Raw genomic sequence first — 56,921 nt, forward strand, 5'->3', positions numbered from 1 at the left:
ACGGTGGTGTGTTGGCCGTGGGGGCGGCGGGCGACGTCGGCGTCCCAGCCGGCGTCGACGAGGCTCATGAACGCATCCACATTGGTGGGGAACGGAACGTCACCCTGGTGGTCGGCGATCAGTTTGTCGCGGTGGGATTGGTGTGCGGCGTCGAATTGCGCGGCGTCGATGCGGGGCAGCCGGATCCGGTAGGTGGTGTAGTTGTCTTCGACGGTCTTGCTGAATTCCGGCCCCCGTTCGGGCCGGGATGGTTGTTCGGGTTTCGGGGCGAGACTGATCGCTTTGATCAGTTGGGTGACGGTTGCGGATTCGGCGAGTTCGGCGTAGTGCTCATCGGAGCCGTCGGCGCCGCGTTCGGCGATGACCCCGACCTGATCCAGTGACAACCGGCCGTCCCGTAACCCGTCGGTGCAACGCGGCAGTTCGTCGAGTCGTCGGGCGATGGCGACCATGGTCTCGGCGTTACGTGTGGAGACCCCGGTTTTCCAGGCCACCAGTGCCGGCACCGATTTGGCGCCGGTCATACCGGCCAGGTCCTCGCGTTCCAACTGGGCGACGATCGCCACGATCTTGCCGTCGATGGCATTGCGTTGCCCGCACAACTCGCTGAGCTCCCCGAACAGCACCTCAAGGCGCTCTTTGGGAGCCAAAGACGCTGCCGCGGTGGACATGACAACATCCTTGCAGAGGCCACCGACAAGTCCGGATCGGCGGAGGTTAGCCCTAGCCGTCCAGCCGCTCGCTCAGCATGTCGGCCAGCCCGCGGATCGTGGTGATCTCCGTAGCTCGGACCCGAATCCCCGTCGCGGCCTCCAGCCGGGTGATCAGTTCGAGGGCCCCGAGGGAGTCGATCCCGCATTCCGGCAGCGGCCGGTCCGCGTCGATGTTGCGGTGCACCACGGCACTGACCTGATCGGTGATCAGCGCTCGCAGGCGCGGCGACCATTCCGGGCGGGGGAGAGCCGCCAGCTCCGCGCGCAGTCGCGTGGCGTCCGCCGACTTTCGCCGCGATGCGCGTACCGCCGCGCCGAACGGCGAGCGCGCGGCCACTGCCGCCAGCCACGCGGCATCGTTTGGGGCACAGGCACTGTACGCGCGATCGTGGCGCAGAAACTCGTCGAGCACCGAGGCGTCGAGCGCGTCGTCCTGCGCAGCGACCGTGAGGCCGGGCAATCCTGAGTTCCGGCGCCACCACGCGAAGCCCGCCAACCAACTTGAGGCCGCGGCGGCCGCGGACTGACCGGGTGCGCCGGTCAGTGCGGCCGTCGAGGAGAACATGCAGAACCAGTCCAGCGGTTGCCCGGTGCTGGCCGCGTGCAGGTTCCACGCGCCCTGCACCGTCGAGGCCCAGACCCGGTCAAGCTCCGTGGCATCCGGCGTCTCCGCGTGCAGCACCCCGCGCAGCGGATGGCCGGCGGCGCACGCACTACCGACGAGCTGCTCGGCGACGTCGTCCTCCCCGGCATCGGCGCACTCGACCACCACATCGGTACCGGTCGCGCGGAGGGCCTCGATCCGTTCGAGCGATTGCGGCGAAAGTGTTGTCGGAGAACACAAGACGATCCGTCCGGCCCCGGCGGCGGCCAGCCATTCCACGAAAAGCAGTCCCGCCGGCCCACCCGTGACGAGGTAGGCGCCATCGGCCCGGCAAGGCCGCACCTGCTCCGGTGGAACGACCGCGCGGACGGTGCCGGTGGACGGGATGTCGAGAACGAGCCTGCCTGCGCGTTCGGCAGTGACGACGTCGATGGCGTCGGCGAGGGGATGAGCGGTGTACTCCGGGAGCGGCAGGACGCCGTCGGCCAGCTGCCGGTACAGCGTCGTCAGCAGATGGTGCACCCGCACCGGATGACTGTCGGCCAGCCGCACCAGGTCGAGGGTGCTGACGGTCTGGTTGGGTTGGACGGCCCACTGCCGGACCTCGTCCCGCCGGCCGATATCGATGAAGCGGCCGCCGGGGGCGAGTACCTCAAAAGCGGTGCGGTCGAGCGAGTTGAGCACGACGTCGACCCCATACCCGTCCGTGTCGGCACGGATCAGCGCCGCGAAATCCGCGCTCCGCGAGTCGTACACGTGCTGGATACCCATGTCGCGCAGCAATTCTCGGCGGGACTCACTGCCCGCCGTGGCGAAGATCTCCGCGCCGACGGACCGGGCGATGGCGATCGCCGCTTGTCCCACGCCGCCGGCCGCGGAGTGGATCAGCACCTTATCGCCGGCAGCGAGCCCAGCCAGGCCATGCAGGGCGACGACGCCCGCGGTGGCCGCCGCCGCGGCGTGCCGGTCGGAGACCTGTGCGGGCAGCGGGACAGCCAACCGGGCATCGCAGGTGACGAACGTCCCCCAGGAACCGCCGGCGCAGATCCCGGCGACCCGGTCACCGACGCGATGGTCGGTGACCCCCGGCCCCACCGAGGTCACCACACCGGCGAAGTCGGTGCCCAGCTGCGCAGCCGCGCCCTCGGCGAACACAGCCCGCACGTCGGCGACATTGACACCCGCTGCCCGCACCGCCACCTCGATCTGGCCCGGTCCCGGTGGGATGCGCGGGACCTGAACGACTTCCACCGCACCCGGCGCCCGCACCTGCACGCGCAAGCCGTCGTGCCGGGGATCGAGGAGGGCGGTCCGTCGTTCCTCGGGTCGTAGCGGCGCCGGCGTCAGGCGCGCGGTGTACCACTGACCGCTACGCCACGCGGTGACGTCCTCGTCGGAACCGGAAAGCAGTTGCCGGGCGACACCCGTGGTCGACCCGCCGGCATCGAGGTCCACATGCACGGCTTGCAGTCCGGGATGCTCACCGCCGAGCGCCCGGAGCAACCCCCCGATGCCCGCATGGCTCAGATCTGGCCGCTCGCCGTCGAGCACCGCCTGCGCGGAGCGGGTCATCACGTACAGCCGCGGCGTCTCACCGGTCAACGCCACCACTTCGCCGATGATCTCCAGCAGTTTCCGGGCGGCCTCGAGCCCGGAGAGGTCCGGCTCCAGCAGAACCACCACGGCGGCGAGTTCTCCGCCGCGTGCCTCATGGTGCAAGGCATCGGCTGACCACGAGGTACTCATGCAGTGTGCGCCAAGGCTTTCGAGGTCTTCGCCGAGCCTCTCACCGTCACCGATGAGCAGCCACCGTCCGGGATCAGCTCGTGGGACGTCGGGCACCGCACGTGGTCGCCAGTCGATGGTCAACAACCGGTCGTCCACGGCGGGGTTCGCGGCGAAGTGCACGCCCCGCACCTCGAGCAACACCGCACCGTCCTGATCGAGAACGTCGAGATCGGCTTCCACCTCACCGGAGGACGAGGCAGTGACGCGGGTGCGGCAGTACCGGGCGGCCTGGATGGGACCGTATGCGCGCAGCAGTCGAATGGCGTTGGATGACTGATGTTCTGCCACCGCGCGGAAACATGCTTCCAGCACGGTGTGGAGGGTCCCCCCGGCGGGGATATCGATGGTTTCGGATTCCCCGATAGCGGCCGTCGGGCGGTTGGTCTCCGGCGCGCGGAGTACCGCCGACGCGTAACGGCCCCGCCCGGTACTCACCACGAAATCGAACGGCCCTGGCCTGTCACCCGTCGCTGAAGCGGTGATGACGGTGTCCGCGTCGCCATCCCAGCCGCCGCGCAACGCGATGTCCCGGACCTCGACGGCGTCGCCGAACACGGTGTGTCCGGCCGCCAACGCCATCTCGCAGCAGACGGCACCGGACAGTGCCGGCCCGGAACCCGATTGTGCCTGCCACACATGATGTTCGGGGTCCTCGGGCAGAAGCACGTGCACCCCGAGCAGGGGGTGCGCCGCCACGGTGTGACCAACGGGGGCGTCGTCGCGCGCCTCCTCCGACGGAGGCTGTGGGTGGGCCGAGGTCGGTAGCGGCGCGTCCACCAAGGTCCCGGACGGGTGGCGCACCGCGAAATCGACTGCGGCGCCCGCGCAGTACAGCGAACCGACGAATTCGGGTAAGGCGGAATCGGGTGAGACACGCAGGATGGCCGGCGTGATGCCGAGACTGCGGGCGGTCTGTTCGACAGCCTCGGTGAGCAGACGGTCGGGCACCACCTCGGCGAAGACCCGGTGGCCGTCTTCCAGCGCGGCTCGCACCGCGGCGGAGAACCGAGCCATCTTGCGTAGGTTCGCCACCCAGTAACGGGCATCGCAGGCCGGGCGGTCCCGGGGGTCGAACGAGGTGGCCGTGTAGAACGGCACCTGCGGTGTCATCGGGTTCAGCCCGGACAGGGCGGAGGTGAACTCCGAGACGATCGAATCGACCTGCGGGGAGTGCACGGCCACCACGCCGGGGATTTCCCGGGCCGGTACCTCGCGTTGCTCCCAGCCACCGATCAGGTCGCGTACCACCGCCGCCGACCCGGCGACCACGGCGGACCCGGGCGACGGCACGGCCGCGACCACGACCTCGTTCCGGCCGCGCATCGCCAACTCCGAAAGAAGTTGCTGGGCAGGGAGTTCCACCGCGGCCACGGCACCGTCGGAGGGGGCGACGCGGGCGAGCAGATTCGCGCGGCTGCACACCACGCGCAGCCCGTCCTCCAGGGACAGTGCGCCGGCGACCACCGCCGCCGCGGTCTCGCCGAGCGAGTATCCGATGACCGCACCCGGCCGGGCACCGTGCTCCCGCAGTGCGGCGGCCAGGGCCACCTGCATGGTGAACAGCGTCGCATGGGCGTGCCTGATGTCAGATTCGTTGTCCGGCAACGTCAGTGCCTCGGTCACGGAGAAACCGCACTCGCGCAGGATGACCGGCTCGGCCAGCGCCACGGTGGCCGCGAAGGCCGGCTCGTTCGCCAGCAGCTCGGCGGCCGCCCCGGGCCGCTGCGGCACCTGGCCGGCGAACACCCAGACCGGGCCGTGGTCGTCGCCGCCGACGGCGGCTTCGAATACAGTCTCGGTGCCGGCGACCCCGCGCAACGCGTCGCCGAGTTCGGTTCGGGTGTCTGCGATGACGGCGGTGCGGACCGGGCGATGCCCGCGACGGCGCGCCAACGTGTACGCGAGGTCGGGCAACGACACATCCTGGTGTGTCTGCACCCAGTCCGCGAGACGGCCTGCCGTGCTGTGCAACCCGGTGGAGGACGTGGCGGACAGCGCGAACAGCAGTGGTCCAGATGCAGGCGCCGGCACTTCAACTTGTTGCGGCGCCCGCTCCACGACGCAGCACACCCGGGTGCCCGATTCACTCACCGCGGACACCGCCGCCCGGTGCAGCTCACTGCCCGCCCACTGCCCATGTCGGACGGCGAGGATCACCGTCATCAACCCGAGCACACCCGTCTCCGTCATCCCGATGGACGAGGGATCAACACCGGCCCTGGCCAACGCCTTTCGGTACACCGCGGCCTCGTCGTCACGACCCGCGGCGGTGCCCCGAACCACGGACAGGACCCGGTCGCCGTCGCGCAGCGCATCCGGCAGCCGTTTGAGCAGGACCATGGCGGTGCCCTCGCCGGCCAGGGCGAGGTCACTCTCGCCACTGTCGAGGCTGCCGCAGGCCAGGTGCACGGCGAGCAGGCCGGTATCGACGGTGAGCGCCGGCCCGTGCGTGCGTAGCGCGTCGGCGATCTGGTCCGCCGCCATGACGGCGAAAACCGAGGTGGGTGAGGTGGCCAGCGAGTCCGGCGAGATGCCGGCGTGCTCAACGGCCTCGCAGGCCGTCTCCACCGGCCATGGGTGCTGCGGCGAGGACTCGATGTCGAACCCGGCACCGTCGTCGAGCGCATCCCACAGGCGCTCAGGGGAATCGATGTCCCCGGGAAACCGGCACGCCATTCCGATCACGGCCACCGCCGTACCGCCGACGGGATCGAACGAGACCATTGCACCCCTACAGAACAGGTCAAGGCACGGCACGCTGCCCCGCCGCTCACGATAGACCACCCAGCTAACTCCGAACGCGGGTATCGGGACCAGCCGCCCGCAGTAGTGTGAGCTACGTGATTGAGGCTTCCATCCCGGCCGTCCTGCGTGAGCGCGCCAGTCTGCAGCCGGACGACGTAGCGGTCACCTACATCGACTACGACCGCGACTGGGACGGTGAAACCCTGTCGCTCACCTGGATGCAGCTGTACCGGCGGGCATCGGCTGTGGCGCAGGCACTGTCGGCGAACGGCTTCGCGGGGGACCGCGCGGTGGTCTCGGCGCCCCAAGGACTGGACTACCTCGTGGCGTTCCTCGGGGCACTGCTGGCCGGGCGGATCGCGGTTCCCCTCTCGGTCCCGCTCGGCGGCGCGACCGACGAGCGGGTCGCCTCGGTGCTGCGGGACGCGCAGCCCGCCGCCGTCCTCACCACCTCCGCGGTCGCAGGCGTGGTCGGCGAGCACCTGGGGCCGGCCGCCGAGCACGGCGCCCTGCTGATCGAGGTCGATCTGCTGGGCGAAGGTGCGCCCTTCGGCGAGGACGCCGAGTTCGGGGACAGCCGGAGCACGGCCTACCTGCAGTACACGTCGGGATCCACCCGGCAGCCCGCCGGGGTGATGATGTCGCACCAGAACGTGCTCGCGAATTTCGAGCAGCTGATGGCCGGTTACTTCGCCGACCACGGGAAGTTCCCGCCCCCGGACACCACCATCGTGTCCTGGCTGCCCTTCTACCACGACATGGGACTGGTGTTGGGGGTGTGCGCGCCGGTTCTGCTGGGGTTGCGCACGGTGCTGACCAGTCCGGTCGCGTTCCTGACCCGGCCGGCCCGGTGGATGCAGCTGCTGGGCAGCCACCCGCACGCCTACACGGCGGGACCGAACTTCGCGTTCGAGTTGGTGGCCCGCAAGACCACCGACGAGGACATGGCCGGGCTGGACCTGGCGGGCGTGCTGAACATCGTCACCGGCAGTGAGCGCGTGCATCCGGCCACCCTGCGCCGCTTCACCCAGCGGTTCGCCCGGTTCAACCTGCACGAGTCGGTGATCCGGCCGTCCTACGGCCTGGCCGAGGCGACGGTCTACGTTGCCACCCGGGCGCCCGGCGACGCGCCCGCGATCGGGCACTTCGATCCGGAGAAGCTGTCCGAGGGGCAGGCGACGCCGCTCCCGGGCGGGCGGGGCACCCCGCTGATCAGTTACGGCCGGCCGGAGGCCCCGCTGGTACGCATCGTCGATCCCGACACCCGCACCGAGTGCGCGGCGGGCACCACCGGCGAGATCTGGGTGCACGGCGACAACGTCGCCGAAGGGTATTGGGGCAACCCGGAAAAGACCGGGAGCACGTTCGGGGGCGTGCTGGCCGACCCGCCCGCCGGCACACCCGACGGGCCCTGGCTGCGCACCGGCGATCTCGGCTTCCTCTTCGAGGATGAGCTGTACATCGTCGGGCGCATCAAGGATCTGCTGATCGTGCGAGGGCGCAACCACTCGCCCGACGACATCGAGGCGACCATCCAGGAGATCACCGGCGGCCGGGTCGCCGCGATCGCGGTGCCCGACGGCCAGACCGAGAAGCTCGTGACGGTCATCGAGCAGAAGCGGCGCGGCGCATCCGAGGAAGAGGTGGCGGCCAATCTGGCCGCCGTGCGCGGCGAGGTGGCCTCGGCGGTGTTCACCGCGCACGGACTGTCCATCGCCGATCTGGTGCTGGTGTCACCGGGCTCCATCCCGATCACCACCAGCGGCAAGATCCGGCGGGCGTCGTGCGCGGACCAGTACCGGCTCGGCGAGTTCGCCCGGCTGGACGCCTGAATCCGCTGTGCTGCAACTTGTTCGGTGATTGACGGGAAAGGGAACGTTGTCGGCGATGTGGAGTTCGGTGGCGGTGCTGGCGCTTCCGATCGCGCTGGACCCCGTGCGTCTGGGTGTCAACCTCCTGTTGATCTCCCGCCCGCGCCCCGCGCAGAACCTGCTGGTGTACTGGATCGGCTGTGTCACCGCGAGCATTCTGCTGCTGGTGGTACCGCTGCTGGTGCTGCACAACACGGCGGCCTTCGCGTCGTTCGTGCACGATCTGGCCAACCCGCAGACCACCGCCAGCGTGACGGTCCGGCGTATCGAGGTCGGGGTGGGCGTCCTGATCCTGGCGATCGCGGCAGCGACGGGGCTACGGGCGGTGAAACGACGACCGGCCGTCCGCGCTGACGCCGAAAAAGGCTCGGAACCAACGGATTCCGACGATCCATCTCCCATCGCACGGTTGTTGAACCGCGGCCGGGATGCACCGGCGGGGGGCGGCTCCGCGGTCCAGCGGCTGCTTGGGCGTGCCCATCGGGCCTGGGAGAGCGGCGCGCTGTGGGTGGCGGCGGTGATCGGCTTCTGGGCGGGACCCAACCTTTCGCTGGTGACGTTCTCGCTGGCGACCATCCTGGCCTCTGGTGCGGCGTTCGGCGCCCAGATCGGTGCGGCGATCGTCTTCATCGTCGTCAGCCTGGCGGTGGTGGAGATCGTGCTGATCTGCAACCTGGTGGCCCCGGCCAGGACGCAGGCCGCGCTGCGCCGGGTGCACGACTGGGTGGGCGGCTATCGGATCCAGATCGTGGTGGCAATCCTGACGCTGGTCGGCCTGGCATTCGTGGCGCAGGGCCTCGGCCTGCTCTGAGGGGCCAGCGGCGGTCCTCGAAATGGGATGTGTGAACTACCTTACTCACGGGTAATAAGACCGTCATGGTCACATGTGAGCCCCGAGGGGAGTCGCGCTGATGGTCTCTGCACTGCGCCAACTGACCCGGTGGAGCATCAGGCCGGCGAAGAACGTCGACACCGCCATCAGCCCGAAAATGAATGTGGTCCGCGGGCTGACCGCCCGCGCCACAACACCGTTGCTTCCCGACGACTACCTCAAGATGCTGAACCCGCTGTGGTCGGCCCGCGAGTTGCGCGGGGAGGTCATCTCGGTGCAGCGCGAGACCGAGGACACCGCGACGGTGACGATCAAGCCGGGCTGGGGATTCTCCGCCGACTACCAGCCGGGTCAGTACGTCGGCATCGGTCTGCGAGTGCAAGGCCGCTGGCACTGGCGGTCGTATTCGCTGACGTCGGTGCCGCAGCGCGGCGCCAAGCACATCACCATCACCGTCAAAGCGACCCCCGAGGGATTCCTGTCGTCCCATCTGGTGAACGGCGTCGAACCGGGCACCATCGTCCGGCTGGCGAAACCCAAGGGTGATTTCGCCTTACCCGATCCGCCGCCGCCGAGCATCCTGTTCATCAGCGCCGGTAGCGGCATCACCCCCGTCATCGCCATGCTGAGGTCGCTGACGGCCCGTGGGCAGCAGCCCGACGTCGTGCATGTGCACTCCGCGCCGTCGGAGGAGTCGGTCATCTTCCGCGACGAGTTGCGCGCCCTCGAAGAGCGTCACCCGAGTTACCGGTTGCATCTCCAGCTCACCGAGACGGCCGGGCACATGGACTTCACGAAGCTGGATGCGGCGGTCCCGGACTGGACGCAGCGGTCCGCCTGGGCGTGCGGCCCGGCGCAGATGCTCGACGACGTCGAGAAGGCCTTCCACCAGGTGGGCCTGGACGACGCGCTGCACGTCGAGCGGTTCACCATCGACCGGACCGACAAGGGCGGTGAGGGTGGCACCGTCACCTTCGCGATCTCCGGCAAGTCCGTCGAGATAGACGGCGCCACATCGCTTCTCGAAGCGGGTGAGCGGGTCGGCATCCAGATGCCGTTCGGCTGCCGGATGGGTATCTGTCAGACATGCGTGCTGCCCTTGGAGGAGGGGCACGTACGCGATTTCCGCTCGGGGACCGAGCACGGCGCGGGGGACAGGATCAACACCTGCGTCTCCACCGCCTCCGGCAACTGCACGCTCAAGGTCTAGGGGGACCGTCATGGCCATCACCGACATCAAGCAATACGCCCATCTGACACCGGACGATGTGGAAGCGTTTGCCCGCGAACTGGATACGATCCGGTCCGATATCGAGGAGTCCCGCGGTGAGCGCGACGCCCGCTACATCCGGCGGGCCATCCAGTTCCAGCGCGGCCTGGTCGTCGGCGCCCGTGTCCTGCTGTTCGCCAGCCACCACAAGGTGGCCCGCCGGGCAGGCATCGCGATGCTGGGCACGGCGAAGATCATCGAGAACATGGAACTGGGGCACAACATCACCCACGGTCAGTGGGACTGGATGAACGATCCGGAGATCCACTCGACCGAGTGGGAGTGGGACACCACCTCCCCGACCGAGCACTGGAAGAAGTCGCACAACTTCATCCACCACAAGTACACAAACGTCGTCGGCCTCGACGACGACATCGGTTACGGGATCATGCGACTCACGCGCGACCAGCGCTGGGAGCGGTGGATGATCGGCAATCCGATCTACAACGTGCTGCTGGGCACCTTCTTCGAGTGGGGTGTCGCCGCACACGGTTTGGAGACCGCGAAGGTCCGCGCGAAGGAGAAGTCCTGGGCCGAGGTCAGAAAAGACCTCCGCGTGATCGGCAAGAAGGTGGGCAAGCAGGTCGGTAAGGACTACATCGTCTTTCCCGCGCTGGCAGGCAAGAACTGGAAGAGCACGCTTAAGGCCAACGCGATCGCGAACCTGATCCGCAACTACTGGTCCTACGCAGTGATCTTCTGCGGTCACTTCCCCGATGGCGCAGAGAAATTCACCCGGGAAGAATTCGAGAACGAGACCCCGGCCGAATGGTATCTACGCCAGCTGCTGGGCTCGGCGAACTTCCGGGCCGGCCCGGTGACGGCCTTCATGAGCGGAAACCTGTGCTACCAGATCGAGCACCACCTGTTCCCCGATCTGCCGAGCAACCGGTACGCCGAAATCAGTGTGCGGGTGCGCGCACTGTGCGAGAAATACGATCTGCCCTATACGACGGGTTCGCTTCCGCGACAGTACTTCCAGTCGTTCTGGACCATCTTCAAGCTCGCATTTCCGGACAAGCTCCTCAAGGCGACCTCCGATGACGCCCCGGAGACCAACTCGGAGTTGAAGTTCCGGATCCGCGCCGGGATGCGGGAGAGCTTCGGTGTCGACCCGGCCACCGGGCGGCGTCGGGGGCTGCGGACGGCGATCCGTGAACTGGAGACCGCCGCGATGGCTACCGGCTAGTGCAGCGGTGAGCCGGCGATCGGTTCGAGGGTGACCGTGTGCACCGACGTGATCAGGGCGGTGTCGAAAACGGCGCGATCGTCGGCGAAGTCGGTGCTGTTGCGGTAGTCCTCGGCGAGACGTTGCGGATCCGCGCCGTCGCGATAGCCGATCAGCGCAATGACACGGTGACCATCAGGGGCGGTATCGGTCCACACGCCGTGCACGGTGATGCCGTACTTGCCCAGGCTCACGATATGTCGCGGCCAGAATTCCGAGGTGTACTGCCGCCGCGCCGCTTCGTTCGCCAGCGAATAGGTCCGTAGTTCGAGCACCGCGCGTCCACCTGGGCCACTCAGCGCGGCTCGGTGCCCTTCAGCAGGAACCTGGCCGCCGCGAACGACTGCGCTGCGCCCTTGAAATCGTCGGTCAGCCGGCCGAACGCGCTGAACGGGGAGGCCAGACTCAGCGTCGAGCAGTTCGTGGTCAAGTTGTCGAGATGCACCGTCAGCTGGCGCAGCGTCGAGGTCAGTGAACGATCGGGCGTCGGCAGGGAGGTACGGATGCGCTGGTTGATGCCCGCGACGTCCTGGCACACGGTGTGCATGCCGGCGAAGTCCCCACGGGTGATGGTCGCCATCAACCGGTCGGACGCCGCCGCCAGCGAACTCAGCGGCTGGCCGTGCTGCTGCCGCCAGGCCAGCATGGGCTTGTTGCTGTACAACCGCACTCGGTCGGCGCTCTGGGCGCGGGCCGCGACTTCGGACGCCGATACGGTCGGCGCGGGCGCGGTGCCGCGCGCCACGTCGGTGTGGAGCGCACCGTCGGCTCCCACCATGCCGAGAGCAAGCACCAAGATCACCACAAGCCGGTGGAAGGGTTTCAAAGTGTGAGCTCGCATACTTTTTCGGGGCGGAAATGATTCGGAGGGGACTCTATCCCACCGCAGGTCGGTGAGGTGGTGTTCTTACGCGGCCGACATTTGAGGTGGTGACACCACATTTCCGGCGCGGGAAACCCTGCGGTGGAAGTTGAGGGTTGATGACCCCTTGGTAGCGAACACTTTTCGCACCCGCGAGTGGTTGCTGTCGTTTGTGTGCATCGGCAAACCGCGCATTCTGTGCAGTTTTGAGCTCTGGACCCCGATTTGCCGGTGGATCTGTCCAGCATCGATTCGAACCGACGGAGCGTGCGGTCGCGATTGGCACTCATTGTGTTGCGACACTATGTTTTTGGGCGTGATGTCCTCAGCTGCCGGCGTGGTCGCTCGGTGGGTCGCGCCGTTCCTGACGGTGGCAGCCATCGCGGGGGTGGCTTTCGTGGCCGCCCCGGTGCAGACCCCCGCCATCCGTCTGGTCGACGATGCCAACCCGCTGAACGGACTGCCGTTCTACGTCAATCCCGGCTCGGCGGCCATGCGCGCCGCGCAGAGCGCGGACCCGCCGAGTCCGCAGTTGAACACCATCGCCAACACCCCGCAGGGGTACTGGATGGACCGGCTGTCCACCCCGGCCGTCGACGCCGCCTACATCGGCGCCGCGCAGGCGGCAGGCACCAGGCCGGTGCTCGCGCTCTACGGCATCCCGCACCGCGACTGCGGCAACTTCTCCGCGGGCGGGTTCTCCTCCGCGGACGCCTACCGGGGCTGGATCGACGGCGTTGCCGCCGCCATCGGAGGCGGTCCGGCCGCGGTCATCCTCGAACCCGATGCGCTGGCCATGGCGGACTGCCTGTCGGCCGGCCAGCGTCAGGAACGTCTGGACCTGGTCCGCTACGGCGTCGACACCCTGACCCGAAATCCCGCGACCGCCGTCTACGTCGACGCCGGCCATTCTCGATGGACCAGCGTCGACAAGATGGCGGGCATGCTCAACGAGGTCGGCGTGGCGAAGGCGCGCGGGTTCAGCCTCAACACCGCGAACTTCTTCACCACCGAGGAGGAGATCGGCTACGGCGAGGCGATCTCCGGACTCACCAACGGCGCGCACTACGTGGTCGACACCTCGCGCAACGGCGTCGGGCCCGTCGACAGCGACTCGTGGTGCAACCCCGCAGGCCGGGCCTTGGGCACCCCACCCACCACCGCCACCGCCGGGGCGCATGCGGATGCCTACCTGTGGGTGAAGCGGCCGGGAGAGTCCGATGGATCGTGCGGCCGCGGTGACCCCGGTGCGGGACGTTTCATGAGCCAGTACGCCATCGACCTGGCCAGTAAGGCTGGTCTGTAGGCCGGCGCCGGTCGTCGCGCGAAGGTGCGACGATGAAGACATGACCGCAACGCTCGTCGCCGCCAACGTGGCGGGCGGCTACGCCCATCGCACCCTGTTCGAGGGCCTCGACGTGACGGTGGCGCCCGGCGACGTGATAGGTGTGGTCGGCGCCAACGGTGCGGGTAAGAGCACCCTGCTGCGCATCCTGGCCGGGGACCTGGCTCCGCTGGAAGGCACGGTCAGTTACGCGCCGGCCGACGCCTTCATCGGATGGCTGCCGCAGGAACACGAACGGGTGCCCGGCGAGACCGTGGCCGGCTACATCGCCCGCCGCACCGGATGCGCGCAAGCAACCGTTGCCATGGACACGGCGGCAGAGGCGCTGTCCGACGCAGACCAGGCGGCGACCGATGCGTATTCCGCCGCGCTGGATCATTGGCTTGCCACCGGCGCAGCCGATCTCGACGAACGGCTGCCCGCGGTGCTCGCCGATCTCGGCTTCGACGCCCTCTCCGCGCCGCCGGACACGACGCTGATGACGTCCCTGTCCGGTGGGCAGGCGGCCCGCGTCGGGTTGGCGGCGCTCGTGTTGTCCCGCTTCGACATCGTCCTGCTCGACGAGCCCACCAATGACCTGGACCTCGACGGACTCGCCCGCCTTGAGCGTTTCGTCCAGGAGTTGCGCGGCGGCGTCGTGCTGGTGAGCCATGACCGGGAGTTCTTGGCCCGCAGCGTGACTCGCGTCCTGGAGCTGGACCTGGCGCAGCACACCAACACCGTCTTCGGTGGCGGGTATGAAAGTTATCTGGCCGAGCGCGCGGTGAACCGTCGCCACAAGCGCGAGCAGTACGAGGAGTTCGCCGACAAGAAAGCCGACCTGGTGGCGCGGGCCCGCACCCAGCGCGAGTGGTCCAGCCAGGGCGTCCGCAACGCGATGCGCAAGGCTCCCGACAACGACAAGAACCGGCGCCGAGCGCAATCCGAGTCCAGCGAGAAGCAGGCCCAGAAGGTGCGTCAGATGGAGAGCCGGATCGCCCGCCTGGAGGAGGTCGAGGAGCCCCGCAAGGAATGGACCCTGCAGTTCACCATCGGCGCGGCGCCGCGGTCCAGTTCGGTGGTGGCGACACTCGGCGAAGCGGTGGTGCGCCACGATGAGTTCGTCCTGGGTCCGGTGTCACTGCAAGTCGACGCGGGCGAGCGGATCGGTATCACCGGCCCGAATGGCGCGGGCAAATCGACCTTGTTGCGGTTGCTGCTGGGACGGCTGCAGCCCGACGAGGGCCGGGCCAGCCTGGGCGCCAACATCGCCATCGGGGAGATCGATCAGGCGCGAGCCGAATTCACCGGGGCCGCAAGGCTTATCGATCGTTTCGAGCAGCAGGTGCCGTCCTGGTCGACGGCCGACGTGCGGACCCTGCTCGCCAAGTTCGGGCTGGGTTCCGACCACGTCGAGCGCGCGGTCGACGGACTCTCGCCGGGGGAACGCACCCGCGCCGGCCTCGCGTTGCTGCAGGCGCGCGGGGTGAACGTGCTGGTCCTCGACGAACCGACCAACCATCTGGACCTCGCGGCCATCGAGCAGCTCGAGCAGGCGCTCGAAACCTATGACGGCGCACTGCTGTTGGTGACGCACGACCGCCGGATGCTGGAGAACGTCCGACTCGACCGGACCTGGCACGTCGAGGCAGGGCGCGTCATCGAGGTGTAGACGGAGAAGTTTCCGCGATCACCGTCGCGCCGAACTCCTCGATCGCATCGGGTGGCGCCGAGTCCGAGAACCACACGTAGAACCGTTGCGCGCCTCGGGATGCCAGCGCGTCGAAGTGCGCAATCAGATGCTCGGCGTCCCCACTGACCAGGCCGGGGCCCAGGTGTCCCCAATGCCGGCGGCTGGTCTCGGCCACCTTCTCCGGGTCGGCACCGCGGCGTGCGAAACCGACCATCTGTTGTACCGACGCCCGCGCGGACCCGATGGCGGGCAGGAACTCCGGTAAGCGATCCACCATCGTCGCCGGGAGATTCCACCAGTCCGCGTGCCGCCGAACGACATCCAGCGTCCGTGGCCCAGAGCCGCCGATGACGATCGGGATCGGCGAGGAAGGCTGGGGTGCCTGGGTGCGCTCGGTCGGACCTGCGGATCCCCAGTACTCCTTGAGCAGGCCCAGGCTGCGGTCGAGTTGCTCGACGCGGTAGGCCGCATCGCCACCGAGCAGCCCGAATCTGGCGAGTTCCTTGGGCATCGAGCCCGATCCGAGGCCGAGTTCGAAACGGCCACCGGATGCCTCGGCCAACGTCACGGCCTGCTTCGCGAGGACGGCGGGGTGCCGCAGGGCGTCACAGAGCACCAGATGGCCGATCGTGATCCGTTCGGTCTTGGCGGCGACCCAGGTGGCCAGGCTCATGGCTTCCCACACCGGGATGTCGGGCAGGCCCGGCGTCTCCAGGTGATCGAAGAACGCGACGCCGTCGAAGCCGGCATTCTCGGCCGCCTGCGCCCGCACCACGAAATCGCCCACCGGCAGGCGGTATTGCGACATGTAGAGAAACCACTCGGTCATCAGCATCCCGTCGTCGAGGTCGTTGCGAGGAATTCGGTGGACCGTGCCAGCAGCGACGCCAGCACGGGCGCCATGGCTTCGATGTCGCGGTCGGGAGTGTGCCGCCGGCGGTTGTGCTTGATGATCAACCCCCAGGTGGCGGTGGACTTGAAGCACGCCAAGGCCTGGAACCAATTCAGTTGAGGCACCGGATGTCCGAGCGTGCGCGCGTAGATGTCGGCCAGCTCGCCCGGCGCGGGCGTGGTGCCCGTATAGGGCGTGTCACGCTGGTAGGTGGCGAGGTCGGCGTTGATCAGAAACCAGCCGACGTCCACCCGCGGGTCGCCGATCGACCAGATCTCCCAATCGATCACCGCGGTGATCGAACGATCGACGGCCAGCAGGTTGCCCAGCCGGAAGTCTCCGTGCAGCACCGCGGGTGGCATCGCCTGCGGCACCGACGCCCGCAACGCGTGGCCGACGTCGACCCATCCCGCGACGAGCGCGGGATCGATGGTCTCCAGCGATCGGCACCAGCGTTCGACCTCGTCGACGGGGGAGCCGACCGGTTCGGCGTCCAGGCCGACCGATCCCGGCCCCAGCGTGTGCAGCCGGGCCAGTACCGCTGCCGCCTCACGCAGCCGGTCGGCCATCACCGCGGGAGCTGCAGGGCTGGGGGTGCGATCGAACAACGGCTCGGCGGATTCGCCGTCGAGGAACGACATCACGAACAGCGGCGGCGAACCGTTGTCCTCGAACAGGATTCGGGGTACCGGAACATCGGAGGTGCCGAGGGCGGCGATCATCCGGGCCTGGCGCAGGACGTCGCGGTGCAGGATCGGTGCGACGCCGGGCGGTGCCACCTTGACGACCACCGGCCGCCCGTCGTGCACGCCGCGCAACGTCACGCTGGACGCCCCACCGGGTAGCGGCCGGATCCCGGTGACACCCAGCGCCGAGAGCCGCCGGTCGAGGTCGTCGAACTGCACCGCCGTCAGTGCAGCCATCCGACTTCCCGGAGGAACGGCTGGGTGTGCGCGATGCGGCCGGTCAGGGTCTTCGGGTCGCCCGTACACAATCGGAACACGGTCTCGGTGATGAGCTCGATGTCCTCGGTGTCGGTCTTGGCCAGGTCGAGCGTTCCGGCGCCGGGGGTGGCCACGGGGTTCGATGGCGCCGCGGCGTTTACGGCGATGCCATCGGAATACAGTTCGGCGGCCAGGCTTTTCGTCAGCCGGTTCAGGCCGGCCTTGACGGTGCCGTAAATCCCGAAGCCGGCTTCGGTGTCGAACTGCGAGAACGGCGGTCCGTCGGGCAGGTCCCCGCCCACCGAGGTCAGGTTCAGCACCCAGCCGCTGCCACGTTCCCGCATCGCCGGAATGGCCAGCTGGGTCAGGTGCAGCGGCGCGATCAGGTGCATCTCGACCATCAGCCGGGCCCGTTTCTCGGGGAAGCCGTCCAGCGGTCGCAGGAAGGTGACCGCGGCATTGTTGACCAGGATGTCGGGGGCGCCGAGCGTCCCCACCACCTCGGCGAACAGGCGCTCGCGGTCCTCCGAGCTGGACAGGTCGGCCTGCACGGCCAGCGCGGTGCCACCGGACTCGATGATCTGCTCGCAGGTTTCCCGCAGGGAGCCTTGATATTTCGGATCGGGCTCCATGGTCCGCGCGGTGATCGCGACGTCCGCCCCCTCGGCGGCGAATCGCTGCGCGATCGCCTTGCCCAGGCCCCGGCTGGCGCCGGTGACCAGTGCGACCCTGCCTGCACACTGTCCTGCCATGTCTGTCTCCTAGCTGCGTGGGATGCCGGCGAGCCGGTCGGCGAACTTGGCCTCGGCCGCAGCCCGCAGCCGCAGCAGATGCTCCGACGGGAACTGGTCGGGCGCGGGTGCGACGTCCTTGAGCAGTTGGCGCGCCAGCGTCACCTTGTGTACCTCGGTGGGGCCGTCCGCGAGCCCGAGCACGAAGGACTCCGTCAGGTGCTGGACGAATGGCATCTCGTGCGACGTGCCGAGGGAGCCGTGGATCTGCAGCGCGCGCGCCGACACGTCGTGCAGCACCTTCTGCATCATCGCCTTGACCGCGGAGATGTCGGCGCGCACCGCGTTGTAGTCATTGAATTTGTCGATTTTCCAGGCGGTTTGGAGTGTCAGCAGCCGGAAGGCCTCGATCTCCATCCAGGAGTCGGCGATCATCTCCTGGACCAGCTGCTTCTTGGCGAGCATCTCGCCCTGGGTGTAGCGGGAGACGGCCCGCTCGCAGATCATGTCGTAGATCCGGCGCACCAGGCCGACGGTGCGCATGGCGTGGTGGATGCGGCCACCGCCGAGTCTGGTCTGGGCGACGACGAACGCCCCGCCGCGAGGACCGAGCATGTGATCCTCGGGTACCCGGACGTTCTCGTACCGGACATAGCCCTCGCGGCCACCGCCGTCGATCGGCTGGTAGCCCAGCCCCACGTCGCGCAGCACGTTGATGCCCGGCGTCTCGCCCGGCACCACGAACATCGAATGCCGCTGGTACGGAGGCGCATCGGGATCGGTCACCGCCATCACGATGAGGAACGACGCCGACGAGGCGAACGACGAATACCACTTCTCGCCGTTGATCACCCAGTGCTTGCCGTGCTGTACTGCGCTGGTGGTGAACACCTTCGGGTCCGCGCCGCCCTGGGGCTCTGTCATGGAGAAGCAGGAGATGATCCGGTTGTCGAGCAGCGGCTCCAGGTAGCGTTCCTTGAGTTCCGGGGTGCCGTAATGCGCGAGGATCTCACTGTTACCGGAATCGGGTGCGTGAGAACCGAAGACGATGGGGGCGCATTCGGAGCGGCCCAGTATCTCGTTGAGCAGGGCGAGCTTCATCTGACCGTAGCCGGGGCCACCGAGATGCGGACCCAGGTGGGTGGCCCACAGCCCACGCTCCTTGACGATCTTCTGCAGGGGCGGGATCAGGGCCTGGCGCACCGGGTCGGTCAGGTCGTGCGACTCCTTGACGACATAGTCGATCGGCTCGCATTCGGTGCGCACGAATTCGTCGACCCACTCCAGCTGTTGCGCCCATTCGGGATCGGTCGAGAAGTCCCACGACATTTCTAGTTCCTCTCGCGTGCTGCGTCGGCGTGACTGAGCACCTGGTTGCGGTTCTCGAGTTCGGTTGCGGCATCCAGGGATGCGTCGGTATTGGCCTGGAGCGCACGCTTGGTCAGCTGGACCCCCAGTGCCGACAGGCCGGCCACGCCGGCCGCCAGGGCGACGGCGCGGTGTTCGAGTTGGTCCGGCTCGGTCAGTTCACTCACCAGCCCGCGCCGGTCCGCCTCCACCGCCGACACCGTGCGTCCGGTGAGCATCCAGTCCGCGGCGACGCTGGTGCCGACGATGCGGGGCAGGTGGTAGCTCATGCCCATTTCGCCGCCGGAGAGTCCGAGCAGGATGGCGCCGTTCCCGAACGATGCTGCGGTCGAGCAGATTCGGATGTCGGATGCCAGGCACAGGGCGAAGCCGGCGCCGACGCACGGCCCGTTGACGGCGGCGATGACGGGCTGCGGCAGTGCGCGGATCGCTTCGGGCAGCGCGACCATCGACTCCTGGAAGCGCAGCCGATCGACGGCGGGGTCGGTGGCCGTCGGTATCCCGTCGCCGAAGTTGCGCGTGTCCAGTCCGGAGCAGAATCCGCGGCCGCTGCCGGTCAGCACGACGGCTCGCACGTCGGTCGACGTCGCCAGGTCGGTCAGCGTCCGGATCAGTTCGTCCCGCATCGTCTGGTTGATGGCGTTGAGCCGTTCGGGCCGATCGAGGCGCAGCACGACGACGCCGGGTGCCGGTGTCTCGATCGAGATGGTCTGTGGCACGGTCACACCCGCTCGATGATCGTGGCGGTGCCCATGCCGCCGCCGGTACACATGGTGACAAGTCCGGTGCTCAGGTCTCGGCGCTCCAGTTCGTCGAGCACCGTACCGATCAACATGGCGCCCGTCGCGCCGATCGGGTGTCCGAGTGCGATGGCTCCGCCGTTGACGTTCACCACATCCGGGTCGAGGTGCAGGTCGCGGATCGTCTTCATGGGCACGGCGGCGAACGCCTCGTTGATCTCCCACAGGTCGATGTCGCCGGGGCTCATGCCGGCCCTGGCCAGGGCGCGTTCGGCTGCCGGAGCCGGTGCGGTCAGCATGATGATCGGTTCGGAACCGACGGCGGCGGTGGCCCGAACCCGGGCGCGGGGCGTGACGCCGTGTGCCTGCACCCAGGCATCCGAGGCGATCAGGGCGGCGGCCGCGCCGTCGACCACGCCGGAGGAGTTGCCCGCGTGGTGCACGTGGTCGATCGCGGTGATGCCGGGGTAGCGGGCCAGGCAGATCTCGTCATAGCTGCGGGACTCACCCTCGGCGCGGTCGGCGCCGAGCGCGGTGAAGGCGGGCCGGAGCTTGGCCAGCGCGTCGGGCGTGGTGCCGGGGCGGGGGTGTTCGTCGCGGTCGCATACCACGGTGCCGTCGGCGTCGGTGACGGCAACCAACGATCTGGTGAACCGGCCCTCGGCGATCGCGGTGCCGGCCCGCTGTTGGCTCTGTGCGGCGTACTCATCCACCGCGGTACGGGTGAAGCCCTCCAAGGTGGCGATCAGGTCCGCCGAAACACCCTGCGGCACGGTGGGGTAGCGGGCCCGCAGCGCGGGATTGCCACCGTCGATGGTCACCGAACCCGCGGTCAGGTTCCATCGGGACATCGACTCCACACCACCGCCGATCACCAGATCCTGTGCCCCGCTGCCGACCCCCGTCGCCGCCACGGTGATGGCCTGCTGGCCGGAGCCGCAGAACCTGTTCAGCGTCATGCCGGGCACGGTCTCGGGCCAGTCGGCCAGCAAGACCGAGAGCCGGGCGATGTCGTCGCCGTGGTCGCCGGCCAGCAGGCCGTTACCGGCGATCACGTCGTCCACTTCGACAGGGTCGAAGCCGTGCCGCGCGACGAGTGCCTGCAGGCATTGGGCGAACAATGCCTGCGGGTGGATGCCGTGCAGTCCGCCGTCGGCGCGGCCGCGGCCCCGCGGTGTTCGCACGACATCCAGGATCCACGCGGAATCCGCCATCGTCAGCACCTTCTCTTCTGAATTTGTCCGCCGTCGTCCACTGCACGTTAGAACATTGCGGCATAACCTACTCCCGAACGGGAAAAAACATTAGGGTGGGCTGATGAACGCAGTGCCGCCCGCCCGCCAACGGGGCAGGCCCCGGCAGATCAGCCGTGAGCGCATCGTGTCGGCAGCCAGGGAACTGCCGCCGGAGGCGCTCACCATGCAGGCGGTGGCCGACGCCCTGGGCGTGGACCCCAAGGCGCTGAACTATCACGTCGGTGACCGTGAGGGTCTGCGCGAGCTGGTGGCGCTCGACGTCTTCGAATCGGAGCTGCGCCGCGTCTCGTTGCCCGCCGACGGCGACTGGCGGGTGGTGGTCGGCTCCTATGCCTGCGCGTTGCGCGACGCGTTCATCGAGCTCGGCGTGCTGGCCACCTCGTTCCACCTTCCGGCGGCCAGCGGGCTGGGCGCGCTGGCACCCGTCGAATGCGTGCTGCAGGTGTTGGTGGACGCCGGCTTCGGCATCGATCAGGCGGGCCGGGCGCTGACACTGATCACCGAGACCGCATACGCCGCGGGCCGCTCGGCGGTGCTGGCGGCGCAGAACCGGGTGCACCCGAACGTCCCCGAGGTGGTGGGCGCACTGCAGCGCGCGGGGGAGACCGATTTCCCGATCCTGCGCCAGGTGGTGGCCTCCGGTGCAAGTGCCGACGGAGGCCAGCTCGACTTCAATCTGGCCGTCATCATCGCCGGGCTGGAGCGTGCGCTGGACAGTGGGGCGCGGTGAAGGTGCAGCCGGCCGCGTTCCTGCGGACCACCCTCCCGTTGGGCATCGAGCTGCTCGAGCAGTACGACTCCGGGCGCTACCACTCGATCTGGCTGCCCGACCACATGGTCAGCTTCTGGCCGGATTCGATCTGGACGCCCGAATTCACCGACTTGGCAACTGTTTCCCCGTCACCGCACCGCCACCTCGACGGCATGGCCGTGGCGGCGGCGGCCGCGGTACTCACCCACCGGACGCCGATCGTCACCACGGTGGTGGACACGGTGCGCAGGCACCCCGCGATGCTGGCCCAGACGGCGCTGACGCTGGATCACCTGTCCCGTGGGCGGTTCGTCCTCGGGCTCGGGTCGGGCGAACTGGAGAACACCGTCCCCTACGGCTTCGACTTCGACAAGCCGGTCGCCCGATTCGAGGAAGCCCTCACCGTCATCCGATTGCTCTGGCACAGCGACGGTCCCGTCGACTTCGACGGCCGGTTCTATCACCTGGAGCATGCCCGCCTCGACGCCGAACCCTACGGCGACACGAGCCCGCCGATCTGGATCGGGGCGGCCGGGCCGCGGATGCTCGGCATCACCGGCAGGCACGCCGACGGGTGGTGGCCCAACGGCGCGTACACCCCGCAGGACTACGCCGCGAAGCTGACGGTGGTCCGCGACGCCGCCGAGCGGGCCGGCCGGGACCCGTCGGCGATCGTCCCCGCCGTCACCCAGATCTGCCTCATCGGCGACGAGGACGAACTGGCACAGATGCTCGCGACCCCGCTGGTAAAGGCGATCATCCTGCTGGTCACCGCCGAGGACCTGCGCAGGTTCGGCCATCAGCATCCGATGGGGCCGACCTGGCGCGGCATCATGGACTTCGATCCGGTGCGGTTGTCCCGGGAGCAGATCATCGCGTTCTGTGATCGGGTCGATACCCGCGCGATCCGGGACATCTTCCCGTGCGGCACCCCGAAACAGGTGGCGCACAAGGTGAAGGACTTCTGCGATGCCGGGATGCGGGTGTTCAAGATCATGGACTACGGCGGCATGGCCGGCCTGGAGTTCGCGTCGCGGTCGGCGGCAAAGGTACGTGAAACGGAGGACGAAGTGCTCAAGCTGGTCGGTGCGGTGGCCCATGACTGACACCACGCTGGACGCCGGTGCGTTGCTCGCCGACGCGCAGGCCCGGACCGGCCTGACCGACTGGGGTGACCCCACGCTGCCGGAACGCTTCGGTGCGGTGGTCGAACTCCTCACCGCCGCAGGCATGGACGACGCGGGCCGCCGGCACGCCGCGCAGGTCTGCGGTGAGCTGTTGACCTCGCGATTGGAATTCTTCGAAGATCGGCGCCGATACCCGGTGGCCGACGAGGTGATCTCGGCACCGATGTTCGTGACCGGCGAACCCCGCACCGGAACGACGTTGATGCATGCGCTGATGTCGGTGGACCCCGACGCCCGGGCGCTGCGGTTCTGGGAGGTGATGTACCCGTCCGGGCCACCGGGATTGGCCGACGCCGCCGATCCGAGACGAGCCCGCGCCGACCAGGATTGGCGGGAGATCAACGCCAAACTGCCGAAATGGCTGCACTCACACCCGTACAACGACATGCTCGGCGACGGCCTGCCCGAAGACGAACGCACCTGGGCCTTCGACTTCCGGGTGATGACCCCGACGGCCTGGTGGCGGGTGCCATTGCCGCCGGTGGTGCAGGGCCTCCCCGTCGACCCCGCGGCCCAGTACCGCCTGCACCGGATGATGCTGCAGCAGTTCCAGCTCGGCCGGCCGTCGAAGTACTGGGTGCTCAAGGGTTTCCACGGATTCCGGCTGAAGGAGTTCTTCGATGCCTACCCGGATGCCACCCTGGTCTGGTTGCACCGGGATCCGGTGCAGGTGGCCGCGTCGCGGACCATGATGATGGCCGACATCACCGAGGGTATCGCCGGTCCGGTCGACCTGTCGGCGGCGGCGAAACTGCACCTGGAGTTGACCAGGGCCGGCATCGCCAACACGATGTCCAACCCGTTCACCGACGACCCGCGGATACTGCACGTGCGCTACGCGGACTTCGTGGCCGACCAGATCGCTACCGTGGCAGAGTATTACGCCTTCAGTGGCCGGGAGTTGACCCCGCAGGCCGAAGCGGCGATGCGCAGTTACCTGGCGAACAACAAGGGTGACCGGCACGGGAAATTCCGGTACTCGACGACCGTGCTGACCGATATCGGGGAGGACCTCGACGCCCTGCACGAGGAATTCCGGCCGTTCCGCGAGCGGTTCGGCGTCGAGATCGAGAACCGGGCCTAGCCGTGCATCCCCGCGTCAGCGTGCACCAGGTTGCGTTCGCACACGAGAACGTGACGGTCTTCGCCGCGCACTGCCGCGCGCTCGGGGTCGGGCACCTGACGCTGGCCACGCCGCTGCTACCGCACGGCGGCGTGGACGATATCCGCCGATCGATCGCCGCCGGCGGTCCCCGGGTGGCGAACCTCAACCATCCGTTCGCCACGTATCCTGATCTGGATGCCGACCCCGGCGAGGCCACGGCAAAGCTGTTGCAGGCCATCGACATCGGCGCCCAGTTGGGTGCGGACACCATCTACCTGCTGACCGGCGGCCGGGGCTCGCTCACCTGGGAGCAGGCGGCCCAGCGGTTCGCCGAACTCGTCGCCCCGTGCCAGACCGTCGCGGCGGCGGCCGGGGTGCGCCTGCTTGTCGAGAACGCATCGGCATTCAACGCGGACATCCACATCGCGCACACGCTGGCGGACACGTTGCGCCTGGCCGATATCGCGGGCGTCGGGGTCTGTCTGGAACTGCACGCCTGCTGGATGGAGGCGGATTTGCCGCAGCTGATCGAGCGCGCCATGCCGATCACCGGGCTGGTGCAGGTCAGCGACTACGTGCTGGGCGACCGCAGCGCACCGTGCCGTGCCGTGCCCGGTGACGGCGCCATCCCCCTGCAACGGCTGCTCGGGGAGATCCTGGCCGCCGGCTACGACGGCCTCTTCGACCTGGAGTTGGTCGGCCCGCGGATCGACACCGAAGGAGCGGCCGCCGCGACCACCCGTGGTGCCCGACGACTTTCCCAACTTCTCACCACCTTGGGGGCCTGACGATGGCGTATGGGGACGGGCCCGCGGACGACGCGCTGCGTGCCGCGTGGCGGCAGTTCTGCGAACAGTTGGCCGCAGCCGGTGACCAGGTGTTCAAGGAGGCCAACCCGAGTGCGCCGCTCATGCGGGCCGACGCGTTCCGATTCCTCACCCAGAACCTGGGCCAGGCGTTCGATCTCGCTCTGGAGACCAAGGATCCGGCGTTCCCGCAGCTGCACCCGCTCTGCACGCCGACCCGCAAACTGGGCGGCGACGTCGCCGATTTCACCTACCGGCAGGCCTGGATCGACGGCGCGCACACCTACCGGATCACCGGTGAGCGTGGTACCGCGCGCTGGCTCAACATCACCGTGCAGGGACCCCGTCCGGTCACCATCCCCGGCACCGACTGGCCGTCGCTGCACGAACCCTTCGGGGACATCCCCGAGACCAACATCTTCGGCCACCAATTGGACACCGAGAACGGCCATTTCGAGCTGTACATCGGCGGGGCGGAGCGACCGGGCAACTGGCTGCCCACCACCCCGGGGAGCCGGAAACTGTTCATCCGGGAGGCGTTCGACGACTGGTTCGAGACGCCGACCACGTTGTCCATCGAACGTCTCGGGATGGACGGGCCTCGGCCGGTCCCCACGTCCGGCGACATGGTCGAGGCGATGCGATGGGCGGGCGACTTCCTCACCGGCGCGATGCGTGACTGGCCGGAGCATTCCTGGAATTATTCAGGGGGAGTGTGTGATCCGGCATATCTCAACCAGTTCCCGCCCGACAAGGTCGCCGACACGGAGTCCGACGCCAAACGTGGGCGGATGGCCGCACACATGGTGTGGGCCCTGGAACCCGACGAGGCGCTGATCGTCGAGATGGACCAGCACGACGGGTTCTGGATCTTCGGCATGGGCGGAGTGTTCGCCGGCAGCATGGACTTCCTCTACCGCCCGGTGAGTTACACCCCGGCGCGCACCGCCGTCGACGGTGACGGCGTCGTGCGGCTGGTGCTGGCGCATGACGACCCCGGTGTGCACAATTGGCTCGATACGCAGCGGATGTCGAACGGGAACCTGACCTACCGGAATCTGCTGAGCCAGAACCCGGCCGCGTTGCGTACCCGGCTGGTGAAACGTGCGGAGCTCCAGGAGGCGCTACCGCCGGATACCGCGACGACGACCGGGGATGAACGCGTCCGGCAATTGCACGACCGCTACCACAGCGTCAAGCTGCGCTACGGAATCTAGGGTTCAGTCGGCGAGCTGTTCGGCGCGGTGGCTGTCGACCGCGAAGAGGACCAGGCTGGCGATGAACCCGGTGGCGGCGGCCACCGCCAGGATCACCGCGGTGGCGGTATGTCCGCCGAGGGCCAGCGCCAGAGATCCTGTGATCGCGATCAGGGCCGCGAAGTTGAGGAGAAGCCCGATGGTGGCGGGCGCGTCGTCGCGCGTCTCCGAGGTGACCAGTGTGCTCATGGCGGACCAATTACCCATTACTGCGGGGCGGAAAACCTCGTCAGCCCTCGGACCGCAAGTGGTAGAGCCGCTCGGCATAGGCCAGGTCATCGCGCCACAGCCGGGCGGCGGCCGCCCTCATCACGGGTCGGACCAACGGGGCCACCACCGCTGACTTGGCGAAGTGCTTGCGGTCCGAGTGCGCGATCACCGCTTCGAGCACCGCCGTCCGGGGGCGCCCGTCGGGACCCGGGCCCACCGGTGTCGCGTGCGTCTCGACCACGCTGCCCACCCCTTCGCCGTCGACGATGTGCATGACCACGGTGCGGGGCTCGGGAGCGGTGAACTCGGCCACCACCGGCACCCCGAGGCGACCCACCTTGAACGTCACGGTGACGACGAAGCGGTCCGCCTCCGGACTCAGATCATCGACCGCGGGCGGGGAATCCTGCACGTCGAGTGAGGTGAACGAGTATGGATGGAACCACGCGCCGTGCCAGGGGTCGAGGCGGTTCGCCACGATGTCCGCCGGTTCGCACACACCCTCCAGGGTGGCGACCGCGGCCAACTGTGGTGCCGGAGGTCGCCGCGGCAGGATCGGGGCGTCGGTGGGGGTCTCCCCGCCAACCGCGTCGAGGCGCACCCAGCTCAGTACCCCGTCGTCGAAGGCGGGCAGCGGTCGCCAGGTCCCGTGCCGCCCTCCATCGAGCCGAAGCCCGTGCCACGGGCAGATCAGCGCGCCGCAGTCCACCGGGGACGTCGCCAGATCGGCACCGAGGTGCGGGCAGGCGCGCGGCCCGGCCAGCAGTTGTCCGTCCGCACCCCGCCAGGCCACGATGGGCACGCCCGCGACTCGGGTCCCGAACGGGCTGTTCCGGATGCGCGCGCTGTCGGCGAAGGCGTACCAGTTGCCGCTGGGCCTGCGCAGCGTGCGGCGCAACGCGGCCGCGATGACCGCCGGACTCGCGTCGCCGTACGTCGGGCGCTGCGCCGTCCAGCGCGACGCCGGCAGCCACGTGAACGGAAATACCCCGCTCACCGGCGCGACCCCTGAGCGCGGGTGGCGAGGCGGCGCAGGATGCCGGACCGTCCGCGGGTGGGGACGGTGTGCAGGTCGTGGCCGGCCAGACCGAACGTCGCGAGCAGCAGGTTGGCCGCCAGCCATCCGGTGGTGGCCGCGCGTTCCATCAACGCCACCGGGAGGTCGACCCGAATACCGTCGCCCGCCAGCATGATCCGCGGGTCGGGGGTCGACACCGTGGGGCGGTGCGCGAAATCACCTGGCGCGAAACGCGGGCAGTCCTGTTTGCGCAACAGGCGTTCGTCCACGATAGAAGCGGCCGCCGTCTCCGGATAGAGGTCATGCATCCGGTCCACCAGTGCGGCGCGGACCGCGGTGTCGGATTCGGTCACCGAGTAGGCGTGCAGTTCGACCACCGACCCTCCGGTTCGCGCGGCCCACTGGGCGGCCTCACGCTCGTAGCGTTCCAGCACGCTGATGTTGTCCAGCGGCGCACGGCCGCCGGTGCCGACGAACGGCGCCCGGTCCGGCCGCACCGGGCGATCCAGCCAGAGCCGCAGGACCACGAATGCCGGCGCGGTGCCCAGCGCGGCCACCCGGTTCCGCCAGGCGGTGGTGCCGAGCGCCGGTGATGCGTCGACGAGGTGTCGCAAGGCGCCGGCGTCGGTGGCCAGCACGGCCGCGTCGGCGGCGACGGTGTCGCCCCGTGCGGTGTGCACCCGAATACCGTCCACCCCGCTGCTCACCGACGACGCGGTGACGCCGGTGTGAAAGCGCACGCCGCGGTGCGTGAGGTAGTCGCGTAGCGGATTCCACAGCGCGGCATCGAAATTTGCGTTGGCGACGTCGAAGAGCAGGCCCTCCGACGATCCGAGGAAGTAGATGTGGAACATGGTGACCAGTTCGGCGGCCGACAGGTGTTCCGGTCGGGCGAAGAAGCTGCGGGCGAACACCTCGAACGCGAGGTGGCGCGCCGCGTCGGGAAAGTTGATGTCGCGCAGGAAGGTTGCCGCATCCAGATCGTCGAGCCGGTCATAGGTCGACGGCACCCCGACCGACACCAGGGGAGCGGCGGCCCTGGCCTTGAGTGCGACCAGATCACGCAGCCGAAAAGTGGGACTGCGCAGAGCGAACGCCAGCGCGTTGAACGGAGGTGTGCGCGGCAGGCCGCGGAAGGTGTCGTGCCGGCCGGCGCCGTCGATCAGGGGGTAGTCCGTGACGGGGGACAGCGACGTCAGGTGTGGATCGGCGCGGCGCAGCAGGGCGCGCAGGTTGTAGTACTGCCGGAAGAAGGCGTGAAATCCCCGGTTCATCGCCGCGGGGCTGCCGTCGCGCAGCTCCTCGCGCCAGCCACTCACCCGGCCACCCAGTTGATCCTGTGACTCGATCACGTCGACGCGGACGCCCCGCTCGGCCAGACCCGTCGCAGCGGCCAGTCCCGCGATGCCGCCGCCGACGACGGCGACGGCGGGAACCTCGTCGAGCCCACCGGCGTCACGCAGTCCCGCACCGCCGGGCAGCAATTCGCGCCGCGGATCCGGCGCCGTCATCGGGCCTCCCTGCGCCGTTCCCAGAGCAGCAGCACCCCGGTCACCAGCGCGAAACCGAACAGGAAGTCCTCGACCGGGATGTCGAAGGGAAACCTGATGCCGCTGGTGTGCCGGTCGTCGTAGATGACGATGGGGGCACTGAGCTTGGTCAGCCAGCCGTCCACCGGGATCTGGAATCCGATCACGATCACCATGGACACCCAGTAGGAGGCGCGCCGAAAAAGGCCGGTGCGCAACACCTTCCACTCCAGCAGGATGACGAGTGCCACGGCCAGCAGCGCGGGCAGGGTGTAGCCGAGCCCGATCACCGTCGTGACTCCGCGCGGCGCTTGGCGGGCCAGGCCATCAGGGTGTCCACGGCCGAGTAGGTCAGCAGTCCGCACAGCGGGATGACCACGAAGAAGAGCACTTCCTCCAGTGGAAGTGTCCCGGGCAGAACCACGCCCAGCAGATACCGCGGGTTGTAGTGCCACACCCCGGCCGCCACCGCGATCGCGTCCCACACCAGGAACACCGCAGCCACCGGCAGCACGGCGCCGAGCAACCGGCGCGGCTGCCGGTAGACACCCCGGCCGAGCAGTTCCAGCGGCGCGGTGATCAGCACACACGCGGCCAGCACCAGCAGGTACTGCCACTGGTCCAGGGCGAGACTCATCGTTGCCGCCACCCGGCCCGCGCCCACCACGCACCCGCGAGGCCGCGTCCGGCGACCACCGCGCGCCGGGCAGTGCCCACCCGGGCCCGTGTACCGAAGATCTCGAAGTCCAGTTCCTCTATCCGCGAGAGGATTTCGGAATACAGCGTCAGAGCCGCCTGTACGCACGGCCGGGACACCCGATCGAGCATTCCGATCCCGGGCCGCGCCTCGGTGTATACCCGGCGAGCCGCCGCGTGCTGGTCCATCAGCGCCAGGCGCACCCGCTGATCGGTGCGCCCGTGCCGTTGGCACCACAGCAACACGTCGCGGTCGACACCGTGGGCGGCCAGCTCATCGGCGGGCAGGTAAACCCGGCCCCTGGCCAGATCCTCGTCGACGTCCCGCAGAAAGTTGGTGAGCTGGAAGGCTTTCCCGAGCGCGGCGGCGTAGGGAGCCGCCTCGTCGCGGGACACCGCGGTGCCGAGCACGGGCAGCATCTGCAGCCCGATGACCTCGGCCGATCCGTACATGTAACGCTCCAGGGCGGCACGGTCGGGATAACTCGTCACGGTCAGATCCATCCGCATCGAGGCCAGGAAGTCGTCGAACAACTCCCACCCGATGCCGTAGCGATGCGCGGTGTGCACCACGGCTGTCAGCACGGGCTCGCCGACCGACGACGCACCTCCGGTCAGGCATCCGAACAGCTTGTCCGACAACAACTGCAACTGTTCGCCGCGTTGGGCGCTGTCGCGAACATCGAACCCGTCGAGGATGTCGTCGGCATACCGGGCGAAGCCGTACAGCGCGTGCACCGCCGGCCGTTTGTCCGGGGCCAGCAGCCTGGTGGCCAGGAAGAACGTCTTACCGTCGCGGGCGTTGATCGCCCGGCAGTGGGCATAGGCCTCGCGCAGCGTGGTGCCGCTGACCCCCGCGGCGTCGAGCTCGTTCTTGATCATCGGGTCACCGCAGCCCGGTTCGGCCGCCGCGTCGTCACGCCGGTGATGCGGTCGGCGGCGAGTCGCCCCGAGATGACCGCGGTGGGCACGCCGACCCCCGGAACCGTGGACGAACCCGCGAGCACCACGTTGTCGATACCCCGCACCGTGTTGGCCGGCCGGAACGGGCCGGTCTGGCCGAAGGTGTGGGCCAGGGCGAACGGTGTTCCGGCCAGCATGCCCTGGCGCGCCCAGTCGGCGGGGCTCACCACGTGCAGGATCTCGGCGTCCTCGCCGAGCCCGGGCACCCGGTCTCGTACCGAATCCAACATGTGATCGACGTATGCCGAACTCGTGGAATCCCAATCGATATGGCCGACTTGGGTATTGGGTGCCGGCGCGAGCACGTAGAGCAGGTCGCGGCCGGGCGGGGCCAGGCTGGGATCGCTCGCCGTCGGCCGCGTGACCAGCAGGGAGGGGTCGCGCATCACCCGGCCCTGGTTGATGATCTCGTCGAAGGTCTGCTGCCACGCGTCGCCGAAGACGATGGTGTGGTGGCCCGCGGTGTGCCCACCCGCGCGACAGCCCACGTGGGCGACCACGGCCGACGGGGCGGGCCGAAGTGGCGTGAGGCGGCGCGGGGTGCGCCCGAGCAGACGGTAGGTGGTGGGCAGCTCGCTGGTCAGCACCACGGCGTCGGCGGGCACCCGGGTGCCGTCGCCGGTTACCACCGCGGTGACGCGCGAGCCGTCGCGTTCGATGCGGTCGACGTCGGCGCCGTAGCTGAATTCGACGCCCGCAGCCTCGGCCGCGGCGGCCATCGCATCGGGGATCGCGCGCATCCCGCCGCGGCAGGAGTACACCCCCGCAACGGTATCCATGTAGGCGATCACCGCGTACGCCGCCAGGGCGCTGTGCGGTGGCACCCCCGCGTAGAGCGCCTGGAAGGTGAAGACCCGGAGCAACCGTTCGTCGTCCAGGTAGCGGCGGATCATCCGCTCCCAGCGCCGGAAGCCGCCCAGCGCGGCCAGGCGGGCCAACTGCGGGGTGAGCAGCGACAGGGGGGAGTCGAAGTTGGCGGAGATGAACCCGTCGAACTCGGCTTTGTACAACGAGGTCAGCCACGCCCGCAGCCGCAGGTACGCCGCAGCCTGGTCGGGTCCGGCGAACCGCTCGATCTCGGCGGCCATCGCGTCGGCCTCGGTGTGCACGGCCAGCGCGCTGCCGTCGGCGAACTGCGCGTGATAGGCGGGATGAACCGGTGCGAGGTCGACCCGTGCCGCCAGCGAATCGCCCACCGCGGCAAGGGCTTCGTCGATGATCTCGGGCATCGTCAGCACCGTGGGGCCGGTGTCGAGACGGTACCCGGCGATGTCGGCGCGGCCCATCCGCCCACCGGGCACCGATTCCCGTTCGAGCACGGTCACCTGGCGGCCGCGACCGGCCAGGTGCAGCGCCGCCGACAGGCCCGACAAGCCGGCGCCGACGACGACGACGCGGTCGGTACGACCCTCCACAGAACGCATCAGGCAAGCCTTTCCGTGCAGAACATGGCCATCTCGGTAAGTGCGGTCCGGGCGCCGTGGGGAACGTCCGGCCGGTTCAGGCAGCCGAGCGCATACGTGAGCCGCTCGGCGATGAGATCTTCGATCCACCCCAGCGCGCCGCTGGCGAGGATGAGCGCACGCCACCGGTCGATGTCGTGGGTTTCCAGGTGGGGCGCGGTCATCAGTTCGGTGAGCTCGCGGCGCGCCGGTGGCTCCGCGAGCAGGTGGGCGGCCACCACGACGCTGGTGGCTTTGCGGTCCGCGAGGTCGGTGTGGGTCGGCTTGCCGGTCTCGGAGACGCTGCCCACCACACCCAGCACGTCGTCGCGGAGTTGGAACGCTTCACCGATCGCGCCGCCGTACCCGCCGAGGGCGTCGATGACGCCCGGCGCGCAGCCGGCCATCGCGGCGCCGAGTTCGAGGGGCCGGCGCACCGTGTAGTTGCCGGATTTGCGCCGCAGGACGTCGAGCACGTCGTCGATGGAGGGCAGCGCGCGGGAGTCGTTGACGAGGTCGGCGAACTGACCGATGGCCAGCTCGCTGCGCATCGAGTCGTAACGCGGCCAGACCCGGTTCAGCGCGCGGTGGTCCAGGCCGCTGGTGCGCAGCATCTGCTCGGCCCACACCAGGCAGAGGTCGCCGAGCAGCACCGCCGCGGATTCGCCGAACCGGTCCGGGTCGCCGCCCAGGGCACGCTCGCGGTGCCAACGGCTGAACGCCACGTGGGCCGCCGGCCGGCCGCGGCGGAGCTGGGCCGAATCCATCACGTCGTCCTGAAGCAGGGCGAAGGCGTGCAACAACTCCAGGCTGGCCGCTGCCCGCACCGCGGGTCGGGAACCGTCCGGATGGTCGGACCCGCAGGTCCAGCCCAGGTACATGAAGGTGCTACGGACGAACTTCCCGCCGTCGGTGAAGCCACGGAGTACGTCGGTGGCGATGTCGACGTGCGACCCGCGCAGTCGTTCTGCGCAGTGCCGGGCCAGGAAGTCGTCCAGTTCGTCGCGCACCGCGGCGCACAGCTGAGCGCGCCAGTGTCGCGGCGTGGCGACCCCTGCCCGATGGCGGCGGACGTCGACCAGGGTGGGTTGGGTGTGCTCAGCCAAGGCGCTCCTCGAATCCGCGGTGCGTAGAGGGATTCGACGGCGCGGCCGACGGGGATGGGCAGCCGCGCGCAGTTGTGGCGAGCGTCATAGTGGCCGTTGTCGCTCGCGCTGCCAAGGTGACCTCCTGCGGTGGGCATGCCGAACACACGAGTCGGCGCAACGTACGCGGGATACCACGCTGACGCTCAGCGAAACGTCATCAGATGAAGGGAATCGAGCAGGGGAATCTGAGCGGCCGCCCATGGGCTGATGGCCCACGGCAGCCGGGATGCGGCGCGCAACTGATCCCATTGCACCCACACGTGCGCCATGACTTCGTCGGGGTCGGGGTCGACGGGGCCTGCCGTGCGGCCGAAGTACACCGGGCACACCTCGTTCTCCACGACGCCGTCGGGATCGGCGGCCTGATAGCGGAAATTGGGCAGCACACAACGTAATTCGCTGATGCCCACCCCGAGTTCGTCGCGCACCCGCCGGCGGACCGCCTCGTCCACGTCCTCGCCAGGGGCGGGATGTCCGCAGCACGAGTTGGTCCAGACACCGGGGAACGCGCGCTTGTGCAGTGCCCGCCTGGTCAACAGCACTGACCCCCCGTCGTCGAACAGGTAGCAGGAGAACGCCAGGTGCAACGGGGTGCTGGAGTGGTGTACCTCGGCCTTCGGTGCGGTGCCGATGCTGCGGCCGTCGTCGTCGAGAAGCACCACCAGTTCCTGCACGCGACCGCCTTCCGCCGTGAGTTCGCAGTTCTGCACCAGAGTGGTTCGTCACCGACGGCTGGGTGGATCGGTGCGTTCTCGCGTTGATACCCAGCTCCGGCGGCGGATACGCGCTGCGGCGAAAACGGGACGAGCGCGCTACCTAGCCGATAGGCTATCCATTAGTAACAACTAGTTGAGATAGCTGGGCGGAAGGTACGCGGCGATGACAGCGGTGCACGACCACGAAACCGATCTCGCCCGGCCGTGGGCCCCGCACCGGCTGCGGATCTATACCTGGACCGGGTTGTTCGTCGGCGTCATGTTCGTGCTGTTGACCATCGGCGTCAGCGTGGATCTGATCCCGCCGACGTTCACGGTGGATGTGATCGCCAACCTGGTCTTCGGCATTCCGGTGATGGTGTTGCCGTTCGTCATCCTGTGGAACGCGCCCGGCGAGACACGGACCCGGATCGACAAGGCCGCCGAGCTCACGTTGTTCTACATCCCGTTCACCGCGGGCAGCCAGATCGGCTACGAACTCATGTTTCTCATCGGTCATCCGTTGGGATTCTGGGCGCCCACCACCGATCCCGGCTGGAAATGGCTGTGGTGGCAGTACGGACTGGCCGACACCCGCTATGTCAGCGGCAACCCGTGGGTGTTCGCGCTCGAGATCGTCGGCGTCACGACGGGTCTGACCGTCTTCGTCATGTGGACCAGGCTGATCCGGCCCGGCTTGGCCGTCGAGTCGCGGATCCGTTGCCTCTGGGTGACTTTCGCCGGGATCGCCGTGCTGATGAGCAGTACCGCGGTCTACTTCCTCAGCGAGGTGGGCGCCGGCTTCCGGGACATCGGTCAGGGCGCGTTCGGCTTCTGGTTCAAGTTCATCGGTGAGAACGTGCCGTTCATCGTGCTGCCGCCGCTGGTCCTCTACGCGGTGTATCTGCAGATCGACCACCTGACCCGGCGCGCGGGTTTGCTTCCGTGCGGAACAGGCAACCCCACGGAGCATGTCTGAATTGCCGAGTTGGTCGCTGGCGGCCCGGATGGGAGAGCTGGCACGGTCGGCGGCAAGTTCGAATCGCACGATGCCACCTCCGACCTGCCACGCGAACTGGACGGACTTCAGGAACTGTTCGGCCCCGGTCGCCAAGATCGGAGCGCTGAGCGGCATGTCTTTTCGCCTGTATGCCGGCGCCCGTACTGCCGGGGCGCTCAAACTGTTCGGGTTCGCGCCGCAGGAGTGGGACGAGGACGCCCGCACGACCGGAAGCGTGTGGGCGGCGCATGCCGCGGCGGCCATCCTGGCGCACCGCCAGGGCGAGCAACTGCAATCCGCGCCGGCCACCCGGGACCGGATCGGTCAGGCCAAAGGCATCATCATGGAGCGCTACGGGGTCGACGAGGTGCGGGCGTTCGACATGATCCGGCGACTGTCGCAGGAGGGCAACTCCCGGGTCGTCGAGATCGCCGAACGGGTGATCAGCAGCCGCAGTTGAGGACTCACCGTCGCGCCCGGAACGGGCGGGTGGGCAGGTCGGGTGAGGCTGCGGCCGGTCGGGGTGCGCCCAGCTTGAGGGGCCGGGTCTCGTCGGACGCCGCGTCGCGCTCCAGCAGCACGCCGCGCGCCACCCGGTCGAGTGCACCCTGGACCTGCATCCGGTCCGGCCGCTTGCCCTGGAATTCCGTTGACTGGGAAAGTGTTTCGGTGATCCAGCCGGAGATGAGGTCGCGAGCCGAGTTGATCTCGGCGGCGCCGGCGGGCGTCAACGCGAATTCGAAGCCGGTTCGGGTCGCATAGCCGGTACCGACCAGCCGGCCGTAGGTCGGCTCGAGGATCTGGTGCGGCACGTGCCGCTCGTCGGCGATGTCGCGCAGATCGGCGGTGCCCGTCACCGCGGCATGCCGATAGATCTGCATCAGACCCCACAGCGCTGCGGTGTCCACGTGGCAACGCGGGGAGTGCGCCAGCGCCTCCAAGTCCACGCCGTGGCTGCGCTGCAACAGCCGGCCGATGGCGATCTCGAGCAGTTTCTCCGGCGATTCGATGGTCGGCATGCCGAAGCCCTCGCCCATATCGGTGCTGCCGGTCACGGCGGTGTCGCGCAACGGAACCTGTTTGAGGAACAGCGCCAGGATGAACCCGACGATGGCGACCGGCGCTGCGAACAAGAACACCCGGCTCAGTGAGTCGGCGTAGGCATCGATGATGGGTGCGGCGACGTCATGGGAGAGCCGGTGCAGAACCTGCGGTGAGGTGGCGGCCTCGGGCGGTGCGGCACCACCCGCCATCGCCGCGGGCAGGCGGTCGTCCAGGAAGTTCGAGAACATCGACCCGAAGATGGCCGCGCCGAACGAGCTGCCGATGGTGCGGAAGAACGTGACGCCCGACGTGGCGACGCCGAGGTCGGTGAAGTCGACGGTGTTCTGCACGACGAGCACCAGCACCTGCATGCTCAGGCCGATCCCGGTGCCCAGCACCAACAGGTACAGCGATTGCACCAACGTCGAGGTGTCGGCATCCATCCGGGAGAGCAGCACGAAGCCCAGCGCCATGATCGCGGTACCCGCGATGGGGAAGATCTTGTACCGGCCGGTGCGGCCGACGATCACACCACTGCCCAGCGAGGTGACCAGCAGGCCCGCCACCATCGGCAGGGTGCGCAAGCCCGATGCGGTCGCCGAGGCGCCGTCGACGAACTGCATGTAAGTGGGCAGGAAGGTCAGCGCGCCCAACATCGCGAAACCGACGACGAAGGACAGCACGCAGCACACCGTGAAGACGGGGTTGCCGAACAGGCGGATCGGCAGGATCGGTTCTGCGGCACGACGTTCGGCGAAGACGAAGGCCACCAGCGCCGCCGCCGATCCGACGAACAACGCGATGATGGTCGGCGAACCCCACGCGTAGGTGGTACCGCCCCAGCTGGTGGCCAGCGTCAGGCCCGCCGCACCGAGGCCGATGAGCACGATGCCGGCGTAGTCGAGGACAGGGCGCGCGGTGCGGGCGAGTGCGGGCATGGCCACTGCGGCGATCGCGATGACGCCGATGGCCACCGGCACGTTGATCCAGAAGGCCCACCGCCAGGTGAGGTGGTCGGTGAACAGCCCGCCCAGCAGCGGACCGATCACGGTGGTGACGCCGAACACGGCACCGAGGGCGCCCTGGTAGCGGCCGCGCTCACGCAGCGGGATGACCTCACCGATCACGGCGACGGCCGTCACGGTGATGGCACCACCGCCGAGCCCCTGCAGGGCCCGCGATGCCACCAGCATCTCCATCGACTGCGCCAGCCCGCACAGCACCGAGCCGATCAGGAAGAGCAGGACCGCGACCTGGAAGATCGTCTTGCGTCCGAAGATGTCGCCGAGCTTGCCGACCACCGCGGTGACGATCGTCGACGCCAGCAGATAACTGGTGACGACCCACGCCTGGTGGCCTGCGCCACCGAGATCGGCGACTACCGTGGGCAGCGCCGTCGCAACGATGGTCTGGTCGAGGGCGGCGAGCAGCATGCCCAGCACCACCGCGAGAAAGACGATGTTGCGTTGGCGACGGTCCGCCGCGTCGACGGGCAGCGCCTGCTCGGCCGCCCGGGGTGACGTACTGACGGACATCGCTGTGGTCCTCCTGAGTAGTTCCGATGACATGTCCGCATACCCGTGCGGTCGGTCGACGACACGTGGGTCGTCCCCATCATCAGATCTCAGTGGGCTGGGAGGACGCTATGTGTGCGCTGAGTCCGGTCGATGAACGGCGGACCGGCGGGCGGTCACCTGACGGGGGTGGCCGTGCGCGGAACGGGTGCGGGGCGAGCGGGTGCGGCTTCGGCGGCGCGGCGCAGGCGGCGCTGATCCTGCAGGATCCGCCGATTGAGGATCCGCTCGTCGCGGGGCGTCACGGCCCGGTTCTTGCGGGCCAGCAGATCGAGCTGTTCCCAACTCAGGCCGTCGAGGTCGCCGTCGGAGTCGTGGGTGGCGACGACGATGCTGCCGCGGAGCAGAGGCACCGACTTTGCAGTGAAAGACGTTGTCGCTGCGAGCAATTCGGTGGCGCTACGGTTGACGCGACGCTGGCAACGGCGGGTGGTCGGGCTGAACCAGAAGTCGAACTGCCGGTCGGCGCTGGTCAGGCATTGCAGGCCTTGGTCGTGGATCAGTTGGGTGATGTCGGCCTGGGTGTAGGCGCGAGTTTCATAAACTGCGCCGCTGGCGCTGAAGTAGAGGACGGTATTCATATCGGTTTCCCATTCGGCTCTTTCTCTGCGGACTGTGCTCGCACCGGTACCGGGTGCTGTTACAAAAGTTACCCGTGTGACATTTGAGGTAAACATCGATAACGGTTCGGATAATTCCCCGTGCACCGCCGAATTTGCACCGCCCTAGCCGATCGATCGGTTCGAAGACCACTTACTGCCACCCCTAAGCCAATTGCTGCCAACGGAAATCAATGCCGCCGAGCAGTGCGTTGTGGAGAGCAGACCGGATAGGAAAACCCCGAACCGGTAACCAACCTCCACACGGAAGGGCTTCGAAATGACGAAGTTCGGATTTGCCAGCATCGTCGCCACCGGATTCGCCGCCGCCCTGGTCGGGCTGGCCGCGCCGGCCCAGGCCGACATCACCCACCACCAGTGGATCAACGACATCCAGCAACACGCCAGCACCGGCCAGGTCACCTCGACTGTCGGCAACGGCCGTTGAGCCGGTCGCTGAACACAGCACGCGAAGGGGCACCCGGAAACGGGTGCCCCTTTCTTGTATGGCGGCTTGTAGCCTGACCCGGATGAGTACGGAGCCAGTGGAGTTCGTCGGCCTGCGTTTCGTCTCCGTGGGCCAGGACGACTCCTTGGCGGCCCCACTGCTCGACGAGCTCGCCACCGAGTATCACTCGCGCTACGGAGACCTCAGCGGCACCGAGTACGCAGACATGCGGACCTACCCGGCAGAACACTTCGCGGCGCCGGGCGGCGTGCTCGTCGTGGGACTCGCCGGCGGCACACCGGTTGCCGGGGGTGCGTTCCGCCGCCTCGACGCGTCGACGGCCGAGCTGAAACGCATCTGGACGTCCTCGGCGCACCGCGGACGGGGCTACGGCAAGCTCGTCGTCGCCGAGCTGGAGCGCATCGCCCACGACCGTGGCTACACCCGGGTGTACCTGACCACCGGCCCCCGCCAGCCCGAGGCGGTGGCGCTCTATCTCTCGACCGGATACACCGCCCTCTATGACCGGTCGCTCCCGCCCGAGCAGATTGGTGTGCACGCCTTCGAAAAGCGGCTCTAGCTGCGCACTTGCTTCCCGGAGCCGTAAGGATGGTCACAGTCGCTTTCTCTGGCAGGTGTTGCAGTGATAGACAACGGCTGTGTCTGGGGATCCCGTGCTCGAGCCGGGCCGGACCTGCTGGGCGGTCGACAACGCCGACAACGTCGCCTTCATCGTCGACGGCGCGGACTACTTCCGGCAGGTCAAGGCCGCGCTGCTGCGCGCCCAGCACCGGGTCATCCTGGTCGGCTGGGATTTCGACGGCAGGACCACCCTGGAGCAGGGCGAGGACACGCTGCCCGGCCCCAACCAGCTGGGCGCGTTCCTCTACTGGCTGTTGTGGAAGAAGCCCGGACTGGAAATCCATGTCCTGAAGTCCAATCTGCGCCTGCTCCCGGTGTTCGACGACCTCTGGTACGGCCTGACGCCGGTGACGGTGCTGAATCGGCTCAGCGGCAGGCGAATCCGCTTCGCGGTGGATGGTGACCACCCCACCGGGGCGGTGCACCATCAGAAGATCGTGGTGGTCGACGACGTGCTCGCCTTCTGCGGTGGCATCGACCTCACCGTGGGGCGCTGGGACACCTCGGAACACCTGGACGACAACGCATTTCGTAGGGAGTACGGCCCCCGCCACGAGGTGGCCGCCGCCGTCGACGGCGCCGCCGCCCGCCGGCTCGCCGCCGTCGCCCGCTACCGCTGGGAGTCGGCGACGGGACAGGCCCTGGAGAGCCTGGACGCAACGCACCGGGCCTGGCCGCGCGGACTCGACCCCGACCTGCGCGACGTCGGGGTCGGCATCGCACGGACCACACCGGATCTGCCGGATCGCGACGAGGTGCGCGAGGTGGAGGCACTGAACCTGGCCGCCATCGCCGCCGCGCGGCACACGATCTATCTGGAGAACCAGTACCTGGCCTCGCGCACCCTGGTAGACGCGCTCGCCGACCGGCTCCGGGAGGCCGATGGTCCGGAGATCGTCATCGTGTTGCCCCGCCGCTCTGAGAGCAGGCTGGAGCAGGAGTCGATGGACAGCGCCCGCAAGCTGCTCCTGGAATTGCTCTGGGCCGCCGATGAGCACGACCGGCTGGGCGTCTACTGGCCGGTGGCCGAAAACGGGACGAACATCTACGTCCACTCCAAGGTCATGGCGGTCGATGACCGGTTGCTGCGCATCGGTTCGTCGAACCTGAACAACCGTTCGATGGGTTTCGACAGCGAGTGCGACGTGGCGATCGAGGCCGGCACGGACGACGACACCATCCGGCAGGCGATCACCACCTTCCGGAACCGGCTGATCGGTGAGCATCTCGGTGTCGGAGGCGACGACTTCGGCGCGGACCTGCGCGACGGCGCGACCTTCCTGCAGGCTGTCGAGGCGCTGACCGGCGAGGGCAGGACGCTGCGCCGGTTCACTGCCGAGACGGTTGCCGATGAGGGCAGTCCGCTGGCCGAGAACGATCTGATGGATCCCGACCATGTACCCCGGTCGCTGGCGACCAGTGTGCGGCGCTTCCTCACCGGGCTCGCCACCTGACGTCAGCAAACGCCCGTCGGTGATAGGTTCCGGCCATGCATGGGTGCGGCGACGGCTGCGGTGACGGAATCTCGCGGCGCTCGGCCCTTGCGGCGTCGGTGGCCGCCGTGCTCGGTGGCGCGGCAATGGCAACTGCGGCCCGCGGGTCCGCAGCCCCGGCGCCGGCCGGGCTGCCCGACAATGCGCTGATCACCCTCGGCGTGCAAGCGGGACCGCCGCCGGTGGCGCACCGCACCGGCATCTCCTCGGCGCTGAAGATCGGCGGCGATGTCTATCAGATCGATTGCGGTCTGGGATCTTTGAACGCCTTCGCCAATGCCGGCCTGCACTTCGACCAGCTCAAGAGCCTGTTCGTCACGCACCTGCACACCGACCACATCGTGGACTACTACAGCTTCTTCCTGTCCGGCGGCTACACCGCGGCGCCGGGGAAGGCCGCCGTCACCGTGTACGGTCCGGGACCCGCGGGCGGACTGCCGCCCAGTGAGGTCGGCAATCCCGATCCGCCGGTCGTCGACCCGGCCGAACCCACCCCGGGGATCGCGGCGATGACGGCGGCGCTGCACCGGGCCTTCGCCTACACCAGCAATATCTTCATCCGCGATATGGGAACCGACGACATCCAGAGCCTGGTCTCCGTCAACGAGATCGTGGTGCCGCCGGGCTCGGACTACCTCAATCGGTCACCGCGCATCGCGCCCTTCCCGGTGATGAGCGACGACAACGTGACCGTCACCGCCACCCTGGTCAGTCACTACGACGTGTACCCGGCGTTCGCGTTCCGGTTCGATCTCAAGAAATCGGCTGTGTCGGTGACGTTTTCGGGCGACACCACCAAGTCGGACAACGTCATCGAACTGGCGCGCGACACCGACATCCTGGTACATGAGGCGCAGTTCAGCCTCGCCGACACCGGCGCCAACAGCAGGTTCCCACCCGGCTATCTGGTGCGATCACACACCTCGGCCGAACAGGTCGGTGAGGTTGCCGCCGCCGCAAAGGCCAAACATGTTGTCTTGAGCCACTATTCGCCGACGGACCTGCCCGACTCGGCGTGGCAGGGCGCCATCGGCAAGCATTTCGCCGGCAGGGTGACGGTCGCTCGCGACGGCCAGGTCTTCGCGCTCTAGCCGGCCGGATCCGGTATCCGGTCGCCGAACAGGCGCACCGCGTTCTCGTAACCGACCTTGCGGCGGTCGGCCTCACTCATCGGATAGGACGACAGGAATTCGGCGCCGGCCACGTTGTCGTCCATCGGATAGTCCACCGAGAACATCACCCGGTCGGCCCCCAGCACCGACAAGGTGCAGGCCATCGCCGGCGGCGAGAAATTGCCGCTCGTGGTGACGAAGAAGTTGTCCCGCAGATACTCCGACGGGAGCTTGGCGAGGCCTCCACCACCCGACCCGCCCAGTCCGTAGTACCGGTCGGTGCGAAAAGCCGTGAACGGCAACATCTCCCCGAGATGTCCGAGGATCATCTGCAGCTTCGGGTGCCGGTCGAAGAGTCCGGAATAGATCAACCGCAGCGCATGGGTCCCGGCTTCCACCGCAAAACCCCACGACGCCAGGTGCAGCCCCTGATCGGTGTAGGGAGCGAACCAGGCCTCCATGACCGCCGGATGCGGCGTGGTCGGATGCAGGTAGACGGGCACCCCCAGGGTCTCGGCGGTGTCGAACAGCGGCTCGTAGGCGGGATCGTCGAGGTACCGGCCATGGGTGTGCCCGTTGACCAGGGCGCCCACGAACCCCAGATCGGTGATCGCCCGGCGCAACTCGGCGGCGGCGGCGTCGGGATCCTGGGTGGCCAGCGTGGCGAAGGCGCCGAACCTGCGGGGGTACTGCCGCACCGTCTCGGCCAGGTTGTCGTTCGCCCGGCGGGCGTAATCCACGGCCTGCGCGGCGTCGGTGTACTCCTGCACGCCCGGGTCGAACAGCGACAGGATCTGGAAATCGATACCGGCGGCATCCATCTGCTCCAGGCGCAACGGTCCACGATCGTAGAGCCGGTCGTAGCCGAGCCGATTGTGGGAGTGCAGCCACGACGCCACCACGTTGTCGTCACTTGCGGGGTCCCAGGCGTAGTGCTCTTCGAGCGCTATCAGGTGCATATCGGTGAGGATACGTACCCCGACTGCCATCCGGCGGTCAATTGCTGCCAATGGAATTACCCGACGAGAGGGTGCGTTATGCACACCAGAAGCAACCACAGCATCCCACGAAAGGGATTGGAAATGAAGAAGTTTGGATTCACCGGAATCATCGCCACCGCCTTCGCCGCTGCCGTCGTCGGACTGGCCGCGCCCGCCCAGGCGGATATCGCCCACCACGAATGGGTGCACGACAATCAGCAGCGGGCCACCACCGGTCAGGTCACGTCGACCTTCGGCAATGGTCGTTGAGCCGGTCGTTGATCGACCCGTTCAGGAGGGGCACCCGCAACCGGGTGCCCCTCCTTTTTTGTTACGCCCGAACCGCCGTTCACCGCAACGCGGGGAATAGCCATACTGCACATGTGGTTGGGAACCCATGACGACAACAGCGGGGGTAACGCGCATGAAGTTCGGAATCTCGACATTCGTGAACGACGACACCATCGACACGGTGACGCTGGCGAAGGCAATCGAGGAGCGGGGCTTCGAGTCGCTGTCCATCGCCGAGCACACCCACATCCCGGCCAGCCGGGAATCGGCGTACCCGATGGGTGGTGAGCTGCCCGACTACTACTACCGAACCCTCGATCCGTTCGTCACCCTCGCCGCGGCGGCGGCCGTCACCTCGACCATCGAGCTCATCACCGGTATCGCCCTGCTCATTCAGCGTGACCCGATCGTCACCGCGAAAGAGGCCGCGAGCATCGACCTGATCTCGAACGGCCGCTTCGTCTTCGGCGTCGGCGCCGGCTGGAACCTGGAAGAGCTGCGGCACCACGGCACCGATCCCAAGACTCGGGGCGCGCTGCTCGATGAGCGCATCGAGGCCATCAAGGCCCTGTGGACCTCCGAGCCCGCCGAGTATCACGGCAAGTACGTCGACTTCGACTCGTCCTACCTGCGGCCCAAGCCGGTCCAGACGCCCCACCCGCCGATCCTCATCGGCGGCAACTCGGACGCCACGGTCAAGCGGATCATCCGCCACGGTGCGGGCTGGATCTCCAACCCACTGCCCGTCGATGCGCTGACTCAGCGCGTCGAGCAGTTGCGCGCCGGAGCCGGACACGACGTGCCGCTGTTCCAGTTCAACACCCCCGTCGATCCCGAATACTGGAGTGCCGTCGAGAAACTCGGGTTTGATCACCTGGGTCTGGCGTTGCCGATTCTGCCGCGGGACGAGTCGCTGCGCCTGCTCGACGACTTCGCGGCCACGGTGGCCGGGTACCGCAGCTAGCCGGTCCGGGCCGATGCGTGACTGGGCGCCAGCAGCGCCGCCCGCATCAGCTCGCAGACCACGGCGCGGGCGGCTTCGCTGTTTTCGTACTGGGTGAGCCTGCCGAGGTCGATGACCAATGCGAACGCCGCGTGCACGACGAAGCGGGCTTCGCGTTCGGTGAGGTCGGAGTGGATCGCGGCGAGCAGCCGGGACCACTCCTCGACATTGGCCCGTTGGATGTTGTGCAGCATGGTCCGGTCACTGGACGGCAGGCTGGTGCGTTCGGTGAAGTACAGGTAGTCGATCTCCGGGTTGTCGAAAGACCTTGCGACATAAGAGGCGACGAGCTGGTCCAGCGCCGCCTTCGGGTCCGCTTCGGTGGACAGGATCTCGGCGGTGTCGCCGGAGAGCCGGTCGGCGGCCCGGCGAAACAGTGCGGCGAGGATGTCGGCCTTGCCGGGGAAATAGCGATAGATACCGGACGCGGGCATGCCCACCGCGGCGGCGATGTCGTCCACGGTGGTTTCGCGGTAGCCGCGCAGATGGAAGAACGTCATCGACGCGCGCAGGACCGCCTCGTACCGGCCCGTCGTGGTGATGCCGGTCGCGGGCGGCGTCGCGGTGGACGGCGGGGTGCTGGGCACCAGTTCGGGGATGTCGGCCCAGAAGACCGCCGCGGTCTGTTTGGCGAACAGCTGCTGGATGCGGCCTGCCGACAGCGTGGTCTTGTGGTCGACGAGGGAACCGATCACGCTGAGCACGCCCACCGACAATGTCCAGCGCTGGTGCGAGGTCAGGTCGGGCCGCAGCGCGACCAGCGGTTCCTGCAGTCGGCGATTGACCAGTTCGAGCTGCCCACCGAGGATGGCGCTGTCCTGTTCGGTGAGGTAGCGCCCACCCCACCGGTACACCCCGCCGGTGCTGCGGTTGCGGATCGAGACGTCGATCAGTCCGGTCACCAATGCGGTGAACAGGTCGGCACCGCCGTCGGTGGAGGATTCGGCCACCTCGGTGCCGTCGACCAGCTGCTGGCTCAGGGACAGCACAGCGTCGCGGAACAAGTCGTACTTGCTGGGCGAGTGCCTGTACAGCGCGGCCGCCGAGACGCCGACGCGCCGGGCGATATCTTCCATGCTGACCGCGTGATAGCCCAGGTCGCTGAACGCTTCGGCTGAGACACCGGCGATTTGCGCCTTCCGGTCCTTGGGGCGCCGCCGCATTTCGGGCATCCCCCGAGCATAGGCCACGGACTCTCGTAATGGCGGATAACTTCGGTATGGGCAGCAATCACGTGTCGTCCTACAGCCAGGAGCGTCAAACGGGATATGCACAGATCATGCGGCGAATTGCGTAGGGCCTGGCCGCCACCGAACGTCCCTATCAGCCAGAATAGCGATTAACTTAATCCTTGCACCCGACACCATGTTGTGACACGCTTCACACATGAATCGGTGGGGATCGCTGTGAGTACGGAGCCTCTCGAGCAGGGCAGGCGGCCGGTCCCGACGACGGAGCGGACCCGGATCGCCATCCCACGGCGACGGGTGAAAGCCCGTCGGTACAACTCGAGTGACAACGCCGGCCTCGCGCTCTCGGATGCCGTGGACTTCTGGTCGTTCGCCGGAGCAGCGGCCAACGTGGTCATGCAACTGTCGTGGCCGGAAGTCGGCTATGGCGTCGTGGAGAGCCGGGTCCAGTCCGGAAGCCTGATGCACCATCCGTGGAAGCGGGCCCGCACCACCACCCAATATCTCGCGGTCGCCATCCTCGGCACCGACGACGAGCGCGCCGCCTACCGCGATGCCGTGAACGGTGCCCACCGTCAGGTCCGGTCGCACAGCGGAAGTCCGGTCACCTACAACGCATTCGACCGCACGCTCCAAATGTGGGTGGCAGCTTGCCTTTACGTCGGATTCGAGGACACCTACCAATTGCTGCACGGTCGCATGACGGTGCCCGAGCGTGAGCACTTCTACTCGACGGCCATGCCGCTGGGCACCACCCTGCAGGTCACCGAGGACCAGTGGCCCCCGACGCGCGCCGAGTTCGACGACTACTGGAACATCGCCTGCCGGCGCATCCACATCGACGGCCGCGTGCGCGCCTACCTGCTGGCGCTCGTGGATCTGCAGATGGTGCGACTGCCCCTGCGCGTCACCTTCGCCCCACTGTTGCGCTTCCTCACCCTCGGGACGCTGGCCCCGGTGTTCCGGGACGCGATGGGACTGGACTGGAGCGAGCGCGACCAGCGCCGGTTCGAGCGACTCTTCGTGCTCGTCGCCGCCGTCAACAGGGTGCTGCCACGTTTCGTGCGGCAGGGCGCGACGCGCGTGCTGATGGGCGACGTCCGGCGCAGGATCCGGCGGCACAAAGCGTTGATCTGAGGATGGCTCGGGAGATGTGAATAAGTGTTCTTACAGTTCAAGGCACGTCTCAGCCGTATCGGACGCGGCGAAATCTGACATAAGACCGCGGCAAAACGGGCATTCGTGATAGGACGCAAGCGAGGGTGGCAGGCTACAGGGCTCGCAGAAAGTGAATCATCATTCCGTACTATCGGAACGCTGAGACGGTCGCAACAGGGGAAGGGTCGTTGACAGTGACGTTTGGCCAGGGGGTCCCGTGTCGGTGAAGGACGCCGGCACGGACGCGCACGGCGGAGACGGCCTTGCGGCCATCGAGGGTTGGGCTGGCGGGTATCTGCGGCGCCACCCGCTCGCGTCCATCGCGACCGTCGGCGACCAGTTCGTCGTCGGTGTCCGCACCCTGCAGTATCTGTTCGCGGATCTGTTCACCGGGCGCTTTCCGTGGGGTGAATTCGTGCGCCAGGGCGCGTTCATGGCGGGCACCTCCGTCGTGCCCACCGTCCTGGTGGCGTTGCCGATCGGCGTCACGCTCTCGATCCAGTTCGCGCTGTTGGCCGGCCAGGTCGGCGCCACGTCACTGGCGGGCGCGGCCAGCGGCCTGGCGGTCATCCGGCAGGCGGCCTCCCTGGTGGCGGCAGTCCTGATGGCCGCGGCGGTCGGGTCGGCCATCACCGCCGACCTCGGATCACGCACCATGCGTGAGGAGATCGACGCCATGGAGGTCATGGGGGTCTCGGTGCTGCGCCGGTTGGTGGTGCCCCGCTTCGCCGCGGCGATCCTGATCGGCGTCGCCCTGACCGGCGTGGTGTGCTTCGTCGGGTTCCTGGCGAGCTACCTGTTCAATGTGTACTTCCAGAACGGCGCGCCAGGCAGCTTCGTGGCGACCTTCGCGTCGTTCACCACCACCGGCGACATGGTGCTCGCCCTGTTCAAGGCCGTCATCTACGGTGCCATCGTCGCCGTGGTGGCATGCCAGAAAGGGTTGTCCACCAAGGGCGGACCCACCGGTGTGGCCAATTCGGTGAACGCCGCAGTGGTCGAATCGATCCTGATCCTGATGATCGTCAACGTCGCGATCAGTCAGCTGTACACGATGCTCTTCCCGCGGACCGGGCTCTGAGATGACCGCATCCTCCTACCGCCCGCTGCTGCTGGCACCGTTGGCCAAGGCCGGTCACCGGGCCGGTCAGCCACTGGCCCGGCTCGGCCACATGCTGGTCTTCTTCGTCCGGGCGGCGGCCTCGGTGCCGATCGCGTTGCGGCAGTACCGGTCCGAGTTCGTCCGGCTGCTGTCCGACATCGCCTGGGGCAACGGCTCGCTGGTTGTCGGCGGGGGCACCGCCGGAGTCGCGGTGGTACTGGGCATCACCGTCGGCGCCGTCGTCGGGATCGAGGGTTATAACTTCCTGAACCTGCTCGGGCTGGGGCCCGCGACCGGCATCATCAGCTCGCTGGTGAACACCCGCGAGCTGGCGCCGATCGCCATCGCGCTGGCCTTCGCGACCCAGGGCGGCTGCCGGTTCACCGCCCAACTCGGCTCCATGCGGATCGCCGAGGAGATCGACGCGCTGGATTCACTGGCCATCCGGCCCATCCCGTACCTGGTGACGACCCGGCTGATGGCCTCGGTGGTGGCCGTCGTCCCGCTGTACGTGGCCTGCCTGGCAGTGAGCTACCTGACCACCCAGATCGTGGTGTTCGCCATCAGCGGGAGCTCGATGGGCTCCTATATGCACTACTTCACCCTCATGCTGTCCGGTACCGACATCATCTTCTCGTTGCTCAAGGCCGTGGTGTTCGTCTGGATCGCCTCCACCATCCAGTGCTACTTCGGGTACTACGCCTCCGGCGGCCCAGAAGGCGTCGGCGTCGCGGCCGGGCACGGCATGCGCGCCAGCATCACGGTCGTCGTCATCGTCAACATGCTCCTCACGATGGCGCTGTGGAGCGTGGACTCCGGCGCCAGGTTCGGTGGCTGATGGCGAACAACTTCGACACCGACGGGCGCGGTGCCAGCACCCGGCAGCTGCTGCTCGCCGGCGTCGCGGTGGTGCTGGTGTTCGCCCTGGTGACCGCCGTGCTGCTGGCCAAAGCGACGGGCCGGCTGGAGAACTACGTCCGGGTGGTCGCCGACCTGATCAATGTCGGCGACGGCCTGCCGCAGAAATCCGACGTCAAGTACCACGGCCTGCTCGTCGGTTCGGTGGACAGCGTCGTACCGGCGGCCAACGGCAACCCGAACTTCGTGCACATCGACCTCAAACCCGAATACGCGCAATCCATTCCGGCGTCGGTCACCGCTCGAGTGGTGCCCAGCAACGTGTTCGCCGTCTCGTCGGTGCAACTGGTGGACCCCGACGGCCGCAACGCGGGCCCCGCCATCAGCACGGGCGACCGGATCTCCGAGGACACCGAACTGCCGACGGTGCTGTTCCAGACCACCATCAGCAAGTTGCGCGACATCCTGGCGTCCACCGGTCGTGGACGTGAGGACAAGACCATCGGCGTGCTGGCCGCGGTGAACGCCGCCACCCAGAACCGCCGCACCGAATTGCTCACGGCGGGTGGGCAGCTGAACGCGATCATCGACCAGCTCAACGGGATCGTCAGCACCGATCCGGACGGCACCACGGTGTCCGCCCTGGTCGCCGCCACCCGCGGCCTGCAGCAGAGCGCACCCGAACTGGTCGACGCGCTGCATCAGGCGGTGCGGCCGATGCAGACGCTGGTGGAGCAGCGCGCCCAGTTGACCGATCTGATCGACGGCGGTGTGCACACCATGAACACGACCAGTACCGCCCTGGGTAACCACAGCGATCAGCTGGTCCGGATCACCGGACAGCTCACCCCCGTGTTCGGCGTGTTCGCCCAGCAGGCACACAATTTCGTTCCGGCCTTCACCAAACTCAACGCGTTGGCGGACAAATTCTTCAGTGAGGTGTGGATGTCCGACGTGGACACCCCGAACATGCGGGTGAACCTCTCGTTCACCCCGTCCTACACCTACAGCCGGGCCGACTGCCCGCAGTACGGGGAGCTCAAGGGGCCGAGTTGCTACACGGCGCCCCTGATTCCGGTGCGCCCCGACCTGCCCCAGACGCTGCTGCCGCAGAACTACCAACCCCCCGCGAACCTGGCGCCACCGCCGGGCACCGTGGTCGGGCCCAACGGGAACCTGGTCGCGGTCGGGCCGTCGCTGGTCAACCCGTACCCGAACCTCGCCGACCCGAATCCGCCGCTGCCGCCGGGCGTCACACCCGCCCCGCCGGTACCCGGCACGTCCAACCCGGCCTTCGCGCCCGCACCCCCGACGGGTGCCCCCGACGCGCCGTTGTTGCCGGCCGAGGCCGCTCCCGCCGGCTACGGCGTCTCCGGCGGGAATGTCGGACCGGTCGGAAGCCCTTCCGAGCAACAGCAATTGAGCATCATCACCGGGCAGCCCGCCACGGTGGCCACCCAACTGCTGCTGGGCCCGGTCGCGCGCGGCACGACCGTTTCGCCGGCGGGAGGTAGCGCATGAGGCACCGCTCCGCGGCGATCGGCCTGGCCCTGTTCATGGTGGTCGCGATGACGCTGACCTGGCTGGTGTACGTCACGCTGCGCCGAGACGTGGCGGGCCGCACCGAACCGTACGCGGCGGTGTTCACCGATGTCTTCGGACTGCGGGTGGGCGACGACGTCCGCATGGCGGGGGTGCGGGTGGGCCGCGTCGAAAACATCGAACTGCAAGGCGATCTCGCCAAGGTGTCCTTCGTCGTGCAGAGCGACCAGCAGGTCATGGGCAACACCGTCGCCTCGGTCACCTACCAGAACATCGTCGGCCAGCGGTACCTCGGTCTGTCGCTGGGCACCATCGGGGACACCGGTGCGCTGCGTCCGGGCAGTGTCATCCCCGTCGACCGCACCGACCCGTCCTTCGATGTGGGGACCCTCCTCAACGGCTACGAACCGCTGTTCAGTGTGCTCAACGTGCAAGACGCCGACAACCTCACCAAGGGCGTCATCCAGTCCCTACAAGGCGACCCGGCCTCGCTCACCGCGCTGGTCGACCAGACGTCGCGGCTCACCGAATCCTTTGCGGGCCAAGACCAGGCGCTGGGCGACACCATCACCAACCTGGACAAGCTCTTCGGCACGCTGGCCACCCAGAACGACAATCTGGACCATGTCATCGGGCAGACCCGCGACGTCGTGCAGACCCTGGACGCGCGGCGGCCGGAGCTGATTGCCTCCACCGGGTCGGCGGCCAGGGTGATCCGGCAGTTGGCGACCATCTCCGATGAGGTCTATCCCTCCCTCAACGAACTCGTCACGCGCCAGCCGGGATTCGTCAAGCACATGGCCGACATCGAGCCGCAGTTGGCATTCACCGGTGCCAACCTTCCGCTGCTGTTGAAGGGCCTGGCCCGGATCACGGGCGAGGGCGCCTACGCCAACGCCTACTCCTGCGACCTGAACATCACCGGATTCTTCCCCGGCCTCAACGACGTGGTGCCGATCATCGTCGACGCCGCGACACCGGGCAACAAGGCCTGGCACACCCCGAGATGCAGGAACATGGCGAATGGCTGAGCAGACACACCCCAAGAAGCGGCCGCTGGAGTCCCACAGCCGGACCGTGCTCGGCCTGATCGCGATCGCGGTCGTCGCGGTGCTCATCGGCGCGCTGTTGCTGGCCAAGGTACTCGACATCGGATACCGCTCCTACACCGCACAATTCCAGCAGGCCGCCGCTCTGCAGTCCGGAAACCCGATCACCGTCGCCGGGATCCAGGTCGGCGAGGTGGGCAGCATGAAACTGGCCGGCGACCGTGTCGAGGTCCGGCTGAAGGTGCGCAAGGACGTCGGCCTCGGCGCGGACACCCGGGCCGTCATCAAGATCACCACCGTGCTGGGTTCGCGATACCTGGCGTTGCAACCGGCTGGCCCGGGGAGCCTGCCGCACAACATGATCGACCTCGCGCACACCGAGGTGCCCTACGATCTGCAGGAAGCACTGGCCGATGTGACGACCACCTACGAGCAGGTCGACACCGACCAGTTCGGACAGTCGCTGGCCGTGCTGGGCAAGCAGTTGTCGACCCTTCCACCGGTGGTGCCGCAGGCGATCCAGAACGTGCACACGCTCTCGACCATCATCGCCGACCGCCGCGACCAGATCGGTGCGCTGCTGAAAACCACTGAACTGGTGAGCAATACCCTGCGCCGCCAGCAGAAGAACATCGGCACCATGATCAACCAGGGCCAGCAGCTGGTGGGCGAGTTCGTGGCGCGGCAGGCGACCTTCCACGCCATGATGCGCTCGCTGACCGACCTGGTGAATACCTTGAGCGACCTGGCCATCGAGAACCGGCCGCAGCTGGAGCAGTTGCTCAGGGAGCTGCGCACGCTCTCGGACATGCTGGGCAAGCACGACGATCTGCTGCGCAGCACCCTGCAGGCCGGCCCCATCGCCCTGCGCGGACTGGCGAACGCCACCGGTACCGGAAACGCGGTGGACCTCAACGTGCCCAACGGCCTGCTCGTCGATTCGTGGATGTGCGCCATCAGCGGCCGTGCCAAACAGTTCGGCATGATCCAGTACTACAAGGACTGCAAGTGAGAACCACCAGAGCCAAGCTGATCGCGCTGAGCCTTGCCGTGCTGGCCGTGGTGGGCGGCGTCGTGGCCTGGCGTGTCATCGCCCCCCGCATCGACGTCATCCACGTGACCGCGCAATTCGACAGCGCAGCAGGGCTTTACACCGACAACACGGTTGCGGTGCTCGGAATGCCGGTGGGCCGGGTCACCAGGATCACGCCGAAGAGCGGCTATGTCGAGGTCGAGTTCACCGTCGACCGTGGGGTGCAGATCCCCGCCGACGTCCAGGCGGTGACCGTCTCGAACTCGATTCTGACGGACCGACAGATCGAGTTGACGCCGCCGTATCGCGGCGGACCGACGCTGGCCAACCACGACACCATCGGGTTGCCCCGCACCAAGACCCCCGTCGAATTCGCGCGGGTACTCGACGTTCTGAACAAACTGTCCAGCTCGCTCAAGGGCGACGGGCACGGCGGCGGCCCGCTGGCCGAGGTCGTCAACAGTGCCGGCGACATCGCGGCGGGCAACGGCGATCAGCTGAAATCCGCACTCGGTGAGTTGTCGGATGCCCTGCGGCTCAGCGCAGATGGCGGTGCGCAGACGGGCGGACAGCTGACCACCATCGTCAAGAACGTCAGCTCGCTGTTCGATGCCGCGGCCACCAACGACACCACCCTGCGGGAGTTCGGCTCCACGATCCGCTCGCTCAGTGACGTGCTGGCCGACGAGAATCTGGGCAGCGGCACCACCGGACGGCAGATCAACAGGGTGATCGAACAACTCGGTGAGGTGCTGGACGCCAACCGGGACCAGATCAAACAGATCGTGGCGAACGGCGACACCACCTTGAAGACGGCGGTGGCGCACCAGCGTGACCTGGCCGAGTTCCTCGATCTCACCCCGATGACGCTCGACAACCTGTACAACATCGTCGACCAGACCAACGGTTCGGCCCGGGTCCGGGTGCTCACCGACAAACTCATCTTCGACACGCAGTCGACCAAGGAGCTGTGCAACATGATGGGGTTGCGGCAATTAGGTTGCAGCACCGGCACTCTGCAGGACTTCGGCCCCGACTTCGGTCTCACCTACGTGCTCGACGGTATGGCCGCGATGGGGCAGAAATGATCCGGGGCGAGCGAAGCGACGGGAGAAGGGCCCGCGGAGCGGCACTGCTGATCGGCCTGGCGCTCGTCCTGTCCGGGTGTGCCTCCAGCGGCCTGTCCAGCCTGCCGCTGCCCCGGCCCGGCGTCGGCTCGGGCGGCTACACACTGAACGCGATTTTCGCCAATGCCCTCAACCTGCCCGCCAACGCCAAGGTCAAGCTTGCCGGTGCCGATGTGGGACAGATGGAGACGATGACCGCCCACAACTACACCGCGGTCACCACCCTGCGCATCATGGACGGGGTGGCCCTGCCCGTCGGCAGCACCGCCGAACTGCGCTCTGCCACACCATTGGGCGACGTGTTCGTCGCGATCAAGCCGCCCGTCGACGCCGCCGCAGGCGCCCCGCTGCTGCACGACGGTGACACCATCGGCCTGGACTCCACCCGGGCCGCGGCCACCGTGGAGTCGGTGCTGAGCTCAGCGGCGATCCTGGTCAACGGTGGCGCGGTGCGCAACTTCACCGGCCTCATCAACGGCTTCGGCAAGGCCACCGGCGACCAGGGACAGGCCTTCGGCCAGCTGATCGGCAAGACGAACAACCTGTTGGCTCGGCTCAATTCGCGGTCGGATCAGATTTCCGATGCGCTGACCGAGACCGCGAACCTGGCCAAGACGCTCGACGCCAAGAACCAAGAGCTGACCGACGTACTGTCGGCCGCCGCGCCCGCGACCGACACGCTGGCCGAACACACCACGGCCATCGCCGATCTCGTGCGCCAGCTCGGCGACACCTCCGAGCAACTACGGAAGTTCCCGTCGGTCGCGGGCACCGACACCAGCGGTCGCAGCGTCGTCAAGGACGCCAACACCGTCGCCGCAGCCTGGAACGATGTCGCCCTGGCGCCCGACGCCACACTCGCCGCGCTCAACAGGCTGATGCCGCCGCTGGTGAAAGCCACCTCCAGCAGCGCGATGTCGGTGCGGGTGAGCATCGACCGGTTGGTGCTGGGATCGATCCCCGATATCGGCTTCGGCGGCGACGTCGGCCTGCACGGCCCGAAGTGGAATAACTTCCAGCAGATCATCGGATCGCTGAAATACACGTTGTGGCGGCTGCAAGAGCGCGTCGTCGGACAGGGCCCAGGTGTGCCCCAGGTGCCGGTGGTGCCGGACCCCGTCCGGCCCGGCGAACTGATCCCCGCGACCCCGGAGCCACCCCGATGATCGGCCGGCTGGCCGGCGGCGCCGTGGGGATGGTGCGCGCCGCGCATCGGCGGCGTACCTGGCTGTCCGCAGGCGCTCTCGTCCTCACCCTCGTGATCGCCACGGCTTACCTGTTCTTCGGTGCGCTGCGGGTGAATCCGCTCGCATCGAGCTACCGGGTGACCATCGAGCTACCCGAATCCGGTGGCCTGCTGGCCGACCAGAACGTCACCTTGCACGGCGTCCCAATCGGCCGGGTCGAGGCGTTGCGGCTGGCGCCGCACGGCGTCGACGCCGAAGTCAGCCTGCAGTCCGACATCAAGATCCCCGCTTCGGCGGCGGTCCGGGTGTCCGGTCTGTCGGCCGCGGGTGAGCAGTACATCGATTTCGACGGCGGCGCCGATGCGGGGCCCTACCTGGCGAACGGCAGTGTGGTGAAACTCGGCACGGCCACCGTGCCCGTCACCCTGGCCGAGCTGCTCGCCAACGCCGATGGTGCTCTCGCACAGGTAGATACGGCCAAGTTGGACCTGATCAAGAAGGAGCTCAGCCTCAGCACCGAAGGGCCACGCAAGCTGGCCGACATCATCGACGGCGGCACCTTCCTGCTTTCGACACTGGACTCGGTGCTGCCGGAGACCACCAGCCTGCTCAAGACCAGTCGTGTGGTGATGAACCTGTTCAACGACAAGAACGCCGGAATCCACGCCGCCAGCACCAATCTGAACGCCACCTTCGTCGGCATCGACAAGATGCGCGACGGCTTCCGCAGGCTCACCAATCAGACGCCCGGCGCGCTGCATTCGATCGACAACCTGTTCACCGACAACTCAGACACGATGGTCACTCTGCTGGGGAGCCTGGCCAGCACCTCGCAACTGCTGTACCTGCGGACCCCGGCGGTGAACGCGCTGTTCCCGACGTATCGGACCTCGGCGCTCGACGCGCTCGGCAGCATCATGCACGACCACGGCATCTGGGCCACCGGCGATGCCTACCCGCGCTACGCCTGTGAGTACGGAACACCGCGCCGCCCACCGTCTTCGGCCGACTACCCGGAGCCGTACATGTACACCTATTGCGCCGACGACGACCCGGCCGTGCTGATCCGTGGCGCCAAGAACGCGCCGCGCCCGGCCGGGGACGACACCGCCGGACCCCCACCGGGGGCCGATCTCGGCCGCACCACCGATCCGACCCCGCAGGGACGGTTCAGCATCCCCACCCCGTACGGCGGCCCGGTGCTGCCGATCGAACCACCGCGTTAGCACGCACGACAGGAGGAACGCCATCATGGCCACCGTCACCGAGAAGACGACCGAGAAGACCACCGAGCACGACGAGGACGTCACCGACGAAGACCTCACGCCCCACGCCACCGAGCCCGAGGACACCGCCGAGCCCGAGGACACCACCGAGGTGACGCCGAAACCCGGCAAGTCGCGGCGCATCCTGGCAGCGGCGCTCGCGCTGATCTACCTCGTGACGCTCGGCGGCTGCGGTTTCCTGGGCTGGCAGCTGTGGCAGCAACATCAGGTGGCGCGCGACGGCGACGACGCCCGCCAGGCCGCCGTCACCTACGCCCAGATCCTCACCAGCATCGACTCCGGCAAGGTCGACGAGAACTTCACTCAGGTGCTCGACGGCGCCACCGGTGAGTTCAAGGACATGTACTCCCAGTCCAGCGTGCAACTGCGGCAGCTGCTGATCGACAACAAGGCGGCCGCGCACGGGATCGTCACCGAGTCCGCCGTCCAGTCCGCCGCCAAGGACAAGGTGGTGGTGCTCCTGTTCGTCGACCAGTCGGTGCAGAACACCAACGTGCCCGATCCGCGGATCGACCGCAGCCGGGTGAAGATGACCATGGAGTACGTCGACGGCCGCTGGCGCGCGGCCAAGGTCGAACTGCCGTAACACTATGCGTATCAAGAGCATTCTGATGGCCGGGGCAACCCTTGCGCTGCTGGCAGCTCCGCCGGCGTCCGCATCGGCGGTATCCCTGTGCGGCGACCTCGGTGGGCAGTGGGACGGGCAGTACTGCCACACCACCGTCACCTCCGAACGCCAGGCGGTGCGCGACATCAAGCTGGCCGTCCCGGGTGATCTGGTCGACCATCCCGCCGCCGGACCGGTACTGCGGGACTACCTGCGCACGCTGATGGACAACTGGCGCTCGGTCGGGACGAAGATGGTCGCCGACAGCTACGGCGAAGAGAACTTCCAGACCTTCCAGCACGGCAATCTGCTTTCGGTGGTCTTTCGCGAGACCTATCACGCCGACGGACCCGACTTCAACAACGCGTACCGGACGTTCACGTTCGACATGGCCGGCCGCCGCCAGGTGCGCCTGGCCGATCTGATGCGCCCCGGGGTCGATCCGCTGACCGCCATCCCGCCGCTGGCGCAGCCCTTCCTGAGCACCGCACTCGATGCCGCCGCCCCGCCACACGATCCGGGCACCTACCCCTTCGTCCCGGACCGGTGGACCCCGGACAAGGTGTACTCGGGTGCATACCGGGCGTGGGCCCTGACTCCGGCCGAGCTGATCCTGTACCTGCCGGACTACCCGGTGGGCCATGACGTTCCGCTGGACTTCACCCCGGGCAGGATGCAGTGGTCGATGGACGGTGGCACCGTGACCGTCCACGTTCCGCTGACCGCGCTGGCCCCGGTTCTGCGCCCTGGCCTGGGCGGGGTCTGAGCCGGCACGGAAGAGCAATTACTGTCAGTTCGTTGTCAGAACGGGGACGCATGAGCGTGCGTCACTTCTGACGGACTGACGGGGGACGGTCGTGAGTATTCGGTTGGGCGCGGTGGCGGTGGATTGCCCGGACCCGGCAGCGCTCGGGGACTTCTATCGCGAG

Annotated in this window: 53 protein-coding genes and 1 pseudogene (1 of these 54 running past the window's edge); 31 read left to right on the plus strand and 23 right to left on the minus strand. The window is 68.1% G+C overall.

Going from position 1 to position 56,921, the window contains the following annotated elements; genetic code table 11:
* The coding region (locus AC1DY7_RS23335) for a DUF222 domain-containing protein (protein ID WP_477496106.1) at positions 1-671 on the minus strand (671 nt) is incomplete at its 3' end.
* A 52-nt stretch (positions 672-723) separates the two neighbouring features.
* Positions 724-5,829, minus strand: a complete 5,106-nt coding sequence (locus tag AC1DY7_RS23340) for an acyltransferase domain-containing protein (RefSeq protein WP_477496107.1) — start codon at positions 5,827-5,829, stop codon at positions 724-726.
* 116 nt (positions 5,830-5,945) lie between these two features.
* Here AC1DY7_RS23340 and AC1DY7_RS23345 point away from each other — a divergent pair, with 116 nt between their 5' ends.
* From AC1DY7_RS23345 to AC1DY7_RS23360, 4 genes are all read left to right on the plus strand, one after another.
* Positions 5,946-7,682, plus strand: coding sequence for an AMP-binding protein (locus AC1DY7_RS23345; protein ID WP_477496108.1), 1,737 nt, complete (start codon positions 5,946-5,948; stop codon positions 7,680-7,682).
* A 55-nt stretch (positions 7,683-7,737) separates the two neighbouring features.
* A complete protein-coding gene (locus tag AC1DY7_RS23350; RefSeq protein WP_477496109.1) occupies positions 7,738-8,532 on the plus strand; it encodes a GAP family protein in 795 nt (264 codons plus the stop codon).
* A 100-nt stretch (positions 8,533-8,632) separates the two neighbouring features.
* Positions 8,633-9,763 (plus strand): ferredoxin reductase, encoded by a 1,131-nt coding sequence (locus AC1DY7_RS23355; RefSeq protein WP_477496110.1) that lies wholly within the window; start codon positions 8,633-8,635, stop codon positions 9,761-9,763.
* 10 nt (positions 9,764-9,773) lie between these two features.
* Positions 9,774-11,012 (plus strand): fatty acid desaturase family protein, encoded by a 1,239-nt coding sequence (locus AC1DY7_RS23360; protein ID WP_477496111.1) that lies wholly within the window; start codon positions 9,774-9,776, stop codon positions 11,010-11,012.
* Here AC1DY7_RS23360 and AC1DY7_RS23365 read toward each other — a convergent pair.
* Together AC1DY7_RS23365 and AC1DY7_RS23370 are read right to left on the minus strand one after the other, a co-directional pair.
* Entirely contained in the window at positions 11,009-11,326 is a 318-nt protein-coding gene (locus AC1DY7_RS23365) for an NIPSNAP family protein (protein ID WP_477496112.1), read from the minus strand. The genes AC1DY7_RS23360 and AC1DY7_RS23365 overlap by 4 nt on opposite strands.
* Before the next feature lie 20 nt (positions 11,327-11,346).
* Entirely contained in the window at positions 11,347-11,844 is a 498-nt protein-coding gene (locus AC1DY7_RS23370) for a hypothetical protein (RefSeq protein WP_477496113.1), read from the minus strand.
* A 388-nt stretch (positions 11,845-12,232) separates the two neighbouring features.
* Between AC1DY7_RS23370 and AC1DY7_RS23375 the strand changes: the two genes are divergently transcribed.
* Positions 12,233-13,219 carry a glycoside hydrolase family 6 protein gene (locus AC1DY7_RS23375; RefSeq protein ID WP_477496189.1) on the plus strand — a complete coding sequence of 329 codons (987 nt, stop codon included), beginning with the start codon at positions 12,233-12,235 and terminating at the stop codon, positions 13,217-13,219.
* A gap of 40 nt (positions 13,220-13,259) precedes the next feature.
* Positions 13,260-14,909 carry an ABC-F family ATP-binding cassette domain-containing protein gene (locus tag AC1DY7_RS23380; RefSeq protein ID WP_477496114.1) on the plus strand — a complete coding sequence of 550 codons (1,650 nt, stop codon included), beginning with the start codon at positions 13,260-13,262 and terminating at the stop codon, positions 14,907-14,909.
* Here AC1DY7_RS23380 and AC1DY7_RS23385 read toward each other — a convergent pair.
* The 6 genes from AC1DY7_RS23385 to AC1DY7_RS23410 are packed head-to-tail and all read right to left on the minus strand — an operon-like array spanning position 14,896 to position 20,819.
* Entirely contained in the window at positions 14,896-15,759 is an 864-nt protein-coding gene (locus AC1DY7_RS23385) for an LLM class flavin-dependent oxidoreductase (RefSeq protein WP_477496115.1), read from the minus strand. The genes AC1DY7_RS23380 and AC1DY7_RS23385 overlap by 14 nt on opposite strands.
* A complete protein-coding gene (locus tag AC1DY7_RS23390) occupies positions 15,759-16,745 on the minus strand; it encodes a phosphotransferase family protein (RefSeq protein ID WP_477496116.1) in 987 nt (328 codons plus the stop codon). The genes AC1DY7_RS23385 and AC1DY7_RS23390 overlap by 1 nt, the downstream gene beginning before the upstream one ends.
* Entirely contained in the window at positions 16,733-17,518 is a 786-nt protein-coding gene (locus tag AC1DY7_RS23395; RefSeq protein WP_477496117.1) for an SDR family NAD(P)-dependent oxidoreductase, read from the minus strand. The genes AC1DY7_RS23390 and AC1DY7_RS23395 overlap by 13 nt, the downstream gene beginning before the upstream one ends.
* A 9-nt stretch (positions 17,519-17,527) precedes the next feature.
* Positions 17,528-18,826, minus strand: a complete 1,299-nt coding sequence (locus tag AC1DY7_RS23400) for an acyl-CoA dehydrogenase family protein (RefSeq protein WP_477496118.1) — start codon at positions 18,824-18,826, stop codon at positions 17,528-17,530.
* Between the two features lie 2 nt (positions 18,827-18,828).
* The gene (locus tag AC1DY7_RS23405; RefSeq protein ID WP_477496119.1) at positions 18,829-19,590 is read right to left on the minus strand and encodes an enoyl-CoA hydratase/isomerase family protein; all 762 of its coding nucleotides are present in this window, start codon (positions 19,588-19,590) and stop codon (positions 18,829-18,831) included.
* Positions 19,587-20,819 (minus strand): acetyl-CoA C-acetyltransferase, encoded by a 1,233-nt coding sequence (locus tag AC1DY7_RS23410; RefSeq protein WP_477496120.1) that lies wholly within the window; start codon positions 20,817-20,819, stop codon positions 19,587-19,589. Before AC1DY7_RS23410 ends, AC1DY7_RS23405 begins: the two co-directional genes overlap by 4 nt.
* Before the next feature lie 103 nt (positions 20,820-20,922).
* Between AC1DY7_RS23410 and AC1DY7_RS23415 the strand changes: the two genes are divergently transcribed.
* From AC1DY7_RS23415 to AC1DY7_RS23435, 5 genes are read left to right on the plus strand one after another with little or no spacing between them, the layout of a single operon-like run.
* Positions 20,923-21,591 (plus strand): TetR/AcrR family transcriptional regulator C-terminal domain-containing protein, encoded by a 669-nt coding sequence (locus tag AC1DY7_RS23415; protein ID WP_477496121.1) that lies wholly within the window; start codon positions 20,923-20,925, stop codon positions 21,589-21,591.
* Positions 21,588-22,718, plus strand: coding sequence for an LLM class flavin-dependent oxidoreductase (locus AC1DY7_RS23420; RefSeq protein WP_477496122.1), 1,131 nt, complete (start codon positions 21,588-21,590; stop codon positions 22,716-22,718). Before AC1DY7_RS23415 ends, AC1DY7_RS23420 begins: the two co-directional genes overlap by 4 nt.
* On the plus strand, positions 22,711-23,883 hold the full coding sequence (locus AC1DY7_RS23425; protein ID WP_477496123.1) for a sulfotransferase family protein: 1,173 nt from the start codon (positions 22,711-22,713) through the stop codon (positions 23,881-23,883). The genes AC1DY7_RS23420 and AC1DY7_RS23425 overlap by 8 nt, the downstream gene beginning before the upstream one ends.
* Before the next feature lie 2 nt (positions 23,884-23,885).
* Positions 23,886-24,692 carry a sugar phosphate isomerase/epimerase family protein gene (locus AC1DY7_RS23430; protein WP_477496124.1) on the plus strand — a complete coding sequence of 269 codons (807 nt, stop codon included), beginning with the start codon at positions 23,886-23,888 and terminating at the stop codon, positions 24,690-24,692.
* Between the two features lie 2 nt (positions 24,693-24,694).
* Entirely contained in the window at positions 24,695-25,927 is a 1,233-nt protein-coding gene (locus AC1DY7_RS23435; protein ID WP_477496125.1) for a DUF1214 domain-containing protein, read from the plus strand.
* A gap of 3 nt (positions 25,928-25,930) precedes the next feature.
* Here the strand turns inward: AC1DY7_RS23435 and AC1DY7_RS23440 are convergent, their stop codons facing one another.
* The 9 genes from AC1DY7_RS23440 to idi form a co-directional block, all read right to left on the minus strand.
* Positions 25,931-26,155, minus strand: a complete 225-nt coding sequence (locus AC1DY7_RS23440) for a hypothetical protein (RefSeq protein ID WP_477496126.1) — start codon at positions 26,153-26,155, stop codon at positions 25,931-25,933.
* Positions 26,156-26,195: 40 nt separating this feature from the next.
* Positions 26,196-27,173, minus strand: coding sequence for a DUF5914 domain-containing protein (locus AC1DY7_RS23445; protein ID WP_477496127.1), 978 nt, complete (start codon positions 27,171-27,173; stop codon positions 26,196-26,198).
* A complete protein-coding gene (locus tag AC1DY7_RS23450) occupies positions 27,170-28,705 on the minus strand; it encodes an FAD-dependent oxidoreductase (protein WP_477496128.1) in 1,536 nt (511 codons plus the stop codon). Before AC1DY7_RS23450 ends, AC1DY7_RS23445 begins: the two co-directional genes overlap by 4 nt.
* Positions 28,702-29,013 carry a lycopene cyclase domain-containing protein gene (locus AC1DY7_RS23455; RefSeq protein ID WP_477496129.1) on the minus strand — a complete coding sequence of 104 codons (312 nt, stop codon included), beginning with the start codon at positions 29,011-29,013 and terminating at the stop codon, positions 28,702-28,704. The genes AC1DY7_RS23450 and AC1DY7_RS23455 overlap by 4 nt, the downstream gene beginning before the upstream one ends.
* On the minus strand, positions 29,010-29,360 hold the full coding sequence (locus tag AC1DY7_RS23460; protein ID WP_477496130.1) for a lycopene cyclase domain-containing protein: 351 nt from the start codon (positions 29,358-29,360) through the stop codon (positions 29,010-29,012). The genes AC1DY7_RS23455 and AC1DY7_RS23460 overlap by 4 nt, the downstream gene beginning before the upstream one ends.
* Positions 29,357-30,301, minus strand: a complete 945-nt coding sequence (locus tag AC1DY7_RS23465) for a phytoene/squalene synthase family protein (RefSeq protein ID WP_477496131.1) — start codon at positions 30,299-30,301, stop codon at positions 29,357-29,359. The genes AC1DY7_RS23460 and AC1DY7_RS23465 overlap by 4 nt, the downstream gene beginning before the upstream one ends.
* On the minus strand, positions 30,298-31,806 hold the full coding sequence (crtI, locus tag AC1DY7_RS23470) for a phytoene desaturase family protein (protein WP_477496132.1): 1,509 nt from the start codon (positions 31,804-31,806) through the stop codon (positions 30,298-30,300). Before crtI ends, AC1DY7_RS23465 begins: the two co-directional genes overlap by 4 nt.
* The gene (locus AC1DY7_RS23475; RefSeq protein ID WP_477496190.1) at positions 31,806-32,906 is read right to left on the minus strand and encodes a polyprenyl synthetase family protein; all 1,101 of its coding nucleotides are present in this window, start codon (positions 32,904-32,906) and stop codon (positions 31,806-31,808) included. The genes crtI and AC1DY7_RS23475 overlap by 1 nt, the downstream gene beginning before the upstream one ends.
* 209 nt (positions 32,907-33,115) lie before the next feature.
* Positions 33,116-33,646 (minus strand): isopentenyl-diphosphate Delta-isomerase, encoded by a 531-nt coding sequence (gene idi, locus AC1DY7_RS23480; protein WP_477496133.1) that lies wholly within the window; start codon positions 33,644-33,646, stop codon positions 33,116-33,118.
* 205 nt (positions 33,647-33,851) lie between these two features.
* On the opposite strand from idi, the gene AC1DY7_RS23485 reads away from it, so the two are divergent.
* Both AC1DY7_RS23485 and AC1DY7_RS23490 read left to right on the plus strand, forming a co-directional pair.
* Positions 33,852-34,646 (plus strand): emopamil-binding protein, encoded by a 795-nt coding sequence (locus tag AC1DY7_RS23485; RefSeq protein WP_477496134.1) that lies wholly within the window; start codon positions 33,852-33,854, stop codon positions 34,644-34,646.
* Between the two features lie 121 nt (positions 34,647-34,767).
* Positions 34,768-35,127, plus strand: a pseudogene (locus AC1DY7_RS23490) (ANTAR domain-containing protein); the annotation flags it as partial.
* A 4-nt stretch (positions 35,128-35,131) separates the two neighbouring features.
* Here the strand turns inward: AC1DY7_RS23490 and AC1DY7_RS23495 are convergent.
* Complete coding sequence (locus tag AC1DY7_RS23495; RefSeq protein WP_477496135.1) at positions 35,132-37,246, minus strand: MDR family MFS transporter; 2,115 nt, start codon at positions 37,244-37,246, stop codon at positions 35,132-35,134.
* Between the two features lie 155 nt (positions 37,247-37,401).
* Positions 37,402-37,866, minus strand: coding sequence for a hypothetical protein (locus AC1DY7_RS23500; protein WP_477496136.1), 465 nt, complete (start codon positions 37,864-37,866; stop codon positions 37,402-37,404).
* Positions 37,867-38,164: 298 nt separating this feature from the next.
* Between AC1DY7_RS23500 and AC1DY7_RS23505 the strand changes: the two genes are divergently transcribed.
* From AC1DY7_RS23505 to AC1DY7_RS23520, 4 genes are all read left to right on the plus strand, one after another.
* Positions 38,165-38,332 (plus strand): hypothetical protein, encoded by a 168-nt coding sequence (locus AC1DY7_RS23505; protein ID WP_477496137.1) that lies wholly within the window; start codon positions 38,165-38,167, stop codon positions 38,330-38,332.
* 82 nt (positions 38,333-38,414) lie between these two features.
* On the plus strand, positions 38,415-38,912 hold the full coding sequence (locus AC1DY7_RS23510) for a GNAT family N-acetyltransferase (RefSeq protein ID WP_477496138.1): 498 nt from the start codon (positions 38,415-38,417) through the stop codon (positions 38,910-38,912).
* A gap of 79 nt (positions 38,913-38,991) precedes the next feature.
* Entirely contained in the window at positions 38,992-40,428 is a 1,437-nt protein-coding gene (locus tag AC1DY7_RS23515) for a phospholipase D-like domain-containing protein (protein WP_477496139.1), read from the plus strand.
* A 35-nt stretch (positions 40,429-40,463) separates the two neighbouring features.
* Positions 40,464-41,558 carry an MBL fold metallo-hydrolase gene (locus AC1DY7_RS23520; RefSeq protein ID WP_477496140.1) on the plus strand — a complete coding sequence of 365 codons (1,095 nt, stop codon included), beginning with the start codon at positions 40,464-40,466 and terminating at the stop codon, positions 41,556-41,558.
* Here the strand turns inward: AC1DY7_RS23520 and AC1DY7_RS23525 are convergent.
* Complete coding sequence (locus tag AC1DY7_RS23525) at positions 41,555-42,538, minus strand: amidohydrolase family protein (protein ID WP_477496141.1); 984 nt, start codon at positions 42,536-42,538, stop codon at positions 41,555-41,557. The two genes, AC1DY7_RS23520 and AC1DY7_RS23525, sit on opposite strands and share 4 nt — an antisense overlap.
* Before the next feature lie 123 nt (positions 42,539-42,661).
* Between AC1DY7_RS23525 and AC1DY7_RS23530 the strand changes: the two genes are divergently transcribed.
* Both AC1DY7_RS23530 and AC1DY7_RS23535 read left to right on the plus strand, forming a co-directional pair.
* A complete protein-coding gene (locus AC1DY7_RS23530) occupies positions 42,662-42,829 on the plus strand; it encodes a hypothetical protein (protein ID WP_477496142.1) in 168 nt (55 codons plus the stop codon).
* Between the two features lie 154 nt (positions 42,830-42,983).
* Positions 42,984-43,814 (plus strand): LLM class F420-dependent oxidoreductase, encoded by an 831-nt coding sequence (locus AC1DY7_RS23535; RefSeq protein WP_477496143.1) that lies wholly within the window; start codon positions 42,984-42,986, stop codon positions 43,812-43,814.
* Here AC1DY7_RS23535 and AC1DY7_RS23540 read toward each other — a convergent pair.
* Positions 43,811-45,016 carry a TetR/AcrR family transcriptional regulator gene (locus AC1DY7_RS23540; RefSeq protein WP_477496191.1) on the minus strand — a complete coding sequence of 402 codons (1,206 nt, stop codon included), beginning with the start codon at positions 45,014-45,016 and terminating at the stop codon, positions 43,811-43,813. The genes AC1DY7_RS23535 and AC1DY7_RS23540 overlap by 4 nt on opposite strands.
* Before the next feature lie 243 nt (positions 45,017-45,259).
* Here AC1DY7_RS23540 and AC1DY7_RS23545 point away from each other — a divergent pair, with 243 nt between their 5' ends.
* The 12 genes from AC1DY7_RS23545 to AC1DY7_RS23600 form a co-directional block, all read left to right on the plus strand.
* The gene (locus AC1DY7_RS23545) at positions 45,260-46,180 is read left to right on the plus strand and encodes an oxygenase MpaB family protein (RefSeq protein ID WP_477496144.1); all 921 of its coding nucleotides are present in this window, start codon (positions 45,260-45,262) and stop codon (positions 46,178-46,180) included.
* Positions 46,181-46,418: 238 nt separating this feature from the next.
* Entirely contained in the window at positions 46,419-47,282 is an 864-nt protein-coding gene (locus AC1DY7_RS23550) for an MlaE family ABC transporter permease (RefSeq protein ID WP_477496145.1), read from the plus strand.
* A gap of 1 nt (position 47,283) precedes the next feature.
* A complete protein-coding gene (locus tag AC1DY7_RS23555) occupies positions 47,284-48,141 on the plus strand; it encodes an MlaE family ABC transporter permease (RefSeq protein WP_477496146.1) in 858 nt (285 codons plus the stop codon).
* Positions 48,141-49,682, plus strand: a complete 1,542-nt coding sequence (locus AC1DY7_RS23560; protein ID WP_477496192.1) for an MlaD family protein — start codon at positions 48,141-48,143, stop codon at positions 49,680-49,682. The genes AC1DY7_RS23555 and AC1DY7_RS23560 overlap by 1 nt, the downstream gene beginning before the upstream one ends.
* Positions 49,679-50,734 (plus strand): MlaD family protein, encoded by a 1,056-nt coding sequence (locus AC1DY7_RS23565; protein ID WP_477496147.1) that lies wholly within the window; start codon positions 49,679-49,681, stop codon positions 50,732-50,734. Before AC1DY7_RS23560 ends, AC1DY7_RS23565 begins: the two co-directional genes overlap by 4 nt.
* Positions 50,727-51,764 carry an MCE family protein gene (locus AC1DY7_RS23570; RefSeq protein WP_477496148.1) on the plus strand — a complete coding sequence of 346 codons (1,038 nt, stop codon included), beginning with the start codon at positions 50,727-50,729 and terminating at the stop codon, positions 51,762-51,764. Before AC1DY7_RS23565 ends, AC1DY7_RS23570 begins: the two co-directional genes overlap by 8 nt.
* Positions 51,761-52,873, plus strand: coding sequence for an MCE family protein (locus AC1DY7_RS23575; RefSeq protein WP_477496149.1), 1,113 nt, complete (start codon positions 51,761-51,763; stop codon positions 52,871-52,873). Before AC1DY7_RS23570 ends, AC1DY7_RS23575 begins: the two co-directional genes overlap by 4 nt.
* On the plus strand, positions 52,870-54,078 hold the full coding sequence (locus AC1DY7_RS23580; protein ID WP_477496150.1) for an MCE family protein: 1,209 nt from the start codon (positions 52,870-52,872) through the stop codon (positions 54,076-54,078). Before AC1DY7_RS23575 ends, AC1DY7_RS23580 begins: the two co-directional genes overlap by 4 nt.
* The gene (locus AC1DY7_RS23585; protein WP_477496151.1) at positions 54,075-55,325 is read left to right on the plus strand and encodes an MlaD family protein; all 1,251 of its coding nucleotides are present in this window, start codon (positions 54,075-54,077) and stop codon (positions 55,323-55,325) included. The genes AC1DY7_RS23580 and AC1DY7_RS23585 overlap by 4 nt, the downstream gene beginning before the upstream one ends.
* A gap of 25 nt (positions 55,326-55,350) precedes the next feature.
* On the plus strand, positions 55,351-55,971 hold the full coding sequence (locus tag AC1DY7_RS23590; RefSeq protein ID WP_477496152.1) for a YfgM family protein: 621 nt from the start codon (positions 55,351-55,353) through the stop codon (positions 55,969-55,971).
* 4 nt (positions 55,972-55,975) lie between these two features.
* Complete coding sequence (locus tag AC1DY7_RS23595; protein ID WP_477496153.1) at positions 55,976-56,758, plus strand: mannan-binding lectin; 783 nt, start codon at positions 55,976-55,978, stop codon at positions 56,756-56,758.
* A 91-nt stretch (positions 56,759-56,849) separates the two neighbouring features.
* A protein-coding gene (locus AC1DY7_RS23600) for a VOC family protein (RefSeq protein WP_477496154.1) crosses the window boundary here: on the plus strand, positions 56,850-56,921 show its start. The gene runs 306 nt beyond the window's last position; only the first 72 of its 378 coding nucleotides appear in the window; the start codon lies at positions 56,850-56,852; its stop codon lies off the right edge, out of view.

The organism is Mycobacterium sp. P2_H7 (genome assembly GCF_056403275.1).

What these genes read in the sequence shown, in the direction of transcription:
- AC1DY7_RS23340 (WP_477496107.1), bottom strand. Translation starts at nt 5,829, where the DNA reads ATGGTCTCGTTCGATCCCGTCGGCGGTACGGCGGTGGCCGTGATCGGA.
- AC1DY7_RS23350 (WP_477496109.1), top strand. Translation starts at nt 7,738, where the DNA reads ATGTGGAGTTCGGTGGCGGTGCTGGCGCTTCCGATCGCGCTGGACCCC.
- AC1DY7_RS23355 (WP_477496110.1), top strand. Translation starts at nt 8,633, where the DNA reads ATGGTCTCTGCACTGCGCCAACTGACCCGGTGGAGCATCAGGCCGGCG.
- AC1DY7_RS23360 (WP_477496111.1), top strand. Translation starts at nt 9,774, where the DNA reads ATGGCCATCACCGACATCAAGCAATACGCCCATCTGACACCGGACGAT.
- AC1DY7_RS23375 (WP_477496189.1), top strand. Translation starts at nt 12,233, where the DNA reads ATGTCCTCAGCTGCCGGCGTGGTCGCTCGGTGGGTCGCGCCGTTCCTG.
- AC1DY7_RS23380 (WP_477496114.1), top strand. Translation starts at nt 13,260, where the DNA reads ATGACCGCAACGCTCGTCGCCGCCAACGTGGCGGGCGGCTACGCCCAT.
- AC1DY7_RS23385 (WP_477496115.1), bottom strand. Translation starts at nt 15,759, where the DNA reads ATGACCGAGTGGTTTCTCTACATGTCGCAATACCGCCTGCCGGTGGGC.
- AC1DY7_RS23390 (WP_477496116.1), bottom strand. Translation starts at nt 16,745, where the DNA reads ATGGCTGCACTGACGGCGGTGCAGTTCGACGACCTCGACCGGCGGCTC.
- AC1DY7_RS23395 (WP_477496117.1), bottom strand. Translation starts at nt 17,518, where the DNA reads ATGGCAGGACAGTGTGCAGGCAGGGTCGCACTGGTCACCGGCGCCAGC.
- AC1DY7_RS23400 (WP_477496118.1), bottom strand. Translation starts at nt 18,826, where the DNA reads ATGTCGTGGGACTTCTCGACCGATCCCGAATGGGCGCAACAGCTGGAG.
- AC1DY7_RS23410 (WP_477496120.1), bottom strand. Translation starts at nt 20,819, where the DNA reads ATGGCGGATTCCGCGTGGATCCTGGATGTCGTGCGAACACCGCGGGGC.
- AC1DY7_RS23415 (WP_477496121.1), top strand. Translation starts at nt 20,923, where the DNA reads ATGAACGCAGTGCCGCCCGCCCGCCAACGGGGCAGGCCCCGGCAGATC.
- AC1DY7_RS23425 (WP_477496123.1), top strand. Translation starts at nt 22,711, where the DNA reads ATGACTGACACCACGCTGGACGCCGGTGCGTTGCTCGCCGACGCGCAG.
- AC1DY7_RS23435 (WP_477496125.1), top strand. Translation starts at nt 24,695, where the DNA reads ATGGCGTATGGGGACGGGCCCGCGGACGACGCGCTGCGTGCCGCGTGG.
- AC1DY7_RS23440 (WP_477496126.1), bottom strand. Translation starts at nt 26,155, where the DNA reads ATGAGCACACTGGTCACCTCGGAGACGCGCGACGACGCGCCCGCCACC.
- AC1DY7_RS23450 (WP_477496128.1), bottom strand. Translation starts at nt 28,705, where the DNA reads ATGACGGCGCCGGATCCGCGGCGCGAATTGCTGCCCGGCGGTGCGGGA.
- AC1DY7_RS23460 (WP_477496130.1), bottom strand. Translation starts at nt 29,360, where the DNA reads ATGAGTCTCGCCCTGGACCAGTGGCAGTACCTGCTGGTGCTGGCCGCG.
- AC1DY7_RS23465 (WP_477496131.1), bottom strand. Translation starts at nt 30,301, where the DNA reads ATGATCAAGAACGAGCTCGACGCCGCGGGGGTCAGCGGCACCACGCTG.
- crtI (WP_477496132.1), bottom strand. Translation starts at nt 31,806, where the DNA reads ATGCGTTCTGTGGAGGGTCGTACCGACCGCGTCGTCGTCGTCGGCGCC.
- AC1DY7_RS23485 (WP_477496134.1), top strand. Translation starts at nt 33,852, where the DNA reads ATGACAGCGGTGCACGACCACGAAACCGATCTCGCCCGGCCGTGGGCC.
- AC1DY7_RS23495 (WP_477496135.1), bottom strand. Translation starts at nt 37,246, where the DNA reads ATGTCCGTCAGTACGTCACCCCGGGCGGCCGAGCAGGCGCTGCCCGTC.
- AC1DY7_RS23500 (WP_477496136.1), bottom strand. Translation starts at nt 37,866, where the DNA reads ATGAATACCGTCCTCTACTTCAGCGCCAGCGGCGCAGTTTATGAAACT.
- AC1DY7_RS23505 (WP_477496137.1), top strand. Translation starts at nt 38,165, where the DNA reads ATGACGAAGTTCGGATTTGCCAGCATCGTCGCCACCGGATTCGCCGCC.
- AC1DY7_RS23510 (WP_477496138.1), top strand. Translation starts at nt 38,415, where the DNA reads ATGAGTACGGAGCCAGTGGAGTTCGTCGGCCTGCGTTTCGTCTCCGTG.
- AC1DY7_RS23520 (WP_477496140.1), top strand. Translation starts at nt 40,464, where the DNA reads ATGCATGGGTGCGGCGACGGCTGCGGTGACGGAATCTCGCGGCGCTCG.
- AC1DY7_RS23525 (WP_477496141.1), bottom strand. Translation starts at nt 42,538, where the DNA reads ATGCACCTGATAGCGCTCGAAGAGCACTACGCCTGGGACCCCGCAAGT.
- AC1DY7_RS23530 (WP_477496142.1), top strand. Translation starts at nt 42,662, where the DNA reads ATGAAGAAGTTTGGATTCACCGGAATCATCGCCACCGCCTTCGCCGCT.
- AC1DY7_RS23535 (WP_477496143.1), top strand. Translation starts at nt 42,984, where the DNA reads ATGAAGTTCGGAATCTCGACATTCGTGAACGACGACACCATCGACACG.
- AC1DY7_RS23540 (WP_477496191.1), bottom strand. Translation starts at nt 45,016, where the DNA reads ATGCGGCGGCGCCCCAAGGACCGGAAGGCGCAAATCGCCGGTGTCTCA.
- AC1DY7_RS23555 (WP_477496146.1), top strand. Translation starts at nt 47,284, where the DNA reads ATGACCGCATCCTCCTACCGCCCGCTGCTGCTGGCACCGTTGGCCAAG.
- AC1DY7_RS23560 (WP_477496192.1), top strand. Translation starts at nt 48,141, where the DNA reads ATGGCGAACAACTTCGACACCGACGGGCGCGGTGCCAGCACCCGGCAG.
- AC1DY7_RS23565 (WP_477496147.1), top strand. Translation starts at nt 49,679, where the DNA reads ATGAGGCACCGCTCCGCGGCGATCGGCCTGGCCCTGTTCATGGTGGTC.
- AC1DY7_RS23570 (WP_477496148.1), top strand. Translation starts at nt 50,727, where the DNA reads ATGGCTGAGCAGACACACCCCAAGAAGCGGCCGCTGGAGTCCCACAGC.
- AC1DY7_RS23580 (WP_477496150.1), top strand. Translation starts at nt 52,870, where the DNA reads ATGATCCGGGGCGAGCGAAGCGACGGGAGAAGGGCCCGCGGAGCGGCA.
- AC1DY7_RS23585 (WP_477496151.1), top strand. Translation starts at nt 54,075, where the DNA reads ATGATCGGCCGGCTGGCCGGCGGCGCCGTGGGGATGGTGCGCGCCGCG.
- AC1DY7_RS23590 (WP_477496152.1), top strand. Translation starts at nt 55,351, where the DNA reads ATGGCCACCGTCACCGAGAAGACGACCGAGAAGACCACCGAGCACGAC.
- AC1DY7_RS23595 (WP_477496153.1), top strand. Translation starts at nt 55,976, where the DNA reads ATGCGTATCAAGAGCATTCTGATGGCCGGGGCAACCCTTGCGCTGCTG.